Origin of the sequence: Roseateles sp., from assembly GCF_044373315.1 — a bacterium.
Classification (GTDB): domain Bacteria; phylum Pseudomonadota; class Gammaproteobacteria; order Burkholderiales; family Burkholderiaceae_C; genus JACDQM01.
The window spans coordinates 1-53,541 of the sequence record NZ_JBILQK010000005.1 but is presented as its reverse complement, the minus strand read 5'-3'; the positions used below and the strand labels follow the sequence as shown (position 1 = coordinate 53,541).

Annotated in this window: 57 protein-coding genes and 1 pseudogene (1 of these 58 only partly in view); 34 read left to right on the top strand and 24 right to left on the bottom strand. The window is 67.2% G+C overall.

From position 1 onward, the window contains the following. A protein-coding gene (locus ACIQ67_RS02465) for an indolepyruvate ferredoxin oxidoreductase family protein (RefSeq protein WP_397532763.1) crosses the window boundary here: on the bottom strand, positions 1-1,009 show its start. 2,573 nt of this gene lie to the left of the window's left edge; 1,009 of the gene's 3,582 nt are visible here — the first part of the coding sequence; the start codon lies at positions 1,007-1,009; its stop codon lies off the left edge, out of view. 127 nt (positions 1,010-1,136) lie between these two features. Here ACIQ67_RS02465 and ACIQ67_RS02460 point away from each other — a divergent pair, with 127 nt between their 5' ends. Continuing rightward, positions 1,137-1,607 carry an Lrp/AsnC family transcriptional regulator gene (locus tag ACIQ67_RS02460; protein ID WP_397532762.1) on the top strand — a complete coding sequence of 157 codons (471 nt, stop codon included), beginning with the start codon at positions 1,137-1,139 and terminating at the stop codon, positions 1,605-1,607. A 3-nt stretch (positions 1,608-1,610) separates the two neighbouring features. Here the strand turns inward: ACIQ67_RS02460 and ACIQ67_RS02455 are convergent, their stop codons facing one another. Together ACIQ67_RS02455 and ACIQ67_RS02450 are read right to left on the bottom strand one after the other, a co-directional pair. Further along, positions 1,611-2,336, bottom strand: coding sequence for a DUF599 domain-containing protein (locus ACIQ67_RS02455; protein WP_397532761.1), 726 nt, complete (start codon positions 2,334-2,336; stop codon positions 1,611-1,613). A gap of 22 nt (positions 2,337-2,358) precedes the next feature. Beyond that, positions 2,359-3,081, bottom strand: coding sequence for a pirin family protein (locus ACIQ67_RS02450; protein ID WP_397532760.1), 723 nt, complete (start codon positions 3,079-3,081; stop codon positions 2,359-2,361). Positions 3,082-3,180: 99 nt separating this feature from the next. Between ACIQ67_RS02450 and ACIQ67_RS02445 the strand changes: the two genes are divergently transcribed. The 6 genes and pseudogenes from ACIQ67_RS02445 to ACIQ67_RS02420 all read left to right on the top strand — a co-directional run bounded on the left by ACIQ67_RS02445 (position 3,181) and on the right by ACIQ67_RS02420 (position 7,330). Continuing rightward, positions 3,181-4,185 carry a LysR family transcriptional regulator gene (locus ACIQ67_RS02445; protein WP_397532759.1) on the top strand — a complete coding sequence of 335 codons (1,005 nt, stop codon included), beginning with the start codon at positions 3,181-3,183 and terminating at the stop codon, positions 4,183-4,185. Between the two features lie 8 nt (positions 4,186-4,193). After that, the gene (gene gluQRS / locus ACIQ67_RS02440; RefSeq protein ID WP_397532758.1) at positions 4,194-5,120 is read left to right on the top strand and encodes a tRNA glutamyl-Q(34) synthetase GluQRS; all 927 of its coding nucleotides are present in this window, start codon (positions 4,194-4,196) and stop codon (positions 5,118-5,120) included. Further along, positions 5,117-5,461 (top strand): annotated as a pseudogene (locus ACIQ67_RS02435) (FKBP-type peptidyl-prolyl cis-trans isomerase); the annotation flags it as partial. The gene gluQRS and the pseudogene ACIQ67_RS02435, both read left to right, overlap by 4 nt. A 30-nt stretch (positions 5,462-5,491) precedes the next feature. Continuing rightward, positions 5,492-5,839 (top strand): FKBP-type peptidyl-prolyl cis-trans isomerase, encoded by a 348-nt coding sequence (locus tag ACIQ67_RS02430; RefSeq protein WP_397532809.1) that lies wholly within the window; start codon positions 5,492-5,494, stop codon positions 5,837-5,839. 50 nt (positions 5,840-5,889) lie between these two features. Then, positions 5,890-6,783, top strand: coding sequence for a Rossmann-like and DUF2520 domain-containing protein (locus ACIQ67_RS02425; protein WP_397532757.1), 894 nt, complete (start codon positions 5,890-5,892; stop codon positions 6,781-6,783). Between the two features lie 67 nt (positions 6,784-6,850). Then, on the top strand, positions 6,851-7,330 hold the full coding sequence (locus ACIQ67_RS02420; protein WP_397532756.1) for a hypothetical protein: 480 nt from the start codon (positions 6,851-6,853) through the stop codon (positions 7,328-7,330). A gap of 16 nt (positions 7,331-7,346) precedes the next feature. On the opposite strand, the gene ACIQ67_RS02415 is transcribed toward ACIQ67_RS02420, so the two are convergent. Next, the gene (locus tag ACIQ67_RS02415; protein WP_397532755.1) at positions 7,347-7,571 is read right to left on the bottom strand and encodes a hypothetical protein; all 225 of its coding nucleotides are present in this window, start codon (positions 7,569-7,571) and stop codon (positions 7,347-7,349) included. A 99-nt stretch (positions 7,572-7,670) separates the two neighbouring features. Between ACIQ67_RS02415 and ACIQ67_RS02410 the strand changes: the two genes are divergently transcribed. After that, the gene (locus ACIQ67_RS02410; protein WP_397532754.1) at positions 7,671-8,390 is read left to right on the top strand and encodes an HPP family protein; all 720 of its coding nucleotides are present in this window, start codon (positions 7,671-7,673) and stop codon (positions 8,388-8,390) included. Between the two features lie 110 nt (positions 8,391-8,500). After that, positions 8,501-8,767, top strand: coding sequence for a translation initiation factor IF-1 (infA, locus tag ACIQ67_RS02405; protein ID WP_397532753.1), 267 nt, complete (start codon positions 8,501-8,503; stop codon positions 8,765-8,767). 16 nt (positions 8,768-8,783) lie between these two features. Here infA and ACIQ67_RS02400 read toward each other — a convergent pair whose 3' ends face one another. Continuing rightward, positions 8,784-9,602 (bottom strand): zinc-dependent peptidase, encoded by an 819-nt coding sequence (locus tag ACIQ67_RS02400; RefSeq protein ID WP_397532752.1) that lies wholly within the window; start codon positions 9,600-9,602, stop codon positions 8,784-8,786. Between the two features lie 140 nt (positions 9,603-9,742). Between ACIQ67_RS02400 and ACIQ67_RS02395 the strand changes: the two genes are divergently transcribed. The 4 genes from ACIQ67_RS02395 (at position 9,743) to ACIQ67_RS02380 (ending at position 13,042) form a co-directional block, all read left to right on the top strand. Beyond that, positions 9,743-10,930, top strand: coding sequence for a YbfB/YjiJ family MFS transporter (locus tag ACIQ67_RS02395; protein ID WP_397532751.1), 1,188 nt, complete (start codon positions 9,743-9,745; stop codon positions 10,928-10,930). 396 nt (positions 10,931-11,326) lie between these two features. After that, positions 11,327-11,719: a lysozyme inhibitor LprI family protein gene (locus tag ACIQ67_RS02390; protein ID WP_397532750.1), complete on the top strand. Its 393-nt coding sequence runs from the start codon at positions 11,327-11,329 to the stop codon at positions 11,717-11,719. Between the two features lie 54 nt (positions 11,720-11,773). Continuing rightward, positions 11,774-12,373 carry a nucleotidyltransferase domain-containing protein gene (locus tag ACIQ67_RS02385; RefSeq protein ID WP_397532749.1) on the top strand — a complete coding sequence of 200 codons (600 nt, stop codon included), beginning with the start codon at positions 11,774-11,776 and terminating at the stop codon, positions 12,371-12,373. Positions 12,374-12,739: 366 nt separating this feature from the next. After that, complete coding sequence (locus tag ACIQ67_RS02380; RefSeq protein WP_397532748.1) at positions 12,740-13,042, top strand: hypothetical protein; 303 nt, start codon at positions 12,740-12,742, stop codon at positions 13,040-13,042. A 96-nt stretch (positions 13,043-13,138) separates the two neighbouring features. Here the strand turns inward: ACIQ67_RS02380 and ACIQ67_RS02375 are convergent, their stop codons facing one another. From ACIQ67_RS02375 to ACIQ67_RS02365, 3 genes are read right to left on the bottom strand one after another with little or no spacing between them, the layout of a single operon-like run. After that, the gene (locus tag ACIQ67_RS02375; RefSeq protein WP_397532747.1) at positions 13,139-13,828 is read right to left on the bottom strand and encodes a glutathione S-transferase; all 690 of its coding nucleotides are present in this window, start codon (positions 13,826-13,828) and stop codon (positions 13,139-13,141) included. Further along, complete coding sequence (locus ACIQ67_RS02370) at positions 13,825-14,925, bottom strand: M14 family metallopeptidase (protein ID WP_397532746.1); 1,101 nt, start codon at positions 14,923-14,925, stop codon at positions 13,825-13,827. The genes ACIQ67_RS02375 and ACIQ67_RS02370 overlap by 4 nt, the downstream gene beginning before the upstream one ends. A gap of 1 nt (position 14,926) precedes the next feature. Beyond that, complete coding sequence (locus tag ACIQ67_RS02365; RefSeq protein ID WP_397532745.1) at positions 14,927-16,123, bottom strand: M20 aminoacylase family protein; 1,197 nt, start codon at positions 16,121-16,123, stop codon at positions 14,927-14,929. Between the two features lie 125 nt (positions 16,124-16,248). On the opposite strand from ACIQ67_RS02365, the gene ACIQ67_RS02360 reads away from it, so the two are divergent. The 3 genes from ACIQ67_RS02360 to ACIQ67_RS02350 are packed head-to-tail and all read left to right on the top strand — an operon-like array spanning position 16,249 to position 19,712. After that, positions 16,249-18,282, top strand: a complete 2,034-nt coding sequence (locus ACIQ67_RS02360) for a molybdopterin-dependent oxidoreductase (protein WP_397532744.1) — start codon at positions 16,249-16,251, stop codon at positions 18,280-18,282. Beyond that, a complete protein-coding gene (locus ACIQ67_RS02355; protein WP_397532743.1) occupies positions 18,279-19,352 on the top strand; it encodes an aminopeptidase in 1,074 nt (357 codons plus the stop codon). The genes ACIQ67_RS02360 and ACIQ67_RS02355 overlap by 4 nt, the downstream gene beginning before the upstream one ends. Before the next feature lie 12 nt (positions 19,353-19,364). Further along, positions 19,365-19,712 (top strand): polyhydroxyalkanoic acid system family protein, encoded by a 348-nt coding sequence (locus ACIQ67_RS02350; protein ID WP_397532742.1) that lies wholly within the window; start codon positions 19,365-19,367, stop codon positions 19,710-19,712. A gap of 67 nt (positions 19,713-19,779) precedes the next feature. Here the strand turns inward: ACIQ67_RS02350 and ACIQ67_RS02345 are convergent, their stop codons facing one another. Beyond that, positions 19,780-20,031: an acyl-CoA-binding protein gene (locus ACIQ67_RS02345; protein ID WP_397532741.1), complete on the bottom strand. Its 252-nt coding sequence runs from the start codon at positions 20,029-20,031 to the stop codon at positions 19,780-19,782. A 145-nt stretch (positions 20,032-20,176) separates the two neighbouring features. On the opposite strand from ACIQ67_RS02345, the gene ACIQ67_RS02340 reads away from it, so the two are divergent. Continuing rightward, positions 20,177-21,586 carry a wax ester/triacylglycerol synthase family O-acyltransferase gene (locus ACIQ67_RS02340; RefSeq protein WP_397532808.1) on the top strand — a complete coding sequence of 470 codons (1,410 nt, stop codon included), beginning with the start codon at positions 20,177-20,179 and terminating at the stop codon, positions 21,584-21,586. Positions 21,587-21,736: 150 nt separating this feature from the next. Continuing rightward, entirely contained in the window at positions 21,737-22,141 is a 405-nt protein-coding gene (locus tag ACIQ67_RS02335) for a hypothetical protein (RefSeq protein ID WP_397532740.1), read from the top strand. On the opposite strand, the gene ACIQ67_RS02330 is transcribed toward ACIQ67_RS02335, so the two are convergent. The 6 genes from ACIQ67_RS02330 to ACIQ67_RS02305 form a co-directional block, all read right to left on the bottom strand. Continuing rightward, on the bottom strand, positions 22,134-23,273 hold the full coding sequence (locus ACIQ67_RS02330; RefSeq protein ID WP_397532739.1) for an ABC transporter ATP-binding protein: 1,140 nt from the start codon (positions 23,271-23,273) through the stop codon (positions 22,134-22,136). The genes ACIQ67_RS02335 and ACIQ67_RS02330 overlap by 8 nt on opposite strands. Positions 23,274-23,287: 14 nt before the next feature. After that, positions 23,288-24,100 carry a carbohydrate ABC transporter permease gene (locus tag ACIQ67_RS02325; protein ID WP_397532738.1) on the bottom strand — a complete coding sequence of 271 codons (813 nt, stop codon included), beginning with the start codon at positions 24,098-24,100 and terminating at the stop codon, positions 23,288-23,290. Beyond that, a complete protein-coding gene (locus tag ACIQ67_RS02320) occupies positions 24,097-24,999 on the bottom strand; it encodes a carbohydrate ABC transporter permease (RefSeq protein WP_397532737.1) in 903 nt (300 codons plus the stop codon). The genes ACIQ67_RS02325 and ACIQ67_RS02320 overlap by 4 nt, the downstream gene beginning before the upstream one ends. Positions 25,000-25,006: 7 nt before the next feature. Then, positions 25,007-26,227, bottom strand: coding sequence for an ABC transporter substrate-binding protein (locus ACIQ67_RS02315; RefSeq protein ID WP_397532736.1), 1,221 nt, complete (start codon positions 26,225-26,227; stop codon positions 25,007-25,009). Then, on the bottom strand, positions 26,224-28,512 hold the full coding sequence (locus tag ACIQ67_RS02310; protein ID WP_397532735.1) for a family 20 glycosylhydrolase: 2,289 nt from the start codon (positions 28,510-28,512) through the stop codon (positions 26,224-26,226). Before ACIQ67_RS02310 ends, ACIQ67_RS02315 begins: the two co-directional genes overlap by 4 nt. Before the next feature lie 84 nt (positions 28,513-28,596). Then, positions 28,597-29,013, bottom strand: coding sequence for a RidA family protein (locus ACIQ67_RS02305; protein ID WP_397532734.1), 417 nt, complete (start codon positions 29,011-29,013; stop codon positions 28,597-28,599). A gap of 84 nt (positions 29,014-29,097) precedes the next feature. Here ACIQ67_RS02305 and ACIQ67_RS02300 point away from each other — a divergent pair, with 84 nt between their 5' ends. Next, the gene (locus tag ACIQ67_RS02300) at positions 29,098-30,462 is read left to right on the top strand and encodes an alanine racemase (RefSeq protein ID WP_397532733.1); all 1,365 of its coding nucleotides are present in this window, start codon (positions 29,098-29,100) and stop codon (positions 30,460-30,462) included. Positions 30,463-30,468: 6 nt separating this feature from the next. Continuing rightward, positions 30,469-31,926 (top strand): amidohydrolase family protein, encoded by a 1,458-nt coding sequence (locus tag ACIQ67_RS02295; protein ID WP_397532732.1) that lies wholly within the window; start codon positions 30,469-30,471, stop codon positions 31,924-31,926. Between the two features lie 180 nt (positions 31,927-32,106). Here the strand turns inward: ACIQ67_RS02295 and ACIQ67_RS02290 are convergent, their stop codons facing one another. The 3 genes from ACIQ67_RS02290 to ACIQ67_RS02280 form a co-directional block, all read right to left on the bottom strand. After that, complete coding sequence (locus ACIQ67_RS02290; RefSeq protein WP_397532731.1) at positions 32,107-34,095, bottom strand: hypothetical protein; 1,989 nt, start codon at positions 34,093-34,095, stop codon at positions 32,107-32,109. A 242-nt stretch (positions 34,096-34,337) separates the two neighbouring features. Further along, positions 34,338-35,249: an alpha/beta hydrolase family protein gene (locus ACIQ67_RS02285; protein WP_397532730.1), complete on the bottom strand. Its 912-nt coding sequence runs from the start codon at positions 35,247-35,249 to the stop codon at positions 34,338-34,340. 129 nt (positions 35,250-35,378) lie between these two features. Next, positions 35,379-35,918 (bottom strand): thioesterase family protein, encoded by a 540-nt coding sequence (locus ACIQ67_RS02280; RefSeq protein WP_397532729.1) that lies wholly within the window; start codon positions 35,916-35,918, stop codon positions 35,379-35,381. Positions 35,919-35,971: 53 nt separating this feature from the next. Between ACIQ67_RS02280 and ACIQ67_RS02275 the strand changes: the two genes are divergently transcribed. Continuing rightward, on the top strand, positions 35,972-36,478 hold the full coding sequence (locus ACIQ67_RS02275) for a MarR family winged helix-turn-helix transcriptional regulator (protein WP_397532728.1): 507 nt from the start codon (positions 35,972-35,974) through the stop codon (positions 36,476-36,478). A gap of 50 nt (positions 36,479-36,528) precedes the next feature. Here the strand turns inward: ACIQ67_RS02275 and ACIQ67_RS02270 are convergent, their stop codons facing one another. Continuing rightward, positions 36,529-36,915 (bottom strand): methylglyoxal synthase, encoded by a 387-nt coding sequence (locus ACIQ67_RS02270; protein WP_397532727.1) that lies wholly within the window; start codon positions 36,913-36,915, stop codon positions 36,529-36,531. A 641-nt stretch (positions 36,916-37,556) separates the two neighbouring features. On the opposite strand from ACIQ67_RS02270, the gene ACIQ67_RS02265 reads away from it, so the two are divergent. Continuing rightward, positions 37,557-38,957 (top strand): hypothetical protein, encoded by a 1,401-nt coding sequence (locus ACIQ67_RS02265; RefSeq protein WP_397532726.1) that lies wholly within the window; start codon positions 37,557-37,559, stop codon positions 38,955-38,957. A gap of 146 nt (positions 38,958-39,103) precedes the next feature. Here ACIQ67_RS02265 and ACIQ67_RS02260 read toward each other — a convergent pair whose 3' ends face one another. Then, entirely contained in the window at positions 39,104-40,510 is a 1,407-nt protein-coding gene (locus ACIQ67_RS02260; protein ID WP_397532725.1) for a sensor histidine kinase, read from the bottom strand. Further along, a complete protein-coding gene (locus ACIQ67_RS02255) occupies positions 40,507-41,169 on the bottom strand; it encodes a response regulator transcription factor (protein WP_397532724.1) in 663 nt (220 codons plus the stop codon). Before ACIQ67_RS02255 ends, ACIQ67_RS02260 begins: the two co-directional genes overlap by 4 nt. A gap of 152 nt (positions 41,170-41,321) precedes the next feature. Here ACIQ67_RS02255 and ACIQ67_RS02250 point away from each other — a divergent pair, with 152 nt between their 5' ends. The 3 genes from ACIQ67_RS02250 to ACIQ67_RS02240 all read left to right on the top strand — a co-directional run bounded on the left by ACIQ67_RS02250 (position 41,322) and on the right by ACIQ67_RS02240 (position 46,283). Further along, a complete protein-coding gene (locus ACIQ67_RS02250; RefSeq protein WP_397532723.1) occupies positions 41,322-42,002 on the top strand; it encodes a chitinase in 681 nt (226 codons plus the stop codon). A gap of 29 nt (positions 42,003-42,031) precedes the next feature. Next, positions 42,032-44,911 (top strand): TonB-dependent receptor, encoded by a 2,880-nt coding sequence (locus ACIQ67_RS02245; protein ID WP_397532722.1) that lies wholly within the window; start codon positions 42,032-42,034, stop codon positions 44,909-44,911. Between the two features lie 130 nt (positions 44,912-45,041). Next, on the top strand, positions 45,042-46,283 hold the full coding sequence (locus tag ACIQ67_RS02240; RefSeq protein WP_397532721.1) for a lactonase family protein: 1,242 nt from the start codon (positions 45,042-45,044) through the stop codon (positions 46,281-46,283). Between the two features lie 64 nt (positions 46,284-46,347). Here ACIQ67_RS02240 and ACIQ67_RS02235 read toward each other — a convergent pair whose 3' ends face one another. Further along, positions 46,348-47,253, bottom strand: a complete 906-nt coding sequence (locus ACIQ67_RS02235) for a LysR substrate-binding domain-containing protein (protein WP_397532807.1) — start codon at positions 47,251-47,253, stop codon at positions 46,348-46,350. A gap of 103 nt (positions 47,254-47,356) precedes the next feature. Between ACIQ67_RS02235 and ACIQ67_RS02230 the strand changes: the two genes are divergently transcribed. Genes ACIQ67_RS02230 through ACIQ67_RS02205 form a run of 6 tightly spaced genes read left to right on the top strand, consistent with a single transcriptional unit; the run spans position 47,357 to position 51,273 of the window. After that, the gene (locus ACIQ67_RS02230) at positions 47,357-48,022 is read left to right on the top strand and encodes an RraA family protein (RefSeq protein ID WP_397532720.1); all 666 of its coding nucleotides are present in this window, start codon (positions 47,357-47,359) and stop codon (positions 48,020-48,022) included. Beyond that, entirely contained in the window at positions 48,019-48,684 is a 666-nt protein-coding gene (locus ACIQ67_RS02225; protein WP_397532719.1) for an RraA family protein, read from the top strand. The genes ACIQ67_RS02230 and ACIQ67_RS02225 overlap by 4 nt, the downstream gene beginning before the upstream one ends. Continuing rightward, positions 48,681-49,307, top strand: coding sequence for an RraA family protein (locus tag ACIQ67_RS02220; RefSeq protein WP_397532718.1), 627 nt, complete (start codon positions 48,681-48,683; stop codon positions 49,305-49,307). Before ACIQ67_RS02225 ends, ACIQ67_RS02220 begins: the two co-directional genes overlap by 4 nt. After that, positions 49,304-50,521, top strand: coding sequence for a pyridoxal phosphate-dependent aminotransferase (locus ACIQ67_RS02215; RefSeq protein WP_397532717.1), 1,218 nt, complete (start codon positions 49,304-49,306; stop codon positions 50,519-50,521). The genes ACIQ67_RS02220 and ACIQ67_RS02215 overlap by 4 nt, the downstream gene beginning before the upstream one ends. Before the next feature lie 2 nt (positions 50,522-50,523). Continuing rightward, a complete protein-coding gene (locus ACIQ67_RS02210; protein WP_397532716.1) occupies positions 50,524-50,934 on the top strand; it encodes a hypothetical protein in 411 nt (136 codons plus the stop codon). 27 nt (positions 50,935-50,961) lie between these two features. Next, entirely contained in the window at positions 50,962-51,273 is a 312-nt protein-coding gene (locus ACIQ67_RS02205) for a beta-propeller fold lactonase family protein (protein ID WP_397532715.1), read from the top strand. Positions 51,274-51,354: 81 nt separating this feature from the next. Here ACIQ67_RS02205 and ACIQ67_RS02200 read toward each other — a convergent pair whose 3' ends face one another. Further along, positions 51,355-52,020 carry a substrate-binding periplasmic protein gene (locus ACIQ67_RS02200; protein ID WP_397532714.1) on the bottom strand — a complete coding sequence of 222 codons (666 nt, stop codon included), beginning with the start codon at positions 52,018-52,020 and terminating at the stop codon, positions 51,355-51,357. Between the two features lie 195 nt (positions 52,021-52,215). On the opposite strand from ACIQ67_RS02200, the gene ACIQ67_RS02195 reads away from it, so the two are divergent. The 3 genes from ACIQ67_RS02195 to ACIQ67_RS02185 all read left to right on the top strand — a co-directional run bounded on the left by ACIQ67_RS02195 (position 52,216) and on the right by ACIQ67_RS02185 (position 53,320). Beyond that, entirely contained in the window at positions 52,216-52,488 is a 273-nt protein-coding gene (locus ACIQ67_RS02195) for a beta-propeller fold lactonase family protein (protein WP_397532713.1), read from the top strand. A 224-nt stretch (positions 52,489-52,712) separates the two neighbouring features. Then, complete coding sequence (locus tag ACIQ67_RS02190) at positions 52,713-52,997, top strand: YlcI/YnfO family protein (protein ID WP_397532712.1); 285 nt, start codon at positions 52,713-52,715, stop codon at positions 52,995-52,997. Then, the gene (locus tag ACIQ67_RS02185) at positions 52,994-53,320 is read left to right on the top strand and encodes a type II toxin-antitoxin system RelE/ParE family toxin (protein WP_397532711.1); all 327 of its coding nucleotides are present in this window, start codon (positions 52,994-52,996) and stop codon (positions 53,318-53,320) included. The genes ACIQ67_RS02190 and ACIQ67_RS02185 overlap by 4 nt, the downstream gene beginning before the upstream one ends. A gap of 96 nt (positions 53,321-53,416) precedes the next feature. On the opposite strand, the gene ACIQ67_RS02180 is transcribed toward ACIQ67_RS02185, so the two are convergent. Then, complete coding sequence (locus ACIQ67_RS02180) at positions 53,417-53,536, bottom strand: hypothetical protein (protein ID WP_397532806.1); 120 nt, start codon at positions 53,534-53,536, stop codon at positions 53,417-53,419. Between the last annotated feature and the right edge of the window lie 5 nt (positions 53,537-53,541).

The following is a 53,541-nucleotide window of genomic DNA, read 5'->3' as shown; positions in this document are numbered from 1 at the left end:
TCCGCGTGGATTCGAGCGGGAATACCAGGCCCACCTTGTAGACGCGCACGCCGGCGGCGGCCAGCGCATTGGGGTCAAGGTCCAGGCGGCGCAGCACTTCCATGAAGTCGTAATGCGCCTTGCCGACCGTCACGATTCCTAAGGTGGCGCGCGGGCTGACGACGATGTGTTTGTCGATGCTGTTGAGCTTGGCAAAGGCCTTGACCGCATTCAGCTTGTGCTCCAGCCGCGTCTCCAGCTCCAGCGAGGGCAGGTCCACCGCGCGGATGTGCAGATCGACCGGCGGCTGGTGATCGACCGGCAGCTGGAAGTCCAGCGGCACCGTATCCAGGTCCACCGTCATGCCGGACTCGACCACTTCCGAGATCGCCTTGAAGCCGACCCAGGTGGACGAGAAACGCGACAGCGCCCAGCCGTAGAGCCCGAATTCAAGGTATTCGGCCACATTGCCCGGATGCACGATGGGCATGTGCCAGGCCTGCAGCGCCAGATCGCTCTGATGCGGTGTGGATGAGGACACGCAGCCATGGTCGTCGCCACAGACCACCAACACGCCGCCTTGTGCGGAGGTGCCGTAGACATTGCCGTGCTTGAGCGCGTCCCCCGAGCGGTCCACGCCCGGCCCCTTGCCGTACCACATGGCAAACACGCCATCGACGACGCGCTTGGGGTCCAGCGCCACGCGTTGCACGCCCAGGCAGGCGGTGGCGGCCAGGTCTTCATTGATGGCCGGCAGGAAGTTGACCTGCGCCGCATCCAGGAACTTCTTGGCCTTCCACAGCTGCTGGTCCACCATGCCCAGCGGGCTGCCGCGGTAGCCGGACACAAAGCCGGCGGTCTTCAACCCGGCCTGCTCGTCCAGCGCCTTCTGTGCCAGCAGCAGTCGCACCAGGGCCTGGGTGCCGGTCATGAAGACGGCACCACTCTTGGCGCCGAGGTTGTCCGACAGCTTGTAGTCGCGCAAGGCGGGGCTTGCAGCGCGGGCGAGATCGGCGATGGCTTCGGACATGGCGGCTCCTGACTCAGGTCAAGCGGAAACGAGGTGCCGAATTTTTGGCCCGGCGACTGAGAGTTTCTTGCCTGAGTGGTCGCCATGCAACTTTGTTTTGAGAGAATGTCTCTCAAGGATGGCATAAATGGAAAGCGAACGTTTCGATCGGGCGACAAAGCAGATTCTCGAAGCCCTGCAGGCCGATGGGCGCCTGTCCACCCAGGCCCTGGCCGACAAGGTCGGGCTGTCGGCCACGCCGGTGTGGCGTCGCGTGAAGGATCTGGAAGACAGCGGCGTGATCCGCCGCCATGTGGCCCTGGTGGACCGCGAGAAGCTGGGCCTGAACATCTGCGTGCTGGCCAATGTCAGCCTGGTGCGGCACAGCGAGGGCGCGGTGGAGCAGTTCGAGCAGCTGGTGCAGACCAGCCGCGAGATCATCGAATGCCACGGCATCACCGGCGAGGCCGACTATGTGATCAAGGTGGTGGTGCCCGATATGAAGGCTTACGACCAGTTCCTGCAGAGCCGCATCTTCAAGGTGCCCGGCGTTGCCAGCGTGCGCAGCAATGTGGTGCTGCGCGAGGTCAAGTACGAGACGGCGCTGCCGGTGTCCTGAGGCTCAGTGGCCGTCGACGTCTTCCTGCAGCACGGCCAGCACATCGGAGTGGAACTCGCGCTGGTAGAGGATGTAGATCACTCCCAGCGTGGCCAGCATCATGGCAAAGGGCGAGAAGAACCAGGCGATGGCTGCGAAGGAGATGTAGTAGGCGCGCAGCCCGTCGTTGAAGGTTTCCGCGGCCAGCGCGACGATGTGCCCGGCTCGGTCGGCAAAGGCCTCGCGTGACAGGCTTGGGTCGGCGGCGAAGCGGTCATGGCCGGGAGCGGCCGCCACCAGTAGCGCGCCGAAGGTGTACTGGCGCATGCTCCAGGTGAAGCGGAAGAAGGCATAGACGAAGATGCCGGCCAGCAGAATCAGCTTGAGGTCGAACACCAGCGTCGAGGTGCTGGCTGCGAAGGGGATTTCCCGCACCAGCTCGCTGGCCTGGTCGCTGGCCCCCAGCACCGCCAACAGGCCGCCGATGATCAGGATGGTGGTCGACGCGAAGAACGAAGGGCTGGTCGACAGGCTCTGCATCACGATGCCGTCGACCACCCGCACCTCGCGGTAGGTGACCTCCAGCATCCAGCGGTGCCGTTCGCGGTTGGTGGCCGCCAGCAGCGAGCCGCGGCTGACCGCATTGCGCCGCGCGAACTGCGCGTAGCCGATCCAGGCCGCGAAAAACACCAGCAGGGCCACCCAGTCAAGCCAGGGCAGGAAGGCGAGGACAGCAAGCAGGTTCTCCATGGCCTGAAGTCTAGGCCCCGGCTCAGGCGGCGAGGTCGAACACCAGCACCTCGGCGTCCTCGCCAGCGCTCAAGTGCAGCTGCGATTCGCCGCTGATTTGCAGCGCATCGCCGGCCGCCAGCTCTTGGCCGTTGACGGTCAAGGCGCCGCGGATCAGGTGGACATAGCTCTTGTGCGCCGGCGCCAGCGACAGCGTCGCCTGCTCGGCGCCATCGAACAGCCCGGCGTAGAGCCAGGCGTCGGCACTCATGCGCACCGAGCCATCGGCACCGTCAGGCGAGGCGACCAGGCGCAGCTGGCCGCGCTTGTCGGCCGCGTCAAAACGCTTCTGCTCGTAGCCGGGCGGAATGCCGCGCTGGTTCGGCTGGATCCAGATCTGCAGGAAGTGCGTCTGCTGGCCGGGGGCGTTGTTGAACTCGCTGTGCATCACGCCGCTGCCGGCGCTCATGCGCTGCACGTCGCCGGGGCGGATCACGCCAGCGTTGGCGCCGCCGGGCTTGCCGTTGCCCATGCTGTCCTGGTGCGCCAGTTCGCCGGCCAGCACATAGCTGATGATTTCCATGTCGCGGTGGCCGTGCGTGCCGAAGCCGCTGCCGGCGGCGATGCGGTCTTCATTGATGACGCGCAAGGCGCCGAAGCCCATGCGCTTCGGGTCGTAGTAGTCGGCGAACGAGAAGCTGTGGAAGGACTTCAGCCAGCCGTGGTCGGCGTAGCCGCGGTCGCAGGACTTGATCAGTTCGAGCATGGCGGGGTCTCCTGGTTTGATGCTGTAGCAACTGTAGGCGGGCAGGCCGTTGCGAGGGGCGTGTCGGCTTGAAGCGAGCGTTCAAATAAGATGAATCCCATGCCGAACTCAGACAAGACATTCGCTGACAAGACCGGACACAAGCGCCGCGTGCTGACGCCTGAGGCGCTGTCCATGATGGACAGCATCGCGCGCACCGGCAGTTTCGCCGCCGCCGCGCGCGAGATGGGCAAGGTGCCGTCGGCGCTGACCTACAGCGTGCGTCAACTTGAAGAAGCGCTGGATGTGCTGCTGTTCGACCGCAGTTCGCGCCAGGCCGTGCTGACGGCTGCCGGCCAGGAGCTGCTGCTCGAAGGCCGGCGCCTGCTGCAGGAGATGGACGCGGTGGCTAACCGCGTGCGCCGCATCGCCACCGGCTGGGAGAGCGAGCTGACGGTGGCCATCGACGATGCCATCGCGCGCCGCGCGGTGTTCGACCTGATGGAAGCGTTCTACCAACTGCCGGTGGACGAGACCCCCGAGGCGCCGCGCGGCCCGCCGACGCGGCTGAAGCTGCGCGTCGAGGTGATGGCCGGCACCTGGGAGGCGCTGACCTCGGGCCAGGCCGATCTGGCCATCGGCACTTCGGCCCAGGCGCCGGGCGGCAGTGTCTACACCGAGCCGCTGGGCGAGATGGAGATGCTGTTCTGTGTCGCGCCGCACCATCCGTTGGCCAAGCTTGACGAACCGCTGTCCGCGGCCACGATGGCCGAGCACCGCATCATCACGGTGGCCGATTCCGCGCGCAGCCTGGCGCCGGTCACGGCTGGCGTGATCCCCGGCCAGGAGGTGCTGACCATGCCTTCGATGGCGGCCAAGCTGGAGGCCTTGCTCCGTGGGCTGGGCTGCGGCTCCCTGCCATCGCCGATGGTGCGGCGCCATGTCGAGGCCGGCCGCCTGGTGGCCAAGCGGACCTATGTGGAACGGCGCGCCTTCCAGCTGCACTATGCCTGGCGCAACACCGGCCATCCGCCAGCCAAGGCGCTGGCCTGGTGGCTGCAGCAGCTCAAGAGCGGCGCCACCCGCCAGGCCTTGCTGCTGCAGCATGAAGGGCTGTTGCTCTGAGCACAGCCATGGGTCGCTGCTTCGGACGTTTTGCGCCATCGCCCACCGGCCCGCTGCACGCTGGTTCGCTGGTGGCGGCGCTGGCCAGCTGGCTGGATGTGCGTGCGCAGGGCGGCCAGTGGCTAGTGCGCATCGAGGATGTGGACACGCCGCGCTGCGTGCCCGGCGCCGACCGGCTGATCCTGCAGCAGTTGGCCGCGGTGGGCTTGCTGCCCGATGCGCCGCCGGTCTGGCAATCGCAGCGCGGCGATCTCTATGCCCAGGCGCTGTCGCGGCTGCAGCAGGACGGCTGGGTCTATGGCTGCGCCTGTTCGCGCAAGGAGATCGCAGTCGCGCAGGGTCAGGCGCAGCAGCGCCATGGCGAGCTGGTCTATCCCGGCACCTGCAGGGCGGGCACGCAGGGCCGTGAAGCACGCGCCTGGCGCCTGCTCAGCACGGGAGATCACGCTGGCACCGAGCCGCTGCTGATCGACTGGACCGACCGCCGGCTCGGGCCGCAGCAGCAGCGTCTGGACACTGCCGTTGGAGATTTCGTGCTCAAGCGCGCCGATGGCCTGTGGGCCTATCAACTGGCGGTGGTGGTGGACGACGCGGCGCAGGGCATCACGCATGTGGTGCGCGGCGAAGACCTCGCCGACAACACGCCGCGCCAGATTCGCCTGCAGCGGCTGCTGGGCCTGCCGACGCCGGCTTATCTGCACACGCCGCTGGTGCTGGGCGCCAATGGCGAGAAGCTCTCCAAGCAGAACGGCGCCGCGGCGCTGGACCTGGCTGACCCGCTGCATGCGATCCGCCAGGCGGCCGCCGTGCTGGGCCTGCGCCTGCAGTCGGCCACGCTGGCTGAGGCCTTGGCGGAAGCCGTGGCGCAATGGCCGGACGCGCTTGGTGGCATGATGCCGTCCGCATCTGTTTCAACACGCAAGGAATCCCCATGAACACCACCTCCAGCGGCCTGCAGTACGAAGACACGGTCGTCGGCGAAGGCGCCGAAGCCAAGGCCGGCCAGGACGTGTCGGTCCACTACACCGGCTGGCTCTACAAGGACGGCCAGCAGGGCGCCAAGTTCGACTCCAGCCTGGACCGCGGCGAGCCCTTCGACTTCGAGCTCGACGGCGGCATGGTGATCCGCGGCTGGGATGAAGGCGTGCAGGGCATGAAGGTCGGCGGCACCCGCGTGCTGCTGATCCCGCCGCAGCTGGGCTACGGCGCGCGCGGCGCAGGCGGCGTGATTCCACCCAATGCGACGCTGAAGTTCGAGGTCAAGCTGCTGGGTGTTTCCGGTGGCCCCGAGGCCGTGCACCTGAATCTGCAGGAAACCGCCAGCGGCCTGAAGTACCAGGACACCGTGGAAGGCAGTGGCGCCGAGGCCACCAAGGGCCAGCGCGTCACCGTGCATTACACCGGCTGGCTCTACAAGGACGGCGCGCGCGGCAAGAAGTTCGATTCCAGCAAGGACCGTCGTGATCCCTTCCGCTTCCGCCTGGGCGGCGGCGAGGTGATCCAGGGCTGGGACGAGGGCGTGGCCGGCATGAAGATCGGCGGCACCCGCATGCTGGTGATCCCGCCTGAGCTGGGCTATGGCGAATACGGCGCCGGCGGCGTGATTCCGCCCAATGCCGTGCTGCTGTTCGAGGTGGAGCTGCTGGCCGTCTGATCGGCTGAGCCCGCGCGCGGTTTAGGCGAAGCAAGGCACTGGCAAGCGACATGGCCGAGCCGGTGAATCCGCGCCCGCATCCGCAGTCCTTGCGAATAGCCATCGTCGGCGCCGGCCGCCTGGGCCAGACGCTGGCGCGCGCGCTGGCCGCGCAGGGCTGCCAGATCGTCGCGGTGGCCAGCCGCTCGATGCCGGCCGCGCAGGCGCTTGCGGCTCGGCTGCCGGCTTGCGCGGCGCTGCCCATCGAGGAGGCAGCCGCTGCGGCCGAGCTGGTCTTCCTGACGGTGCCCGATGACGCCATTGCGGCGACAGCGTCCGCGCTGCGCTGGCGTCCGGGGCAGCGCGTGGTGCATTGCAGCGGTGCCACCGAGCTCGCGGCGCTGGCGGCTGCGCAAGAGCGGGGCGCGCTGGTGGGCGGCTTCCATCCGCTGCAGATTTTTTCCGACCCCGAGCGCGCGCTAGCGCTGCTGCCCGGCAGCACGGTGGCGATCGAGGCCGAGGGTGGGCTGGCTGACGAGCTGCACGCGCTGGCCGCACTGCTGGGCCTGCAGCCTCTGGCGCTGCGCCCCGGCACGCGTGCGGCCTATCACGGTGCTGCCAGCTTTGCGGCGAGCTTTCTGCTGTCGATGCTCGACGAGGCGGCCCTGGTCTGGGAGGCCATCGGCCTGCCCCGCGAGCAGGCCTTGCGATCCTTGTTGCCGCTGGCCCGCGGCACGCTGGATGCCGCCGAGGCCAAGGGTCTGGCGCAGGCCTTGGCCGGGCCGATCTCGCGCGGCGATCTGGGTGTGGTGGCGCGTCACCTGCAGGCCTTCGATGCGCTCGGTGCGTCCCATGGGCAGTTCTACCGCGAGCTGTCACGCCGGCAGCTGGTCCTGGCGTCCGAAAGCCAGCGGCTGGATGCCCAGACGCTGGCACGGCTCGAAGCCTTGCTCAAAAGCAGATAGGCTCTTGTCAGGCCATCGTCAGCGCTGTCGTTGAGGGTTCGGGCTGGCGCCAGGAGGGCATCAGAAGATGAATGATCAGAGAAAGGGATCCGAGGGCCTGACACGCGCGGAAGCTGGCAGCTATGCCCAGACTGGCTTCACGCCGCACGGGACGATGGAAATTCGCAAGCAGGGCGCCATCGTCACCGGGCAGGCCACAGGTCCGTTCAACACGGAGTTCATGCTGGCCTATGCCGCGATGTGGCGCCAGAACCTGGCCGACTGGGCGGGTGACGGTGCGCTGGCCGTGCACTCGATATGGGCTGAGTCCATGCTGACATCGCCCGATGCGCTGAAAGTGTTTGACGAGTTGATGGGGCGTGCAGCCCATTCGCTGCCGGCGCAGACCCTGCATGTCTGGACGGTGCCTGAGGGGATTGAAGCGCGACTGCTGATGTTGCCGGTCTGGTCCAAGATCATGAAGACCCATGGCCTGCAGGTGCAGGTGTTCGATTCCCAGACCGAGGCGGAGGCCGCCATCGACGCCTTTCTCGCCCAGGCTGGGTAGTCCTCTCGGCTGCCTATCAGGGCTGTGCGGGCGCGGCAGGTGTGCTCGGTGAGGGTGTGACCGCGTCGATGGTCTTCTCAACCACCTTGCCGCCCACCTTGACCGTGGTGCTGACCACCGCGCCCGTGACCGAGATGGCCGCACCGGCGGCCGCGCCGGCCACCGACACCACAGCGCAAGCCTGCAGTGACAGCAGCAGCGGCAGGGCAAGAACAAGGGTGAGCAGGGGGCGATGCGTCATCACTGAGGCGCCAGATGGCGGTGAAGGGCGGTGAAAGGCGGACAGGCCCGCATTGTGCCCATGCTGGGGCCTGTGTCATGCTTGCGCGGCTTCGACTGCATGGGAAAGGCGGCGGCCATCATGTTCTCGGTGTATGGAATCCAGGGGCGGCTCTACAACGGTCCGCTGGAGCAGGTGCGCGATCTGGCCGAGGTCAAGGCCGTTGCCCGGCTGCGTGCTGTGGCAGCCATCGGGCAGGAGGTCGAGGAGTCTGCTGCAGTGTCGCTGTCTCGCCGCGAGGGTGAGGCCGGTGGCCACGCTGGCCTGCTCGGCGAAAGCGGGCCCCGCCAGGCGCTGGCTGCCTATGCGCAGGCCCAGCAAGGCGCAGGCGCGGCGGCAGCACGGCATGCCATCGCCCGGGTGGGCGAGCTGATGAGCCGCAAGCTGATCACGGTGCCGGTGACGGCCACCCTGCGAGAGGCCTGGGGCGTGCTGGCGCAAGCCGGCATCGGCCAGGCGCCGGTGGTCGGCGCGCAGGGCCAGCTGGTGGGTCTGATCGGGCGCTCGGCGCTGATGCGCGAGGAGATGATGCCGGCCGATCTGCCCAGTGCGCTGGCCTGGAGCGCGCGCCTGGCCCAGCCGGTCAGCGAGCTGATGTGGTCGCCGGTGCCGGCGGCGCTGCCGGACTCGCCCCTGCGCGAGGCTGCCCAGCTGATGCTGGACCTGCAGCTGCCCGGGCTGCCGGTGCTGTCGGACGAGGGCCGGCTGCTGGGCTTTTTGTCACGCACCGACCTGCTGCGCGCCATGACCCGGGAGGCGCCACTCGATCTCTGGTCATGATCGGTTAGAATGCCCGCTGTTGCCGCCCCAGTGCCTGCGCTGTGGCGGTTTTGTTTTTCAGCGTGCCGGGCGTTTCATGACCGGGTGCGCACAAGGACTGGAGCACCCGGATGGCAAAAGAAGAACTCATTGAAATGCAAGGCCAGGTAGACGAAGTGCTGCCCGACACGCGCTTTCGTGTCACGCTTGAAAACGGCCACAAGCTGATTGCCTACACCTCGGGCAAGATGAAGAAGAACCACATCCGCATCCTGGCGGGTGACAAGGTGTCGCTGGAACTGTCGCCCTATGACCTGAGCAAGGGCCGCATCACTTTCCGCCACATCGAGCGTCGCGGACCGATGCCGACCAACAACAACAGCAACTATCGCCGTTGATGTTCGCGCAGGCGCGCTACCAGCTGATGGGTTCGACCCGGTAGTAGCGTGCCAACTCCTGGTAGAGCGCGGGATGCTGCTCTGCCATGGCCTTCGGGCACTCGAAGAACACCTCGCTGGCCACCGCAAAGAACTCGGCCGGGTCGGTGGCGCCGTAGTCGCTCAGCAGGCTCGGCAGGCCCAGCGCCGCGCGTTCGCGCAGCGCATCGAATTCCCTCTGCATCACGCTTGACCAGCGTCGGTAGGCCTGGCGCCCCGGCAGCGGTGGCGCGCCATTGGCATGTCCCTTGACCTGGTCCAACTGATGGGCGAACTCGTGGATCACGACGTTGTGTCCATCGCCTGGATCGGCCGCGCCCTGCAGCACGTCCTGCCAGGACAGCACCACCTGACCCTGGCTCCATGATTCGCCGGTCAGCAGGCGGCGCTGTTCCATCTGCACGCCAGCCGGGCCGGGCGCCGCGCGCTCGACCACGAAAGCCCCCGGATAGACCAGCACCTGGCTCAGCTTGGGATAGAAGCCGCGTGCATCGCCTAGCAGCGGCAGGCAGGCCTGCGCGGCAATCGTGACGCGCACCTCGTCGTCGATCTCCATGCCGGCACAGCCGATGATGGGCTTCTCGGCCAGAAAAACCTGGATCAGCTGTTTCAGCCGCAGCTGCTGGCCGGCCGGCAGCTTTTGCACCATCGGCACCCGCCGCCGCAGGATGCGCCGCCAGGCCAGCGGAAAAGGTTGCTGCTGCAGACGCTGACGCCGGCGCCGCCGCCACAGCGGCTGGCCCAGTAGCCAGCCGATCAGGGCCAGGGCCAGCGCGACGACGATAAGCAGGGCCATGAAGGCTTTCCGGAGAGGAGTTGATCGGGTGTCAGATGGGCGAGGGCTGAGCGAATTCAAGCCCGGGGCCGCTGATTCCTAGGGAATGCCCTGCGACGCGCTGTCAGCCTGCTGAAGCGTGAGGCCGCTACCCTTGTCCGGTGACGACGAAACTCTCTCCCGACGCTGGCCTGCAGGCCTGGCAGGTCATCACCGGCGGAATCCTGGCGCTGGTGCTGTGCATCGGCGTGGCGCGCTTTGCCTACACCCCCTTGCTGCCGCTGATGCAGCAGCAGGCTGGCCTGTCGGATCTGGCTGCCGGCTGGCTGGCCGCGACCAACTACATGGGCTATATGAGCGGCGCCTTGCTCGCCGCCTGGCTGGAAAGCCCGCTGTGGCGCCGCCGTCTCTACAGCGTCGGCCTGCTGATCGGCCTTCTGAGCACCGCGCTGATGGGCTTGAGTGGCAACGTCTGGGTCTGGGCGCTGTCGCGCTATCTGGGCGGGCTGGCGGGTGCGGCCGGCATGCTGCTGGGTTCGGGCCTGGTGCTGGGCTGGCTGATGCGGCATGGCCGGCGGCCGGAGCTTGGCCTGTACTTCACCGGCCTGGGCCTGGGCATCGTGGTCTCGGCGCTGGGCGCCATGCTGATGGACCGCCTGGGCCTGGACTGGCGCGGCCACTGGTGGGGCTTTGTGCTGATCGGCGCATTGGCGCTGCTGCCGGCCTGGGCCTGGCGCCCGCCGGTGCCGCCCACCGCTGCTGCGGCGAGTGCGGTCGTGCTGCCGGCGCGGCGCTGGATTCTGCAGATGATGGCGATGTATTTCTGCGCCGGCTGGGGCTTTGTCATCAGCGCCACCTTCACCGTCGCCATCGTTGAACGCCAGCCGCTGCTGGCCGGACAGGGGCCCTGGGCCTGGCTGCTGGTGGGCCTGGCCGCGACGCCGGCCGTCTTCATCTGGGACTTCATCGCACGCCGCATCGGCGATCTGCAGGCGCTGCTGCTGGCCATGCTGCTGCAGCTGGTCTCGGTGCTGCTGCCGGCCTGGTCCAACGGACTGGCGGCCGCCTTGTGCGGCGCCTTGCTCTATGGCGCCACCTTCATCGGCATCGTCAGCCTGACGCTGGCGCTCGTGGGCCGCCGCTCGCCCGCCAACCCCGGCAAGGCGATGGCGCGGCTCACACTCAGCTATGGCGCCGCCCAGGTCAGCGCCCCGGCTCTGGCCGGCGCGATGGCGCAGGCCAGCGGCAGCTACACGGGCGCGTTATGGACCACCGCGGCTGTACTGGGGCTCGGGGCGGGGCTGCTGGTGTGGTTGCTGCGGGAGGAAGGTGTCGCGGGCCGGAGCTAGGCGCGCCTCTCCGCCAGGAGCGGAAGTTCGGCCGACTGCGGGCTACGCCAGTTCAAGGCTGAGAGCGGCAGTTCACCACGATCCGCCATGCGGCGCAGCCGGTCCGGGCAGTGAATCCAAGCGGCTGTGCCCCGCCTTTCCGCCTATTGTCAGCACACGGTGCGGATCATCGGGAGCAGGTGTTTGCATGCTGCTGCTAACCCGCCGAGTCGTGGCAACATGCAGTTTTACTGCGCTCCGGAAAGACACCGAAGTCGGTGTACCAAACTGCCGGATTTGCAGGCAAATTTAGTACTGCATAAACATACAGTCAAGCGAAAGGAAAGCCCCGTGCATTAAGCACTTAGGGGGACGCCACCGTCCCAAGTTATGCAGCATCGGCCGACGTTAGCAACCATGAAGATACTTTTCGTGATTCTGATGGCCTTGGTAGTCACCAGCGCTGCGCGCGCAGGCGATCCGTGTGTGACCCAGGCCAATACGAGTGAAGTCAATCAGTGCGCGAAGCAGCAGTTCGAGCAGCAGGACAAGTTGCTCAATGCGGCCTATCAGGCGGCCTTGCAGGTCGTGCCGTCGGCGAACGAGCCTGGCACGTCCGGTGAAACGCCGCGGGCACTCCTGGTGAAAGCGCAACGCCGTTGGGTCGAATTCCGAGATGCAGACTGCAAGGCCAAGTACCAAGTCTTCGCCGGCGGTACGATTAGAAATGTCATCTACCTCGGGTGTATGCGCGAGAGGACGGAGCAGCGCATCAAGGAGCTTGCAGCCGGGGAGTGGCAAGGTGGCTAACCGGGCATTGCAGCGGACGGCTACGCAGTCTGCTTAGCTTCAAAGTTCGTCCTCATGCCAACCATCGCCTCACTCCGTTCCATCGCCGGAAACCCGTCTCTTTCCCGTCAGCACGGATTGCTCGCTCGCCTCCAACGAGTACTGTCCGACGACCCGCGCTGCCTTGGTGCAGCAGTTGTAGGCTCGCTCGCAGCAGGCAACGCAGATCGGATGTCCGATGCCGATCTTCTCGTGTACTGCGAAGCGGGCGCCGCGCAAGCCATTCTGAACATCCTCACAGTGATAGCGGCTGACGCGCCGGTCGTGCATCGGCTTACCGGTCAACACGACGCGTGCAGTCTCTACGAGAAAGTCATTCTGGAGGACTGGTCCTCGTACGAGATTCATGTCATTGAGCCTGCCACTCGAATGCGCCTGCGACCGCCGTTCTTGGAAGTGGTTAACCGATACGAGTACCTTGAATCGAGAATCTCCGAAGACAAGCCGATCGGTCGGAAGACAGTGAAACCGTACGTGAATGGTGACGCCGGTCTCGTCTGGGAACTCTTCAGTTGCATGAAGTGGCTGCAGAGGGGTGAAGTTGCGCACGCAACCCTGTTTTTGCAATCACTCGGCGAGCAGTTGAAGGAGCGGCGGAAGTTCAATGAGGCATAACCCTTCTCTCGAGGGGGCGCGCACCGGCATGACACGTGGCCCGCCTACCGGTGTGGCAAATCATCCGCCCGGCGGGCCAAGCGCCATGCCTACGCTCTCCCCTCAGCTCAAACGTCATGTCGCACGGAAGCGTCGCGCCGCTCTTTCATGCTGTTAGCTAAGTCTTCACTTCCATGCCAAGCGGTAAGTATTGGCGGCATCACCAAGAGTGCGCTTCTGGAGCGCCTTGCTGCAGCGGAAATTGAGGTTAACTCTGCGGGGTATGAATTGTTCTCAGATGAGAGATTCCGCACTGCTCTGCACCCTGAGGTGGTTCACGTACGTCAAGTCAGCGTTGCTGGCCTTGGGCTGGAGCGAGGGGGTGTCATGTTCGAGATCATGGCCGCCGCGGCAGAGCGCGGGCTCTCATGCTGTCCGCTGGAGTTGGCACCGCATTTGAGGCTCCTGCTACTGGATCAAGACGAAGGTGCCATAGGTTTCCCACATACCAAGCACAGGGCGCCACCAGGCTCCATCACGGTCATCTTACAGCCGCTTTGCGACGATGACGAAGTTCCGAAAGGCTTCTACCTGCGCCGAGTCGAAGGCAAGCTTTGGCTCCGTGGCTATACATCGTGGGCGGGCCATGTGTGGCAGCCGGAAGACTTGCTCGTCTTCTCCTGTGCGTAAAGTGCGGCCTAGCTGTGAAGCGTCAAGACGTTGTGTCGTGAAGAGCTGAGCCTGGAGATGGGCGTGCGGCCGCCGCCGCTGCTGCCGGCCGCATGCTCAGCCCGTGACAGCGGCAGGGCGTGCTGGAAACATCGACTCCGTCTGCGTCGGGAGCTTCACCATGCAAGCCTCAAACAGCGCGCTCTCCAGCCAGCCATTCAGCCAGGCCTGCAGCGCGGGCCACGGCTGTTCTGCAAACCAGTCCGGCTGCACCGCCGCGAACTGCCGCACGAAGGGAAAGACCGCCAGATCGGTGGCGCAGGGCGTCGTGCCGCCCAGATAGGGCTGGGCGCTCAAGCGCTGTTCCAGTGGCTGCAGCAGGATCGCCACCGCCTGCGCGCGGGCGTCTTCCTGCGTGATGCCTTGCGCGGCATGGCGCTCGGGGTATTTGTAGCGGTCTAGCTGCTGCTTGAAGGCGCCGTCATTGCGCGCCAGCAGATCGAGATTGGCGGCTGTCTGCGCGCGCACCCACCAGCCCGTGCCATCCGCATCGGGCGCCAACGCCCAGGCCATGATGTCCCAGCTCTGCTCCAGCACCTGGCCATCGGGCAGTTGCAGCACGGGCACCGTGCCTTTGGGCGACAAGGCCAGCATTTCCGCCGGTTTGTCGCGCAGCACGATCTCATGCACGCGGAAGGCGCAGCCGGCTTGCAGCAGGGCCATGCGAGCCCGCATCGCATAGGGGCAGCGCCGGTAGCTGTAGAGCAGCGGCAGCAGGGCAGCAGCCTGCGGCTGGCTGCTGCTCACGCCGGGCTTCCCAGCCCCCGCAAGGCCTCGCGCGCGGTTTCCTGCGCCTGCTCGACGATGCGTTGCTTCCATTCGTCGGTGTCGACATAGAAGGCATCGCGGATGCGTTGCTTGATCTGCGCGGCCAGCTCAGCCGGCGCCTCGGGATGGGCTTCCAGCCAGTGGTCGCCGCGCAGCGACTGGGTGACCTCGCTCCAGGGCACCGTGCCGTATTCCAGCGCGACGCCGGTGTAGCGCGCCTCGGGGCAGGCGTCGAAGATGGCGCCCCACATCAGGCCTTGCAGTAGGGCCGAGGTGGAGCTGCCGTCGTAGATCGAGGTCACCTTCTGGCCCCACCACTGGCGCGCGCGAGCAATCGCCACCGCGTCGTCGCGACCGGCCCAGATCAGCTCACCCAAACCGCTAGGCCCCAGGCCGGTGTGCAGATCGATCCAAGCGATGTCCTGGGCGCCGCGGCCTTGCTCTTCGAGCACATGGCGCAGCGTCACATTGCTCCAGGTTGGCGCGCGGCCGCCGTAGAAAAGGCCCTGTTCATGGGCGTACTGCCCGCCGCTCATCGCGGCCTGCAGGCCGCGCTCGCCGTGGCGGGCGGCGTAATCCTTCAGCACGGCCTCGTCAGCCGCGCTGGGTGGCCAGTGCGCAGGCACCACTGCGGCGGCGATCTCGTCGTAGCCGGGGTTGGCGGGCAGGGCCTGGTGGTGCTGGAAGTCCAGGAAGTTGCGGTTCAGGTCCACGCCTTCCTGCGTGACGCGGCGCCAGAACGAAAAGCCATGCGGATTGAGCGCATGGATGTAGAGCACGGCCACGCCAGCGGCCTTCACCGCGGCATGCCAGCTCGGGTCGCGCAGCAGCGCGATCTGCACGCCGGAGCCGCAATAGCCTTCCACGCCATGGCAGGCGCTGCTGAGGATCAGCAGCTTGCTGGCCGCACCCGGCGCTGCACCCTGGCGCACCACATCCATCGCCAAGCGCTCGCCGTCGCGGCCCAAGAGCGGATGCCAGTGCGGCTCATTGTCCAGGCCGGCCGCTTCGACGGCGGCGAGAAACTTCTCGCGTGCCTCGGCGTAGCTTTGCGAGAAGTGCAGGGCGGCGCTCATCTCAGGGGCGCGGGCTGTTCAGCCACTGCTCAGCCATCTTCACCCACATCGAGCCGCCCAGCGGGATCAGCTCGTCGTTGAAGTCGTAGCTGGGGTTGTGGAGCATGCAGGGGCCGAGGCCATGGCCGCCGACGCGGTGGCTGCCGTCGCCATTGCCGATCAGGAAGTAGCAGCCGGGCTTCTCCTGCAGGAAGTAGCTGAAGTCTTCGGCGCCCATCGTGGGTTCGAACTCCTGCACGTTGTCGCTGCCCACCATATCGGTCAGCACGCTGCGCACGAACTCGGTTTCCTTGGGGTGGTTGATGGTGGGCGGGTAGTTGCGGCTGAAGCTGAATTCAACCGTGCAGTCGAAGGCCGCGCCGATCGATTCGGCCACCGCCTGCATGCGGCGCTCGATCAGATCCAGCACCTCCAGCGTGAAGGTGCGCACCGTGCCTTCGAGCACGCAGTCGTCGGGGATCACATTGGTGGCCTCACCGGCATGGATCATCGTCACCGAGATCACGCCGGCGTCGATCGGGCGCTTGTTGCGCGTGATGATGGTCTGGAAGCCCTGCACCATCTGGCAGGCCACCGGCACCGGGTCCACGCCGACGTGCGGCAGCGCTGCATGGCCGCCCTTGCCGCGCACAGTGATCTTGAATTCATTGCTGGACGCGAACACCGGCCCGTTCTTCAGTGCGAACTGCCCGGCCGCCATGCCGGGCCAGTTGTGGGCGCCGAACATCGCCTCCATCGGGAAGAGCTTGAACAGCCCGTCCTTGATCATCTCGCGCGCACCGCCGCCGCCTTCTTCGGCCGGCTGGAACACCAGATAGACGGTGCCGTCGAAATTGCGGTGCTTGGCCAGGTGCTTGGCTGCGGCCAGCAGCATCGCGGTGTGGCCGTCATGGCCGCAGGCGTGCATCTTGCCGGGGTAGGTGCTGGCGTGGGCGAAGTGGTTGTGCTCGGTCATCGGCAGCGCGTCGATGTCGGCGCGCAGTCCCACCGCGCGGTCGGACGTACCGTTCTTGACGATGCCCACCACTCCTGTCTTGCCCAGGCCGCGGTGCACCGGGATGCCCCAGTCGGCCAGGGCCTTTGCGATCAGGTCCGAGGTGCGCTCTTCCTGGAAGCAGAGTTCCGGGTGGGCGTGGATGTCGCGTCGCAGGGTGGCGATGCTCGCGGCATCGGCCAGGATGGAATCGATCAGCTTCATGGGCAGGGGCTCCGTTTTAAGGCGGCCGTCAGGCCGCCCTGCAGGGTGTCGGACCAGTTTACTCGGCGGGGTTTGGCATGGCATCACCAAGGTCTCACGACTGGGCGATGTGCAATAGTTCGCCCATGAGTGAAAGTACTGCCCTGACCACCACCACCCTCGTCAAGGGCGCCTGCCCGCACGACTGCCCCGATACCTGCGCGCTGCGCATCACGGTGGAGGGTGGCCGCGTCATCAAGGTGCAGGGCCAGCCCGACCATCCCAGCACCCATGGCGCGCTGTGCACCAAGGTCTCGCGCTACCCCGAGCGCACCTACCACCCCGAGCGCGTGCTGCAGCCGATGAAGCGCGTCAGTGCCAAGACCGAGCCGCCGCGCTTTGAGCCGGTGAGCTGGGCCGAGGCCTTGGCCGACATCGCCTCGCGACTCAAGACGATTGCCGCGCGCGATCCACAGGCCATCCAGCCCTACAGCTATGCCGGCACCATGGGCCTGCTGCAGGGCGAGGCGATGGCCGGGCGCTTCTTCAACAAGCTGGGCGCGGCGCGGCTGGACCGCACCATATGCGCCTCGGCCGGTGCAGCTGCGCTCAGCGCCACCTATGGCCACAAGCTGGGCATGCACCTGCCTTTCTTTGCCGAGAGCCAGCTGATCCTGATCTGGGGCAGCAACTCCATCGCCTCAAACCTGCACTTCTGGACCTATGCCAACCAGGCCAAACGCAATGGCGCCAAGCTGATCTGCATTGATCCGCGCAAGACCGAGACGGCCGACAAATGCCACCAGCACATCGCGCTGCTGCCCGGCACCGACGGTGCGCTGGCGCTGGGCCTGATACACGAGCTGATCACCCATGACTGGCTGGACCATGACTACATCGCCCGCCATGTCGACGGCTTCGAGGAGCTGAAGGCCCGCGCCCAGGCCTGGACGCCCGAGAAGACCGCTGCCGTCTGCGGCATCAGCGCCGATGAGGTGCGCGGCCTGGCGCGCGACTATGCGCAAGCCAAGCCGGCCGCGATCCGCCTGAACTATGGCATGCAGCGCGTGCGTGGTGGCGGCAATGCGGTGCGCCTGGTGGCGCTGCTGCCCTGCCTGACGGGCGCCTGGCGCTCGCGTGCCGGCGGCCTGCTGCTGTCCAGCTCGGGCTGGTTCGCACCCTTCAAGAATCCGCAGCTGGAGCGCCCCGATCTGCTGGCCGGGCGCCAGCCGCGCATGGTGAACATGAGCAGCATCGGCGACGCGCTGCTGGACGAGACGCTGGCGCCCAAGATCGAGGCGCTGATCGTCTACAACAGCAACCCGGTGGCGGTGGCGCCCGAGTCGCCCAAGGTGGTCAAGGGCTTCCAGCGCAGCGATCTGTTCACCGTGGTGCTGGAACATTTCATGACCGACACCGCCGACCTGGCGGACTATGTGCTGCCGGCCACCACCCAGCTGGAGCATCTGGATGTGCACACCAGCTACGGCCACACCGATGTTCTGATCAACCACCCGGCGGTGGCGCCGCTGGGCGAGGCCAAGCCCAACACGCAGATCTTCCGCGAGCTGGCCACCGCGATGGGCTTCGACGATGCCTGCTTTGCCGAGACGGACGATCAGCTGGCGCGTCAGGCCTTCACTGCCGCGATCGATTTCGACGCGCTGGCCGAGCAGGGCTGGCAGAGCCTGCCCATCGCCGAGGCGCCTTTTGCCGACGGTGGCTTCGCCACGCCGAACGGCCGAGCCCAGGCCTGTGGTGCCGACTATCTGCCCAACTACGAAAGCCAGCAGTCCACGCCGGCACTGGCAGCGCGCTTTCCGCTGGCGATGATCTCGCCGCCGGCGCGCAACTTCCTCAATAGCAGCTTCGTCAATGTGAAGAGCCTGCGCGATATCGAGGGCGAGCCGCTGCTGGAGATCCATGCCGACGACGCCGCCGCGCGCGGCCTGGCCGATGGCGGCCTGGTGCGCGTGTTCAATGAGCGCGGCAGCTATCACTGCAAGGCGAGCATCAGCGCCCGCGCGCGGCCCGGCGTGGTCAACGGTCTGGGTGTGTGGTGGCGCAAGCTGGGGCCGCGCGGCAGCAATGTCAATGAAGTGACGCACCAGCGCCTGACCGATCTGGGCGAGGCGCCTTGCTTCTACGACTGCCTGGTCGAGGTCGAAGCCGCCGCATGAGGCACTGGCTGGCGGCCTTGAGCCTGGCGCTGCTGAGCGGCTGCGCCCAGGTCGGCTATCTGGGGCAGGCGGTGGGCGGCCATCTGGAATTGCTGGCCAAGGCCAAGCCGGTGGACGAGTGGCTGGCCCAGCCCGATCTGGCGCCGGCGCTGCGTGAGCGCTTGGCGCTCAGCCAGCAGATGCGCGAGTTTGCGGTGCGCGAGCTGGCGCTGCCGGACAACGCCAGCTACCGCCGCTATGCCGATCTGCAGCGGCCGGCCGTGGTCTGGAATGTGGTGGCCGCTCCGCAGCTGAGCCTGCAACTCAAAACCTGGTGCTATCCGCTGATGGGCTGTGCCGGCTACCGCGGCTTCTTTGCCCGCGAGCAGGCCGAGGCGCTGGCGGCCGAGCTGCGCGGCCAGGGCTGGGATGTCTGGGTGTACGGCGTGCCGGCCTATTCAACCTTGGGCTGGACCAACTGGCTGGGCGGCGATCCGCTGCTGAGCACCTTCATTCGCTACCCCGAGCCTGAGCTGGCCGGCCTGATCTTCCACGAGCTGGCGCACCAGGTCCTGTATGTGGCTGACGACACCGCCTTCAACGAGAGCTATGCCAGTGCGGTCGAGCAGCTCGGCCTGCAGGCCTGGCTGGCGCAGCGCGGTGCGCAAGGGCCTGTCGACGCCGCAGCCCACGCCTTGCGCCAGCAGCGCCGTGCCGAGTTCCAGGCGCTGACCGCGCGTTACCGCCAGCAGCTGGATGCGCTCTACCGCAGCCGCCTGGCCCCTGAAGCCCAGCGCGAGCGCAAGGCCGAGTTGCTGGCCGCCCTGCGCGCCGAGCATGCCGAGCTGCGTGACGGCCCCTGGGGCGGTGACAAGCGCTATGACACGTGGATGGCTGGCGCCAGCAATGCCAGCCTGGCCATCCAGGCCGCCTATTCAGACCTGACCCCCGGCTTTGTGGCCTTGTTCGAGCGTCAGCAACGCGACTGGGGCCGTTTCCATGCCGAGGTGCGCCGCCTCGCCGCGCTGCCGCCCGAGCAGCGCCGCCGCGAACTCGGCGATGATGTCAGCAAGACAGAGCCGCAACCTTAGGAGCCCCGGACCATGGCCGACATTCATATCCACCGCGAACACAGCCTGGGCCTGGAGCGCGCTCGCGAGATCGCCTGGGACTGGGCCGAGCAGGTCGAGCAGAAGTTCGACATGGAATGCACGGTGCTGGAAGGCGAGACCAGCGACACCGTCACCTTCACCCGCTCCGGCGTCAAGGGCGAGCTGATCGTCACTGCCGAACACTTCGAGCTCAATGCCAAGCTGGGCCTGCTGCTGGGCGCTTTCCGCAGCAGCATCGAAGCCGAGGTGCAGAAGGAGCTGGACAGCTTGCTCAGCGATGCCAAGCCGGCCAAGAAGAAGGCCGCCGCAGCGAAGAGCGGCAGCAAGAAGAAGGCCTGAATCGGCCGACGCCTGAACGACAACGGCGGCCATGGGCCGCCGTTCCAACTTCTTGCGCCGGGTGGGCTTACTTCAGCGATTCGATCAGGTCGATGTACTGCTGCATCGCGTCGTCGGCGCTGGTGCCCTTGAGGGCTGCCCATGCGTCGTACTTGGCGCGGCCGACCATGTCGGTGAAGCCGGGGCGCGAACCTTCCACATCGCCGCTGCTGCCTTGCTTGAAGAGCGCGTAGATCTTCAGCAGCGTCATATTGTCCGGACGCTCGGGCAGGTTCTTGGACTCGGCCATGGCCGCTTCAAACTTTTCCTTGAGGCTCATCATGTCTCCTGGGTGATGGGTGGAACCCGACTTGGTGACAATCGGGATGGACGGCGACGATGTTACCCAGCATCGTGTGGATTGGTCACTCTAGAACGACAGAACGACACAACAGGAGACTGCCTTGGCCTCAGCACAGGAACGCATGTCGCGGGTGGATACCGCCTGGCTTCGGATGGATACCGAGGCGAATCTGATGATGATCGTCGGGGTGTGGTTCATCCGTCCGGGCATCACGGTGGCGGCGCTGCGCGAGCGGGTGGAGGCCCGGCTGCTGCAGTACGCGCGTTTTCGCCAGCGCGTGGTGCAGGACGCGCTGGGCGCGGCCTGGGAAGAGGACGAAGACTTCGACATCAACCGCCATGTGCTGCAAGAGATCCTGCTGCCGCGGCGCGGGCAGTCGCGCCAGGCAGCACTGCAGCAGCGCGTGGCCGAACTGGCCGCCACGCCGCTGGACGCCGCGCATCCGCTGTGGCAGTTTCAGCTGGTGGAAGACTACGAAAACGGCCAGAGCGCCTTGATCGCGCGCATCCACCACTGCATCGCCGATGGCGTGGCGCTGATCACCGTGATGCTGTCCATCACCGATGGCGGCAAGGCGCCGCCCCGGCGCAAGCAGCAGCCGCGCGATGATCAGGACTGGCTGACCGATGTGCTGCTGCGCCCCATCAGCGACATGACCATCAAGGCCATCCACCTGGCGGGCGACGGCGTGGGCAAGTCGGTCGACGTGCTGGCGAATCCGCCGCATCCGCTCGACAGCTCGGTCGATATGGCGCGCATGGGCTACCAGGCCGTCAGCGATGTGGCGGCTTTTGCGCTGATGGAAGATGACTCGCCCACGCTGCTCAAGGGCCCGCCCGGCACGCGCAAGAAAGTGGCCTGGGACGACGGCCTGCCGCTGGACGCCGTCAAGGCGGTGGGCAAGGCGATGAACGCCTCGGTCAACGATGTGCTGCTGTCCTGCGTGGCCGGTGCCTTCGGCCGCTACCTCAGTGCGCAGGGCGAGAACCCCAGCGGCAAGGAAATCCGCGTGATGGTGCCGGTGAATCTGCGACCGCTGGAGAAGGCCTATCAGCTCGGAAACCGCTTCGGCCTGGTGCCGCTGGTGCTGCCGATCGGCATTGCCAATCCGGTGGAGCGCCTCTACGCGGTGCGCCAGCGCATGCAGGAGTTGAAGGGCAGCTTCCAGCCGGTGTTGGCCTTCGGTCTGCTGTCGGTGGCGGGCCTGCTGATCAAGCCGGTGCAGCACGCGATGCTGGGCATCTTCGCCAAGAAGACCACCGCGGTGATGACCAATGTGCCCGGCCCGGCCGAGGCGCTTAAGTTCTGCGGCAGCACGGTGGAGCGGGTGATGTTCTGGGTGCCGCAATCCGGCGATATCGGTGTGGGTGTCTCGATCCTGACCTATGCCGGCAATGTGCAGTTCGGCCTGATCACCGCCGAGGCGCTGGTGCCCGAGCCGCAGGCCATCATTGACCACTTTGCGCCCGAGTTCAACAAGCTGCTGATGCTTACGCTGATGCTGCCCTGGGGCGAAGAAAACGAGTTCTGAGCGGCATTCATTGCGGGGGGCTGCCGAGCGAGTAGTTTTCGCTAAGGTGAAAGCACAACGGCTCGGGGTGTATCGCAAGTCCGCTTCTGGATGAGCTGGTGACCTCCTGTTGCTGAGCTTTCAAGCCTCAGCACCTGCACCGTCTTGCCTATGCCTGTTCTGCACGCACTTCTTCCTGGTCTTCTGTTTTTTGTCCATGCGGCAATCCTTGTCCACAGCCTTGCGACGCCCACTTCGCCCACGGTCGCCCCGGTTTGGTTCAGTCTTTTCGCAGGGGCGTCGTTCGGCGGGTTCTTCTGTTTTTTTGGCAAGGCTGCGGAAGTCAAGCCAGGCCTGAATGCGGTCAACGTGTTCCTGCCGCAGCGCCATTTGCCTGGAGTGCCCGCAGGCCTGGCCTATGGGCTGCTGTTGCTTGCAGTGATCCTGCAGGCCTGGGTCATCCTCGGCTTGGAGTTCGACATCCTGGCCAGGCTTTCCAGCATGTGGATGGTTTTCCTTTCTTGCCCTGCCGTGCTCGGCGTCTGCCATCTGCTTGGCAAGAAGTTGCTCAGCTGAGCCGTTCGCCCGTCTCGGCATCGAACACCCACATCGACGCGCTGGGCAATTCAAGCCGGATCTCCTGCCCGGTTGTCAACGCGGGCCAGCCCGGCAGACGCATGTGCAGCCGTTGCTCACCGAGCTGCAGTTGCACGCAGCAATCCGGCCCCAGCGGCTCGATCAGGCGCAGCTGGGCCTGCAGGCGCAGCGTGCCTGGCTCGCTGCGCAGCTGCTCGCTGCAGCCCAGAGTCTCGGCCCGCCAGCCCAGCAGCAGGGAGCGGCCCACCATGCTGTTGAAGGGCGGCAGGCAGGCCCGGTCGGGCATCCACTCCTGCGACTCGGTGCCGGGCGCCAGCAGGCGCAAGGCGCCGTCGGTCGCCAGCCGGGCCGGAAGCAGGTTCAAGCCCGGGCCCGAGAGGAACTGCGCGACGAAGAGATTGTCCGGCTGCTGGTAGACCTGCTGCGGGGTGCCCACCTGCTGCAGCCGGCCTTGCTTGAGCACCGCGATGCGCTGGCCCAGCGTCATCGCCTCGGTCTGGTCATGCGTCACATAGATCGCGCTGCGGCCCAGGCGCTGATGCAGCAGCTTGATCTCGCCGCGCATCTCGGCGCGCAGCTGCGCATCCAGGTTGGACAGCGGCTCATCGAACAAGAAAAGCTGCGGATGGCGGGCCAGCGCACGTCCCATCGCCACCCGCTGCCGCTGCCCGCCCGAGAGCTGCGCTGGGCGTCGATCCAGCAGGCTCTGCAACTGCAGCAGCTGGGCCACTTCGGCCACGCGGGCCTCGCGGCGCGCGCGCGGCCAGCCCTGCATTTCAAGCGCGAAGCCCAGGTTCTGCGCCACGCTCATGTGCGGATACAGCGCGTAGTTCTGGAACACCATCGCGATGTCGCGTTCGCGCGGGCTCAGCGCATCGAGCCGTCGTCCGTCCAGCGTGATCTCGCCGGCGTCCGCCTGCTGCAGGCCGGCCACGATGTTCAGCAAGGAAGACTTGCCGCAGCCCGAGGGGCCGACCAGGATCAGCATCTCGCCGGGATCGAGATCGAGATGGATGTCGTCCAGGATCTGCTGGCCGCCAATCCGCTTTTGCAGGCCGCGGATGCGCAGGCCGCTGTGGCGTTCGTTCGTCGTTGTTGTGATCGTCGTCATCATCATTGTGTTCGTCACCCCTTGACGGCGCCGGCGACCAGGCCGCGCGTGAAATGCCGCCCCGCCAGCAGATAGACCAGCAGCGTCGGCGCTGCGGCCAGCAGCGCGGCGGCCATCTCCAGTGGATAGGCCCGCGCGCCGGTCTCGGTCTGCGCCGCCAGCTGGGCCAGCGCCGCGGTGATGGGTCGCGCACCGTCAGGGCCGAACACCAGGCCGAACAGGTATTCGTTCCATATGGTCGTGAACTGCAGGATCAGCACCACCACGAAGATCGGCCGTGACAGCGGCAGCACGATGCGCCACAGCAGGCGCCAGAAGTTGGCGCCATCCAGGCGCGCCGCGTGCAGCAGCTCATCCGGGAAGGACAGGAAGTGGTTGCGGAAGAACAGCGCCAAGGGCAGGCTGTAGATCACGTGGATCGCGATCAGCAGCCCCAGCGACCGGTCCAGGCCTAGCCGGGCCATGCTGATCGCCAGCGGCAGCAGATAGACCTTGATCGGCAGAAAGAAGGCCAGCACCAGCAGCAGCCCCACCCAGCGCTCGCCCTTGAAGCGGTATTTGCACAGCACGAAGCCGTTGATGGCGGCCAGCAGGGCCGACAGCAGCACCGCCGGCACGGCCAGCATCAGGCTGGCGCCAAAGCTGCCGGCCAGCAGACGCCAGGCCTGGCGCCAGGCCGCAAAACTGGGCTCGGTAGGCCAGGACAGAAAGCTGCCCTGCTGCACCTCCAGCCCGGACTTCAGACTGTTGGCCAACATCAGCAGCACCGGCATGGCCACGATGACGGCGGCCAGCACTGCGATCACGTACAGCAGCAGGCGCCTCATGCCGCCGTACTCCGCGGCGCGCTGCGCCTGAAGGCATAGGGCAGGGCGATGGACAGCACCATCATCACCATCACGATGGCGCTGGCCGCCCCCAGCCCCAGCCGGCTGCGTTCGAAGGCCATCTGGAACATGTAGAACGCGGGCAGCTCGCTGCTCTGGCCTGGGCCGCCTTCGGTGAGCACGGCCACCAGGTCGAAAGTCTTGATCGCGGCGGGCAAGAGGATCAGCAAGGCCGAGAACAGGCAGGGCCCCAGCTGGGGCAGCAGCACGCGCCGATACAGCGTCCAGCCGCTGGCGCCGTCGAGCCGGGCGGCCTGCACCATGCTCTCGTCGATGCCGCGCAGGCCGGCCAGGAAGATGGCCATCACGAAGCCGCTGATCTGCCAGACGGCCGCCACCACCAGCGCATAGACCGCCATGTCCTCCTGGGCCAGCCAATCCCAGCGGAATTCAGTCCAGCCCAGGCGCCGCACGCCTTCGGCCAGGCCTTGTTCCGGGTCCATCAGCCAGCGCCAGGCGCTGCCGGTGACCACCATCGACAAAGCCATCGGGTGCAGATAGACCCAGCGCAGCACACCCTCGGCGCGCAAGCGCTGGTCCAGCAGCACGGCCAGGCCCAGGCCGATCAGCAAGGGCAGCAGCACAAAGCCCAGGCTGAAGCGCAGCAGGTTCCACAGCGAGGCCTGCCAGCGCGGGTCTTCCAGCAGGCGGCGGTATTGCAACAGGCCGACGAAATCGTTGCTGGGCAGCAGGTTGGAGCGCGTCAGCGACAGCCAGCCGGTCCACAACAGGAAGCCGTAGAAGAACACGGCGCCGAGCAGCAGCATCGGTATCAGGCAGACCAGCGCAGTGCGGCGTTCGGCGCCGGAGGCCCGCAGGCCCTTCATCAGGCTCTTCATGATTCTTTTAGTCCCTGCTCGACATGGCCTGCATCAGCCGGCGCTGCGCCTGTGGCGCCGTCATTCGATCGCTGGCCCAGTAGGCGGACAGCGCATCGCGCAGGCCGCCATAGGCGCTTTCACCCAGCCGCGCACTGAGCGCCAGCACCAGCTGCCCCTGTTCATCACCGGCATTGAAGTCGGCGGCCGAGCGCTGCGCGCAGGCGTTGAAACCGGTCAGATCGGCGGCGCGATGCACCGGAATGCCGCCCTTGATCTGGGCCAGCTGGCGTGATGTGCCGGCCTGAAGCAGCAGGCTGGCCAGCTGCCGTTGTGCGGCCACTTCCTTGGGGTCGTCGGCAGCAAAGAAGATCAGCCGGTCGAACTCGAAATAGTGCAGACGCCCATGCCCTGGTGCCGAGCTGCAGTCGTAGTCACGTCCGGCCTGCCAGCCCGCTTTCTGGAACTCGCCATTCGCCCAGTCGCCGGTGAACTGGAAGGCCGCCTTGCCCTGCAACAGCAATGCCGTGGCGCCAGCCCAGTCGCGGCTGACCTGGCCGGCGTCGGTATAGGCCTTGAGGCTGCGGAATTCGGCCAGCAAGTCCTGCATCTGCGGGCTTTGCAGCAGGCGCGTGTCGGCCTGCAGCAGCGCGCGCTCGAAGAAATCGCGGCCCGCCCGGCCGAGCACCAGATTGACGAAGAGGCTCAGCCGCTGGCCGGCCGAGCTGCCGATCGCCAGCGGCAGCACGCCGCGCGCTTGCAGGGCCTTGGCCGTGTCATGGAACTCGTCCCAGTCGCGCGGCACACCCAGCTGCTGCGCGCGCAGCAGACGCAGATTGCTCCACATCACATTGAGCCGGTGCACATTGAGTGGCACGGCCACCGGACGCTGCTCATGGCGCAGCTCGGCCGCCACCGCATGCGGCAGCGCGGTGAAGGCCTGCGCGACACCAGGCCCCAGGTCGGCCAGCGGCACGGCCTCGCCCCACACCCGCACCGATTTGTCGGTCTGCGCCAGCGAGGGAGGCTGCCCCGACAGAAAGCGCGTCTTGAGCACCGTGTTGGCATTGGCCGCCCCGGCCACGGCCGAGGTCTTCAAGGGCAGGCCGGCCTTGTGCGCCTGATGGCGCAGCTCGGCCACCATCGCGGCCTCGCTGCCGGCAGTCCACCAGTGCAGCAGCTCCAGATCCTTGGCCTGGCCCTGTGCTGAAAGGGCGATCATCGAAGCCATTAGCAGAGCGCGTTTCATGCGCGGCCCTCCTGCCCGCAGCGCAGATCAAGGCGCTGCTGCAGCGCATTCACCAGGGCGGGCACCATTTCGTCCACCAGCTCGGCGCACTGATGCAGGCAGCGCTGCGCGGCGCGCGCCTGTGCTGCTGGCATGGGCCTGGAATCGCCCCACAGCGCCAGGCCAAGATGGGCCAGCAGTTCGAGCCGATCCAGCAGCAGCGCCGGCACCACGGCCAGGGATTGACGCCAGCCGGGCAGCTGCTGCAAGAGCTGCTGCAGGGCCGAGAGCCACGCGGGGGCGTCATCACCCAGCTGGGCCATCAGGGGGCTTTCGGTCGGCAAGGCATCGGCCAGCTGATCCAGCGCCTGGTCCTGGTGGTAGGTCTGCGTCTGCTTCTTGGCGTGATGCCGGGCATAGCCCGCGCCGGGCTCCAGCCACAGGGCCAGCGCACGCAGCGCCGGTGTGTTGGCCGGGGCCAGGTGCTGCAGCAGCGGGCCGGCAGGGTCAGGTTCCAAACATCCCGTGGCTTGCAACCAGCGCTGGCTGGCGGCCAGCCGCGCGGGCAGGGCGGCCAGCGCCTCGGTGCTCACTGCGGGGTCACGCCACAGACGCTCGGCAATCGCCAGCAGGCCCGGGCCGCAGCGCAGGGCCAGCTGTGGCGCCTCGATCAGCTCCGACCACAGCGCGGCCTCGCCGCCCCAGACGGACAGCGCCGCTGCAGCCGGGGCGGCGCTGGGCCAACCCTCTGCCGCATGCACGCCCAGCGACTGCCAGCGGCAGCTGACGCGCCGGTTGCCCAGGCGCAGCCAGCCGAGGGTCTCGCTGTCGTCGCTTGGTGCGCCGGCTTCCGGCCCCCACAGCTCCAGCTCGCCCAGATCACTGTCGACCCGCAAGCGCCAGAGGCAATGGCCATCCTCGATGGGCTGCGGCGCCAGCGCTTCGGCCAGGGTGCCGCTGCTGCGCAGCCACAGCCTCGGCCCCTGGCTGGCGTCCAGCCACAGACGGCCCTCCAACGACCAGGTGCCCAGCTGGGCCTCCAGCGCCCAGGCCATGCCGGTCTGCGGCGCGCTGGGCACGGCTGAGGGCGCGGGCAGGCGCCGCCAATGCCAGGCCGCGCTGTGCAACTGGTCGAGGTAGTAGCCCGCGCTGCGCAGCCGGCCGGCCACGCCCTGGGCTGGCCAGCGCAAGGCTGCTTCGCCCCGCCAGGCTTGCAGCACGCTGCCGGCGGGCAGCACCGCGTCCGGGGCTTCGCCCAGCTCGTCCCAGGCCACCAGCCGCCGGCCGTGGCGCTGCAGGATTGCGCCTACGCGGCTCAGGTAGTGCGATTGCAGCGCCGCCAGCGTCGTGCCCCTGGCGGCGGCACGTTGCGCCCAGGGCTGCGGCGCCATCTCGTCCCCGCCCAGATGCACGTGGCGGTCGGGGAACACCTCGGCCCATTCGGCCAGCAGGCCGTCGATGAATTCGTACAGCGCATCCTGTTCGGGGTCGACCGCGCAGGGGAAGACGCCAAAGCCGCGCTGGGCTGCGCCAGGGCGCGGCTCGCACAGCAGCTCGGGATAGGCCAGACCCAGCGCCCAGCAATGGCCGGGCAGGTCCAGCTCGGGCAGCACGCGTATGCCCCGGGCCGCCGCTTCGTGCACCAGTGTCCTGGCCTGGTCCAGGCTGTAGTGAAAGCCGCCTGAGGCCATTTGCTGCAGGCGCGGAAAGCGCTCAGAAGCCAGTCTCCAGGCCTGGTCGTCGCAGAGATGCCAGTGCAGCACGTTCAGCCGCGCGGCGGCCATGGTGTCGAGCAGGCGCAGCAGCGCGTCCATCGGCAGCGGCCGCCGGGCCACATCCACCAGCAGGCCGCGCCAGGGGTGGCGCGGCGCATCCTCGATCTGCAGCGCAGGCAGGTGGCTGACGCCATCGATGCGCGCCTGCATCCACAGCTGCGAGAGCGCATGAAGTCCGTGGCTGGCCCCCGCCCGGGTGGACGCGGTCAGCTGAACCTCGTCGGCCGACAGGCGCAGCTGGAAGGATTCATCGTCGCCCAGCTGCGGTATCGGCTGGCCCAGCGCCGCGGAAGCGGGCAGATGCAAGCGCAGCAGCGCTGCAGCCGGGGCGGTATCGGCCGCGGCCGGCAGCAGACGCAGGGCCAGCGCGCCGAGCTCGGCTGGCAGCGCATGCAGACCGCGCAGGCCCAGCACAGCGGGCCCCGCGCCGGGCATCAGGCGCAGCGCTTGTGGCGCCGGCAGCAGGCCCACATCAATGCGCGGCGGTGTGGATCTGGCCTGAGCAGTGGGGGCAGCAAGTGAAACGGACATGGCGGCCATCTTGCGCCGGGCCGACTTTTGCGTGCCTCAAGGAAAGCTGAAGATTGCCTCAAGGCGGCTTGCTACGCGAAAGGCCTACACCGGGCAGTAGGCCACCGCGTCGATCTCCACCTTGGCGGCGATCATCAGCCGCGACTCGACGGTGGATCGTGCCGGCTTGCCGCCCGGGAAGTAGCCCATGTAGACGCGGTTGAAGGCGCCGAAATCGCGCGCGTCCTCGAGCCAGATGGTGGTCTTGCAGACATCGTCCAGCGTGGCGCCGGCCAGGGCCAGTGCGGCCTGCAGATTGGCCATCACCTGCCGGGTTTGGGCCTCGATGCCGCCAGTGACGATCTGGCCCTCGGCATCGACCGGAACCTGGCCCGACACATAGACGAAATCACCGGCCCGAACGGCGGGTGACAGCGGGCGCGGCTGGCGATCGCTGGCGTTAGGTTCTGCGCCCAGGTAGACGAGGCGGCTGGGCTTGGGGGTGGGGGTGCTGGGGTTCATGGGCGCGCAGTCTCGCTGCCGGGCTCAGCGCATGCAAGCCTCGCCTTTAGACAGCCTTCACAAACCGTTTGCGATGATGCCGCCATGCAAGACGACGACAACAACAGCAACGATCTGGACACTCCGCGTGCCGGCTGGCTGGGACCGTGGCTGAAAGGCTTTCCGGCGCTGCAGGCGCCGCTGCCGCTGGAGCAGGTGGCGCAGCGCGCCTGGCGTCTCGGCGCGCCTGAGCTGCCGCTGCCGCTGGCCGTGCTTCGGCAATCGGCGCTGGCGCACAACATCACGTGGATGCAGACCTTTGCGCAGGAGCAGGGCGTGCAGCTGGCTCCGCATGGCAAGACCACGATGAGCCCGCAGCTGTTCAAGCAGCAGCTGGCGGAAGGCGCCTGGGGGCTGACGTTTGCGAACGTGCATCAGCTGCGGCTGGGGCTGGTGGCCGGTGCCCGGCGCGCCTTGCTGGCCAATCAGCTGCTGAGCGCCGCCGATCTGGCCGAGCTGCTGGATCTGCGCCGCCGCCATGGCCAGCCGGAGCTGGCCTTCTTCGTGGACTCCAGCGCGCAGCTGGCGCAACTGGCCCAGCATTGGCAGGCACTGGGTGCTGCGGCGCGTGGCGAGGCGCGGCTGGATGTGCTGATCGAGTTGGGCAGCTCGCGCTGCGGCGTGCGTCAGCCCGAGCAGGCGCTGGCTCTGGCCCGGCAACTTCAGCAGCACCCGGCGCTGCGGCTGCGCGGACTGGCCTTTTACGAGGGTTTGGAAGCCAGCGGCGAATCGGCTGCTGATCGTGCCTTGCTGCAGCACTGGCAGCAGCGCGTGGAGACCGTGCTGGCCGGCATCGAATCCGAGCAGCTGATGGACGACGCTGACGCAGCGCCGCTGTGGCTCAGCGGCGGTGGCTCGGCGCTGTTCGACCTGGTGGCGCCAGTGCTGGCGGGCCAGGGCGGCGCCTGTCGGCCGCGCCTGGGTCTGCTGCGTTCGGGTTGCTATGTCTGCCACGACCGCGGGCTCTATCAGCGCATGGTGGCCGAGGTCGATGTGCGCCTGGGCACGCCGCTGGGCGCTGCGGGCCATGGCGAGAGCGCGTCCAGCCTGCGCCCCGCGCTGGAGGTCTGGACGCAGGTGCTGTCCTGCCCCGAGCCCGGCCTGGCGCTGCTGAATGCGGGCCGGCGCGATGTGGGCTTTGACCAGGGCTGGCCGCTGCCGGTCTGGCATCTGCCTCAGGCGCCCGCTGCGGCCCGCAATCCGGCACCGGCAGGCTGGGCCATCACCGGGTTGAACGACCAGCATGCCTATCTGCGCTGGGATGCCGACAGCGTGGTCGGGCCGGCCGTGGGCGACCGCGTGGCGCTAGGCCCTTCGCATCCCTGCACCACCTTCGACAAATGGGCCTGGATGGCCGTGGTCGACGATGACGACCGGGTGGTGGACGCGATCACCACGCAGTTCAGCTGAGCGTCCATGGCGGCCGCTTCATCATCTTCATCTTCTTCCGGGCTCTTGCTGCACGGCGCGCGCCTGGTGGACGGCACCGGCAAGACCGCGGCCTGGCAGTGCGATCTGCTGATCCGGGACGGGCGCATTGCTGCGCTGGGCGCGCAGCTGCACCGCGAGCTGGACCCGGCACTGCCGCGCCGCGATTGCGCAGGGCTGGTGCTGGCGCCGGGCTTCATCGACGCGCACAGCCATGACGATGCCGCGCTGATCACCGGGCCGGCGATGACAGCCAAGCTCAGCCAGGGCGTGTGCACCGTGGTGACGGGCAACTGCGGCATCTCGCTGGTGCCGCTCCTCACCGAGGAGCCCGCGCCGCCGATGAACCTGCTGGCCCGCGAGCAGTTCCGTTATGGCAGCTTTGCCGCCTGGCGTGATGCGGTACATGCGGCGCGGCCGGCCGTCAATGCGGTGGGCCTGATCGGCCACACCGCGCTGCGCATGCGCTGCATGGCGCGCTGGGACCGGCCCGCCAATCCACAAGAGCTGGCCGCCATGTGCGAGCTGCTCGACCAGGCCTTGGCGCAGGGCGCGATGGGCTTGTCTTCCGGCGTTTTCTACACGCCGGCTGCGGCCGCAGACCGCGCCGAGCTGCTGGCGCTGGCCCGGGTGGCAGCGCGGCATGGCGGCGTGTATGCAGTGCATCTGCGCGATGAGATGGCCGGCGTGCTGGACGCGATCCAGGAAGCGGCCGACTGCGCGCATGAGGCCGGGCTGCCGCTCGTCATCTCGCATCACAAATGCGCGGGCCGCGCGCAGTGGGGGCGCAGCCTGCAGACCCTGGCCCTGATCGAGCGTCTGGCTCAGCGCCAGGCGCTGGGGCTTGATGTGTATCCCTATCTGGCGGGCTCCACCGTGCTGCGCGAAGACCTGGCCGATGGCCTGACGCCGATCCGGCTGACCTGGTCCAGCGCCCACCCGGAGCTGGCCGGGCGCTGGCTGGCCGACATCGCCGCCGAGTGGCAGCTCAGCGAGCCCGAGGCGGTGGCTCGCCTGCAGCCCGGCGGGGCCTGCTACTTCCAGATGCATGAGGACGATGTGTCGCGCATCCTGGCCCATCCGTTGGCCATGATCGGCTCCGACGGCCTGCCGCATGACAGCGTGCCGCACCCGCGGCTGTGGGGCGCATTTGCCCGGGTGTGGTCGCACTACGGGCGCGAGCGCGGCCTGCTGACGCTGGAACAGGCGGTGCACAAGATGAGCGGTCTCGCCGCCCAGCGCTTCGGCCTGCGCGACCGCGGCGTGCTGCGCGCAGGTGCTGCTGCCGACCTGCTGCTCTTCGATGCGGCGCGCTTCAGCGACCGGGCCGATTACGCCACGCCCTGCCTGCCGGCCGACGGCGTTGAGGCGGTCTGGGTGAATGGCGAGCTGGCGTGGGAGCAGGGGCAGGCGAGGGGCTGCGCAGGGCGGGTGCTGAGCCATTGAGTTGGCTGTTTCTGCTGACGCTTCGATCGTGGCCACGGCGCCTGCTGCGCTAGCAAGCCCTGCGGATCGATAGGGCCAGCCGCACCAGGCCGCCCACGGGCGCCGTTGAACCTGCCCTGAGGTGAAACAACAAAGGCCCGCATCGCGGGCCCTTGAGGGGTGGCGGCTTCAGCCGATGGATCAGTTGGTGCCCGGACGAACCATGACGGTGTTGGACACAGCGCCCGTGGTGGCATTCACGATCTGATGCAGACCCTGGATGCTGTTGTCCGGCCCGGCAACGTTCACGTTCAGCGCGCCGCGGGGCACACCAGTGAAGCTGGCGATGTCCGCTGTGTTCAGAACGATGGTGCCGCGGGCCGGGACGGAACCCGTGGCTGCCGTGCCGAGCGCCACAGTGCTGCCGTCTTCGGTCACTGCAGTAATCGTGTAGGGCCGGGCCGTCGAGCCGGTATTGGTCAGCACGATGCGGCTCAGCCAGCCAGCGGGCACCTGCACAAAGCTTGCCTGCAGCTGCGTGCCGTTGCGCGTGATCGAACCCAGGTCGAGCGGGCCGAGCTTGTTCACGGTGTAGGTCGCAGCAGCGGCCGACACGGCGTTGAAGGTCTGGGCGTAGGTCGAGGCCGGGATGGCCACACCCGTGCGCGGCGCGTAGCACAGCGACAGACCGGCCACCGCAGCCGCACCGGTGTCGAAACGCGCCGAGGAGGCCGTGATGGTGGAGGCCGGCGTGCTCACTACCGAGCAATCGGCGGTAGACGAGAAGTACACGCGGTTCAGCGCGGCACCCGTGTAGCTGCCGTCGGCGTTGGCCACTGCCGAGAAGTCGCCGGCGACGCTGTGGTGTGAGCCCGCCGCCAGCAGCGTGGCGAGCGTCACCGCGCTGCCGTCCGCAATGCGCGGCGCCGGGCTGCGCAAGGCGAACGTCGCCGTGCCGATCGCGGCGCGGTCGACCGAGTTGGTGGGCGTGGCCGAAACAAAGCGGGTGAACGAGGGCGCGGTTTCGACGTTGGCAACCGCGCCAACCGCGGTGCCCGTCAGCGTGTAGCTGGTGTTGAAGCTGATGTAGCTGCCAGAACGGCTCACGATGCGCCCGGTGGCGCCGCCGGCTAGGGCCTGCGAGGGCTGGTCGTACAAGCCGTAGGTGCAGGTCGCGTCAGCGCTTGATGAAATGCTGCGGTTGCCGTTCACCGTGATGGTGGACGTCGCCGTGGTGTTCGCATTGGTGGCCGTGATCGAGAAAAAGATCGCGTTGGTGCCCAGGCCATTGATGGCGCCCATGTTCGCCGCCGACGAGGCCACTGCGGCAGAGCCTGCCGCAAAAGTGATGTGGGCCGGGCACTCGATACGGGCATAGCGCACCTCACCCGACGAGAGCGAGTGACCCAGCACGGTGCTGAGGTTCAAGTCCCCCGAGCCATTGGTGAGCGTCACCGGCGCGTCGACGGAGGCGTTGATCTCTTTGGCATACAGCACCGGAACCGGCGTCGTGTCGCTGATCACCACACCGGTAGGCGTTGGCGCTGCACCGACCCAGGCCAGGCCGCGGCGGATGCCGCTGGTGCCGAGCCCCGTGGCCCCCACCAGTGTGGCCGCACCGGTGGTGGTGTTGACGGTGTAGAGGTTGGCGCTTTCTGCAGCGTTTCCTGGCGCGAGATAGAGCACATTCCCCACCGGGTCAAAGGCAAGGCCGGCCTCGTCCACGTTGAAGCCGATCGCCCCGATCGTGGACCATGTATTCCCCGCAATGTCATAGCGCATCAGGTTGGCCCCGCCCACGCCATAGACATAGCCGCTGGTGCCACCCGGGGCGTAAGCCAATCCTTCGACATCGCTTGGCGCAGCGGCCAGGGCCACGACCGCGCCGCTGCTCGGGTTGATGCGGTTGAAGTTGCCGTTGTCGGCAGCCCAGCAATCACCGGTGTTGGGGTTGCAATCCAGGCCGTTGAGCGGGCTCGCTCCAGCAGCTGGCAGGGTGGCCGTCGCCCCCGTCGCCAATGTGATCCGTCGCCCGGAGCTCGCACTGCCCGTCAGGTAGCCCACCACCTCGCCGCCGGCTTGTGACCCCAGGCCGCTGAACTCCAAAGCCGCCGTACTGGGAATCGCCGTGGCCACGCCTGTCGCGGTGTTCAGCGTAAACAGGCCCGTGGCGCCAGTGGCTCGGCTCATCACCAATTGCTGGGCCAGAGCGGGCCATACGGCAACCATGGCAGCAAGAGCAAGCGCAAGGCGACGAAACTTCATGAATTCTCCAGAGGGGCGGCGCCCTCGGCGATGGTGAAGAAAGAGTAACCGAGGACAGCGGGGGCAGGGCAAATGCCGGCATTCCGGGCCTTGGACTTGCCGTTCATTGGTCTGCGACGGAGTGATCGATGGATCGATGGACCGCGCGCCGCAGATGCAGTGCTTCCTCAGACCTTGAGCCAGTCCGACAAGGGCTCGACATAGTCGCTTGGCAGCAGATGGCCGGAGTCGAAGCGCAGGTGCTTCTTGTCCGGGCTCGGGATGGCTTCGAAGAGGGCCTGGTTCTGCTTCGGGCTGGCGTGGTCATCGTCGTCCGCCGTCAGCAGCCATACGCGCTTGCCTTGCAGCCCCGCGACCAAATTGATGGGTGCCACGGCGGCCACGTTGTCGCCCAGGTGCGGCGGCACCATGGCCGCGACGGCCTGCACGCGCTCATCCAGCCCGGCCAGCAGCAGTGCGCCCTGAGCGCCCATGCTGTAGCCGGCCGCCGTGATGCGCGTGGCATCAAGATGGGCTTGCTGCAGCAACCAATCCAGCAGCACGCGGTGGTCGCGCACCGTGTCGATGATCATCTGCTCATAGGCTTGGCGTTTGCCGAACCAGTGCATGTCGCGCATCGCGCGCTGCGCCGCATGAGGCTGACCCAGCGCCCTGCGCTGGCCGTGCGCACGCGCATCGATGGCCACCACCGCGTAGCCTTGCTGCAGGGCCATCTGCGTGATTCGGTGCGTCTGCTCGATGGTGGGTTTGCCGTTGACCTCCGCTTGCCACCAGCGCATGTGGCTGCGGCCCATCGCGTGCATGCCGATCAGCACCGGAAAGGGCTGGGCCGCCTGCGTGGGATCGCTGGGATAGACGATGCGGCCCGTGAGCAGCGCGCCATCGAAACTCTGCAGGCGGATATCGACCGCGTGGCCCTCAGCCGGGGTGAACGCCTCCCGGTAGGCATAGCGCGCCTGCAGCTCGGCGGTGCTGACGCTGTAGGGTTTCAGCCAGACGAAGTGCCAGATGGCGGCGGCTGCGGCTGCCACCAAGGCCGTGAGAATTGCGACCGCCTTGTATGCGCGCCTGTGTTTCATCATCATCGCTCCGATGCGTGTTCAGAAGGGACTGCGGACCGGTGCGGGTGGCAAAGCCCCTGCACCGGTCTGCGACGCAACGCTAGCGATGGCGGTGTGAACGGCGCGTGAAGGCGGCGCCCCGTGCGCTCAGGCGGCTGTCTCGAAGTCCTTCATCACGCCGGCCTCGGCAGCCAGCCAGTGCTGCACCGCCGGGGGGAGTGCGCTCTGCACGAACTCGCGTCCGAGCCTGGCGTAGGAGCGCTGGTTGGGCACCAGGCCGTCGCGGCTGACGGCGGCGCCTTTCATGTAGCCGGCGGCGCAGGGTGTGCCGTCCTCACGCAAGAACTCGAAGCGCATGTAGTTCCAGGCGTGGTCGGCCCCGGCAAGGGCGAAGCGGATCCGGTAGCACTGCCAGGGCGCCAGAGCCTTTCGGTAGGTGATGAAGGCGCCCCCCGACATCGGGCGCCAGCCGGCCTTCAGCATCGCCTTCGCGAAGCCGCTGCGCACGAAGTACTCCACGAGCATCAGGTCGACGATGGTCAGGTAGCGGCCGTTGTTCATGTGGCCGTTGATGTCCAGGTCGTTGGGCAGGACCCGCAGTCGCCGCTCGATCCAGTCACCGGGCTCGATCGAGTGCAGGCGGGCCGAGCGCAGCAGGGCCCAGAGCAGGCGGATGTAGAGGTTCATCGCGGGTCCATAATTGGTTCGATTATGAACAGTATAGTTCGATAACGAACCAAATGAGCAAGCCTTCAAAGCGCCTTCCGGCGCGTGCAGCCGCCAGCGGCGCGCTCGCTGCCGATGCAAACCGCGATGCCGATGCCGTGCGCTCCTGGCTGTCGGTCGTCAATGCCTACCACCTGTGCGACACCCTGATGGCGCGCCGTCTTGCCGAGCTGGGTGTGCGTGTGCCAGAGCACGAGATCCTGGCCAATCTGCGCCGCGATCCCGGCATTACCCAACAGCTTCTCGCCTCACGCTGCTTCTCGGCCAAGAGCCACATCAGTGCACTGCTGACCCTGCTGGAAGGCCGCGGCTGGGTGCGGCGCGAGCCCGACCCAACGGATGCGCGCGCCAAGCGGCTGTATCTCGCCCCGGAGGGCGAGCGCATCGCCGTGCTGACGGCCGCGGTGCAGTCAGCCGTGGTGGCCGCGATGACCGATGGCGAAACGGAGGATGCGTTGCGAGAGGTGACCGAGGCGATGAAGCGGGTCGGCGCGCGGCTGAAGGCGCAGCTCGACGGCTGATGAAGCCAGCCAGGCCGAACGCTCGGGCCTTGGGCGCCGGGCCTGCGGCCTCAGACCGTCTGGCTCGGGTTCGCTGCCCAGGCCTTGAGCATCAGGCGTGCGCCCGAGACATTGGTGGCGCAGGGCACATCGTGCACATCGCAGGCGCGCACCAGCGCGTTGATGTCGGGCTCGTGGGGTTGTGGCGTCATGGGGTCGCGCAGGAAGATCACGCCGTCCATCTCGCCCACTGCCAGGCGCGCGCCGATCTGCAGATCGCCACCCAGCGGGCCGGAGAGCACGCATTCCACGCGCGTCAGGCCCACCTCGGCGCGCAGGCGCCCGCCGGTGGTGCCGGTGGCGATCAGATCGCAGCGCTGCAGGAACTCGGCGAACTCGGTGGCCAGCTCCACCATGGCGTTCTTCTTGCGGTCGTGGGCAATCAGGGCGATTCTCATGGGCGGCATCTTAGGGCGCGACGCGTTACAAGCGAGGTACTTCCTGCGTCGGCGCTCCGGCGAACGCGCCGATTGCACCACCCCTTGCCTGCCGGCAGCTGGCGTTGAAGCGGTGCGGGTGAATGGCCAGTTGGCGCGGGAGCGGGGGGCAGGCGAGGGTGTGTGCGTGGGGAGATGATCCGTATGGTTAGCATGTCGTCGCGGGGCTGCGTTCAATGCCGGTGAAGCAGCCAGCGCAAGAGCAGGTCGGCGCTGTCTCTGGATGTTCGACGCCAAGCGAGAAGGCCGCCCCGCCAAGGGGAATTCCGGATGAGTCATCCGTTCCAGGGCCTTCAGACTCGCGTTAGCGCCCCTGAGTTTTCCTGTCCGGGTGCAGGCGGGAGTTGCTGCACAGCGGTGGTGAGACCGGGGTCGGACCCGGCGCAAATCGGAGGAAGGTGACGGCCATGAACATCGGTGCAACGAGGATCGGGATGCGGCCAGCGTCGGGCCGTTGCGTCCGATGGCGTGGCTGCCGCTCGCGCTCTGCGAATGCTGCGTCCGTCGTGCTTGTTGCCGGCGCGCTGGCCTGCCAAGGTGTCCATGCCCAACAGGCCGCGCCCGCTGAAGCTTCGAGCCTGCGGCGCAACGAAGCGCGGCTGATGCTCGACTACCAGACCGTGCGCGTGCAGGGGGACAGTCCCATTGACCTGCTGGGCTTTCATGTCTACGTGCCGGTGACCGAGGGGGTCTCCGTTGGGGCCGGACTGATGGGGCCGCTCATCGCCGGACAGTACGGGGGCTTCATGGGGGCCAGCGTCGGCGTCCAGGGGCGCATCCGCCTGGGCGGCCCCGTCGTGGCTCTGGGGGCCCTGGCGGCTGGCGGGGGCGCCGGTGGACGCAGCCCCGAGCACGCCAAGAAGCTGTCCGGCACGGGCAGCTTCGTGCGCGGTCAGCTCGCGCTGGGCTATGACGCCGGCGACTTCACGGTCGGCGCCGGCGTGTCCAGCATCAAGTTCCGTCGCTCGCTCATCGACAACAGCCAGCTCAATCTCTTTCTGGACATTCCCTTCAGCTATCTCAGCGGCTCCTACGCACAGCGTGGCCAGCCGCTGTCTGCCGCGGACGAGCAGCGCGCCGCCCGGGAGATGGGCGAAACCATGCTGAGCTTCTCGCTTGACAACTACCGCCAGCTCCAAGCCCGGGGCAGCTACACCGGCACGGTCCGCACGGGGGAGTTCCAGTTCGCGCACTTCCTGACGCCTGAGCTGTTCTGGTTCGCCAATTTCGCCAGCGCCTACGCCGGCCTGCCCACCTACAACCAGCTCCTCGGCGGCGTCGGCTGGCGTTGGCGGCTGGCGCCGTCCTGGCGGCTTTACGCCCAGCTCGGCGTGGGCTCTGGCGGCTACGCACCAGAGCAGATCGACACCGGCCCGGGCCTGCTGGTCTATCCCAAGCTCTCGGCCGAATTTGCCCTGGGCAAGAACCTGGGCCTGGCGGTCTCGGCGGGTTACCTCAGCGCGCCCAAGGGCAGCTCGCGCAACCCGACCTACGGCCTCACGCTGACCAGGCACCTGCGTTCCGGCCAGGGCGGCGACTCCGCACCAGCCCCGGCCAGTTACGAGGGCCTGCGCCTCACCCTGCTGCACCAGTCGGACACCCAGCTGCGCTTCCGTGATATCGCACGGCCCGCCCTGCACATGTTGGGCCTGCAGATCGACATGCCCGTGAGCGAGCGCTGGTACCTGCCGCTTCAGGCCTCGGCGGCCTACACCTCCTACCTCGGCTACCCCGGCTACGCCGAGATCTTTGCGGGCGTGGGCGTACAGACGCAGCTGGTGCCCGGCGAACGCGTGCAGGCATTCGGACAGCTGATGGCGGGCGCCAACGTGCATGGCAAGGGCGCCAAGGTCAACGCCGGCCTGCGTTACCTGCTGGACGAGCGCCTGGCCGCCAGCCTCAGCGGCGGCCGCATCGAGGCCCGCAGTGCCAGCGGTGGGCGCTACAGCGCCAACAATGTGGTGATCGGCCTGGACTATCGGTTTTCGGTGCCGACCCGCTGAGGCGCCCACGGGAGTTGGCCAGCAAGTTGCCCAGTTTGCGGGCCAAGGCTCATACAGGCGTGTGCGGTGTGTGGCTTGGCAGCGTGGCCACACTGGGCCAGCGTGCCCACAGCCGCCGCGGCTGCTGGGTGCGAGCGGCCTGCAGTTCAGCCGCCGCCCCCCAGTCCCCTCGGAAAACGCACCTCAACCGTCGTCCCCACGCCGCCCGGCCCATCCAGCAGTTGCACGGTGGCGCCGTGCTGGCCGGCGGCGCGCTCGACGATGGTCAGGCCCAGGCCGCTGCCGTGGCAGCGGGAGCCGTCGAGCCGGACAAAGCGCTCGAACACGCGCTCGCGCAGGGCCGGCGGAATTCCGGGCCCCTGATCGCTGACGCGCAGCACGATGGCTGCGGCTTCATCGTCATCCGTGGCGTCCAGGCTGACAGTGACATGGGCACCGTCGGGCGAGTACTTGATGGCGTTGTCCACCAGGTTGTCGACCAGGCTGCCCATCGATTCGCGGTTCAGCCACATCTCCAGGTGTTCGGGCGCCACCAGCTCGAGCTCGATGCGGCGTTGCACCGCCAGGCCGCTGGAGAGCGCGATGCGCTCGCGCACCAGGTCCACCAGGTCGTGGTGGCTCTTGCTCAGGTCCAGCGAATCGGCGCCCGAGCGCGCCAGCGCCAGCAGCTGGTGCACGGTGTGGGTGGCACGCTGCACGCCCAGGCGCAGGCGTTCGCGGGCTTCCTCGCGCGCCTGCGTGTCGCCCTGGTCCAGCGCCTCGGCGCCCAGCTGCACCACGGCCAGCGGCGTCTTCAGCTCATGCGCGGCATCCATCAGGAATTCGTGCTCCCGGTCCATGCGCTGCTGCAGCCGCCACATCAGCGAGTTGACGGCGTTCACCAGCGGCTCCAGTTCCTTGTAGGGCGTCGGGGGCAGCGGGGTCAGGTCTTGCGCCGAGCGCTGCGAGATCAGCGCGCCCATGCGCCTCAGCGGGGCAAAACCCAGCCGGAACAGCAGCCACAGCGGCAGCACCAGCAGCGGCAGGCCGTAGAGCAGGGGCCGGGCGTAGTAGCTGAGGCCGTCCAGGCTGAAGTGCCAGTCGCCCGGGCGCTCCTGCCAGCGGCGCACCACCAGGCCGCGCGCATCGTCGCGCTGCTCGACGAACAGCCAGGCAGAGTCTTCACCGGCGCGGGCCTCCTGCGGCAGCACCCGGTCGCGGCCCATCAGATCAGGCTTCAGCTCGATCAGCAGCTGGTCGCGCTGCAGCACCTGCATCAGCCGGAACGGCGGGCGGTGGCCCTTCTGGCGCCATTCCTGGTCGCGCAGGGCATCCAGCGTTTCAAGGGCTTGCTGTAGGGCCTGGGGCTGGTCGGCGGTTTCGCGGGCACGGTCCAGCGCGAGGCCGGCCCACAGCGCGTTCTCGGCCTGGCCGTTGCGCACCTGCAGCACGCCGATGTCGATCAGCTCGCGGGCCACCAGCACCAGCCAGGTCAGGAACAGCACCGCGAACAGGGCGCCCACGCTGCGCCCGAACAGCGAGCGCTGCGCGGGGGCGCCCGGCAAGCTGCTCAATGCCGTTCCACCAGATAGCCCACGCCGCGCACGGTGCGGATGTAGCCCTCGCCGATCTTGCGGCGCAGGTTGGAGATGTGCACGTCCAGGCTGCGGCCGTCCATCTGGCAGGGCGCTCGGTTTTCCAGCTGGCGGCGGGTGACCACGCGATCAGGCATCTTGACGAGTGTGAGCAGCAGGCTGAACTCGGTGCGCGACAGCGGCAGCCGCTCGATGCCGCGCCGCACTTCCATGCGCGGCTCGTCCAGCACCAGATCGCGCAGCATCCACTCGGCGGCCTGATCGGCGGCATCGGTGCCCAGGCTGCGGCGGATCACCGCACGCAGCCGCGCCAGCAGCTCCGAGCCTGCGAAGGGCTTGACCAGATAGTCATCGGCGCCGCCGTCCAGACCTTCCAGGCGGTTCTCGATCGCGTCGCGGGCGGTGATGATCAGCACCGGCAGCTTGCGGTCACTGCGGCGGATGCGGTGCAGCAGCTCCATGCCGTCGCCATCGGGCAGTCCCAGATCGAGCACCACCGCGTCGAAGCCGCCTTCCTGCAACCACAGGCGGGCGTCGGCGATGCGGCGCAGCCACATCACCTCATGTTCAGCGTTCTGCAGCAAGGCTTGCAGCGAGCGGCCCAGCTCCAGATCGTCCTCGATCAAACAGATTCGCATGGCCGGACTTTAGCGAGCCGCGCGTTAAGGATGTCTTAACAAGCCCTTGAAGTGCCGTATAGGCGCTCGGGCGGAAAGTCTGGCATCCGCAATCGATGCTTCAACACCTCCGCATGAACCGAGTCCGCCTTTGGGCCTCCTTGTTTTCCCTTATGACTGCTGCACTGGCGCCTTCGCAGGCGGCAGCGTCGCAGGCAGGCGAGGGCACCTTCCTGCCCAGCCGCGCCCAGTTCGAGCAGCTCTTCCCCGAGCGCATCGCCTTCTACACCTACGAGGGCTTTGTGGACGCGGTGCGCCAGACGCCGGGCTTCGCCTCGCGCGGCACTGAACAGCAGAAGCGCCAGGAAATGGCAGCGTTCCTGGGGCAGATCTCGCACGAGTCTGACCAGCTGCGCGCCCAGCGCGAGTACCGCCGCGAGAATTGGGACAACTACTGCCGCCGCAACGACGGCATCGGCTGTGCGCCGGGCCAGCAGTACTACGGGCGCGGCCCCATCCAGCTGAGCTGGAACTACCAGTACCGGGCGGCCGGTGATCACCTGGGCCTGGACCTCTGGGCTGATCCCGACCGCGTGGCCCGCGATTCCAAGGTGGCCTGGCAGACCGCGCTCTGGTACTGGATGACGCAGCCGGGCGAGTCTTCGCAGACCTCGCATGCGGCCCTGTTTGCCGGTGCCGGCTTTGGCGCCACCACGCGTGCCATCAACGGGCCGCTGGAGTGCGACAAGCCCACCGACCCTGACGCCCTGCGCAAGAACAAGCGCCGCGCCCAGTTTTATGAACACGCCAGTGAGCTTTTTGGTGTGCCCCTCTTGCACCCGTTGCGGTGCTGATCCTGAAAATAGAAGCCGGAGACAAGACCATGAGAGACAAGAAGGTGATGACCCCCGTTCGCTCGGCCATCGCGGCCGCAGCCCTGCTGGCCCTGGGCCTGCCGACACAGGCGCAGCAGGCGCCGGCGCCCAAGGACAGCAAGGAAACGGCCAAGCTGGATTCCGTTGTCGTGAAGGGCATCCGCGCCAGTCTGCAAAAGGCGCTGGATACTAAGCGCGATGCCAACTCCATCGTCGACGCCATCACGGCCGAGGACATCGGCAAGCTGCCGGCCACCAATGTGGCCGAGGCGATCAACACCATTCCCGGCGTGACCATCGACAAGGCCTTCGGCCAGGGTGAGCGGGTGTCCATCCTGGGCACCGATCCGGCACTCAACCGCACGCTGCTCAACGGCCAGGCGATTGCGTCGGCTGACTGGTTCATCGCCGATCAGCCGGGCCGCACCTTCAACTATTCGCTGCTGGCGCCTCAGCTGGTGAACAAGGTCGAGGTCTACAAGTCGCCGGAAGCCTGGCTGGACGAAGGCTCGATCGGCGGCACGGTCAACATCTCGACCCGCAAGCCGCTGGACCTGAGCAAGAGCCTGACGCTGGCCGGTTCGGTGAGCTATCTGCACAACGACCGCATCGGCAGCGGCAAGCCTACGCTGTCGGGCCTGGTGGGCTGGAAGAACCAGTCCAACACCTTCGGTCTGCTGCTGTCGGCGCAGCGCTCGGAAGAACACATCCGCCGCGATGGCATCGAGTCCTACGGCACGGTGCGAGGCGCCGACTACGCGAACGGACGCGGCGGCTCGCCCAATTCGCTGACCAGCACAAGCACCGACTGGTCCAAGAACCCGCCGATGGAGATGCCGCCCAGCTGCGTGGGCAGCTGCGCCACGACCCTGCGCGCGAATCTGAACGCGGTCGGCCCGAACTCGATCAGCGCGCACTTCTTCGAGCAGCAGCGCGAGCGCGACACGCTGTCGCTGTCCGCCCAGTTCAAGCCGCTCAAGCAGATGGACGTCGAGTTCAATGCGCTGAAGGTCAAGGCTGGCTTCGACAACATCAGCCATTCGATGTTTGCCTTCAACGGCAATGCCTGGAACGCGCTGGGCCACCTGACGGGGCTGTCGGTCAACGAAGGCGTGATCGAGAAGGCCTCGTTCCGCAATGCGCTCACCGTGTATGACCTGATCAACCGGCAGGCCACGGTGGAGACCGACTCGGCCGACCTGAAGTTGAGCTGGAAAGACACGAACTGGTTCGCCTCGGCCCATGCCGGCAGCTCCAAGGCCAGCGGCGGCACGGGCCGTCAGGTGTTCGGCGAGTTCCTGAACAAGGCCAACTACAGCTATGACCTGTCGGGCTCGGTGCCGAAGCTCAGCTTCAGCGGCTTCCAGAGCGCGCCGTTCGGTGATGTGCCCCGCCATGCCACGCCTTCGGATCAGGGCAGCCCCTTCAGCGCGCCTGGCGCCTTCCGCATCGACGGCGGTGGCCCGGCGGGTGGCTGGCACACCAACCCGCCCAATGCCACCAACTGGGGCCCGGGCTGGGGCGGCAATATCGTGACCAAGCCGACCACCGACAAGGAAGAGTACTTCCAGGCTGACTTCGGCCTCAAGTTCTCCGACTCGCCGATCTACCAGGCTCGTTTCGGCCTGAAGCGTCGCGAGCACAGCACCGGCCAATCGATGGCTGGCGTGTCGCTGGCCGCGGTCAAGGGCTATGGCGACCTGAGCGCCACCCAGTTCTCGCCGACCTCGCTGCCGTCGAATTACCTGGCGGGCTTCGGCGATGTGGGTGACCTGAGCAAGCGCTTCAAGGTCGACGGCTGGGCACTGGCCGACTACATCAACAGCGGCAAGTGGCTGGCGCCCTGGCAGAAGATGCCGGAGCCCAACACCTTCGCCGACCCCTCGTTCGCGGCCAACACCTGGAACATCACCGAGAACATCAATGCCGGCTATGCCCAGGCGGACTTCAACACCGATCGCCTGCGCGGCAACTTCGGCGTGCGCGTGGTGGAGACCAGCTCCAACAGCATGAGCTACGCCTGCAAGGTGAATGTGGCGCCTTGCCCGGTCACCGGCTACGGCGCGGTCAATGTGCAGAAGAAGTACCGGGATGTGCTGCCCAGCCTGAACGTCATCTATGACCTGAGCGACGATCTGGTGCTGCGCGGCGCGGCCGCCAAGGTGATGGCGCGCCCGAACTACGGCGACATGTCGAGCTATCTGTGGATCGGCGACCAGACCCTCAGCGGCGGTGGCGGCAACCCCAATCTCAACCCCTACGAGTCCACCAACCTGGACGTGTCGGCCGAGTGGTACTTCGCCAAGAACTCCATCCTTGCGGGCACGCTCTTCCACAAGGCCATCGACAACTACATCCTCGTTACGACGGGCAAGGAAACGCACTTCAACCAGAACCTGCAGCGCATGGCTGAGTACGACATCGCCCGGCCGAACAATGCCGGCAAGGCGACCGTCCAGGGCTTCGCATTGGCCTTCCAGACCCACTTCGGCCATGGCCTGGGCCTGCTGACCAACTACACGAATGCCAATGCCAAGGCGCAGGCGGGTGGCCGCTTGCCCTTCAACTCCAGGCATCAGTTGACGGTCAGCCCCTTCTTCGAGAATGACCGTTGGAGTGCCCGCGCCACCTACTCCTTCCGCTCCAAGTACTACACGCAGGCGGATCGTGGCAACTTCCTGGTGACGGATGGCCACAAGTCGTTGGACGCCAGCCTGGGCTTCAAGATCAACGATCAGCTGAGCCTCGGACTGGATGCGATGAATCTGACCGACAGCGAGTACCGCTCCTACGCCGAGGTTCCGGGCGTTGCAGCGACCCAGAAGCTGACGCGCGGCATCTACAAGACTGGTCGCCGCTACATGGCGACACTGCGCTTCACCTACTGATGGCTTGATCGATAGCAGCGAGGGAGCTCCTCTTTCCGGCGACTGGAGCCGGAGGACTTGGGCGGGCGTTGCGGGGGAGGAAGACCCCCCGCTCCGACCGCCTTTTTTTCAATTCTGGCCCGATGACTTCATGCACACCCCACTTGCCCGGCAGCGCCGGTCTTTGCTCCTGATGGCGGCCCTGGCGCCCCTGGCCGGCGCTGCGGCGCAGGCCAATGCCCGATCCGCCGCAGGCGTGGCCGCTGGCCCTCGGGGATTCAGCGTCCATGTCGGTGGCTACGCGCCGCAGGCCGAAGGCCTTTACCGCTTTGCGGCCAACCCGGCCACCGGCCACCTGAGCCCGGCCGGGCTGACACGCAACCCGCACAGCCCCAGCTGGCTGCAGGCCGACCCCAGTCGGCCGGGCCTGCTTTACGCCGTCAACGAAGGCGACTCCAGCCTGCATGTCTATCGCCAGGCCGCACCAGGCGAGGAAGCCTCTGCGCCGCTGCAGCTGCTGCAGAGCCTGCCCAGCGGCGGCCGCGGTCCGGTGCATCTGAGCTTGCATCCCGGCGCGCCCTTTGCCTTCGTGGCGCATTACGGCAGTGCCGAGCTTGCGGTGCTGCGCCGCGCCGCCGATGGCCAGCTCAGCGCCGTGGGCCTGCACGCCAGCTGCGACCGCAGCCGGCCGGATGATTGCCGCCCAGGGCCGACACGCGCGGCCCTGGCGCCGCCGGGCAGTTTTGCGATCAGCGGCCACGACGCGCCGCATGTGCACATGGGCTTGAGTTCCCCCGATGGCCGCTTCGTGCTGGCCAGCGACCTGGGCCGCGACCGCCTGGCGGTCTGGCCCTTCAATACGGAGAGCGGCGCCCTCGGCCCCAGGCAAGACCTGGCCCTCAGCGCCGGCGCGGGCCCGCGCCATTTCGTGTTCCATCCGCGTGATGCCGCCCAGCTCTATGTGATCAACGAAGAGGCCAGCACCCTGGCTTGGCTGCAGATGGAGCCGCGCACGGGCCGCCTGACGCAGCGCGCCGAGCTGAGCAGCCTGCCCGAGGGCTTTGCCGGTACCAACTTCGCCTCGGACCTGCTGGCTTCAGCCGACGGCCGCTTCCTGTATGCGCTGAACCGGCTGCACGACAGCATGGCCGTCTTTGCCCTGGCCGCGGATGGCAGGCCGCGTCTGCTGGCCCATGAATGGACGCGCGGCTCCTTTCCGCGCAGCGCCCGCTTCTCGCCTGATGGCCGTTTTCTCTACGTCTGCAACCAGCGCAGCGACCATGTCGCCGTCTTCGCGGTCGACACCGCCACCGGCCTGCCACGCTTTGCCGGGCAATATGTGCCCGTGCCGAGCCCGGCGTGTGCGGAGGTGATGGGAGAGGCGGGTCGCTGAGCTGCCTGAGGCTGCAACCGCAACTCGCCTGACTGGCGGCCTGTACCGCTTTGAACGGCCACGCTCACGTGGGCTTCCTTGTTCGCTCGCGCAGGATCTCCACGGCAAGCGCAAGGGCTGGGTTCGTTGCCGTTGCGGCCCACGCAGCGGCCGTCGTCACGACGTCGACCGAGCGGGTCAGCGCCTTGAAGACGACGCCGTTCGGCGCCACGCGTTTCAAGGCGGCCGGCACCAAGGCAATCCCTTGCCCGCAGCCGACGAAGGCGACCTGAGTCGCCACGCTGCGAACCTCGTGAAGGATCCGGGGCGAGAAGCCGGCCCCCTGGCACACGGCGATGATGCTGTCGAAGTAGACCGGGCTGACGTGCCTGGCGAACATCACGAAGGGTTCCTCGGCCAGTTCACCGAGACGGATCCGCGACCGCTCGACCAGCCGATGCCCTGCCGGCAGGGCGACTGCCAGACGGTCCTGTGCCAGTGTCAGCGTCTCGACATCGCCGCCAAGGTCACCCTGCAGCCGCGCAAAGGCCAGGTCCACGTCACCGGCACGCAGTGCCGGAACGGCATCCACGCTGTCGATCTCTCTGACCGAGATTGTGAGTTGCGGATGCGCTTTTCGCAGTCGCTCAAGAAAGGGCGGCAGAACCTCCACCATGGCCGAAGCGATCGCGCCAATGGTCAGCACACCGGTCTGCCCGGTGGTGGCCTCCCGAACGGCCAGCTCCAGATGCTCCATCTGCTGAGCGAACTTGCGCACCGCCGGCAAGATGGCCTGCCCGACCGGCGTCAGTTGCGCACCCCGTCGTGAGCGCACAAAGAGCTTGGCCTTGAGCGCTTGCTCCAGCACCTGGATCTGCTCGGTTAGCGGCGGCTGAGACATGCGCAGTCGCTTCGCGGCACGGCCGAAGTGCTGCTCTTCGGCCACGGCGAGGAACAGCCAGAGGTGTCGCATCAAGCGAAAGTTGATCATCTCGATTCCATAGGTTCGGCATATCGAACCCTTCCCTGATTCGGAATTTACAGAACGATGGGCGCGGCCGAAAGTGGAGACCTGTTTTTCATTGGCCCTCGCCATGACTGCTGCACTTCTTGATCGCCTCGCGCGTCTGGACACCACCACGGTGTCCGACGCACTCGACTTCCTTGCCTTGCCGGGCGCCACGGTCGGGCTGCGCCCCTTGTGGCCGTGCCCGCGCATCGTCGGCCGCGCGAGCACCGTGCTGCTCGGCCCGAAGACAGACAGCGCGCCGACAGTGCACCTCATCTCCCCGGTGATCGCCTCCATCGCCGGCGATGACCGGATCCTGGTCATCGCCGGCGGCATCGAAGGCGTGTCCTGCTGGGGCGACATCCTGGCCAACGCGGCCAAGGCCAAGGGCGTGCGCGGCACCGTCATCGATGGCTACAGCCGGGACATCGAGGCCATTGAAGAGATCGGCTACCCCGTCTTTGGCTGCGGCGTGACGATGGTCAGCGCGCGCAACCGCATCGTGCAGCGCGGGGCTGGTATTCCGATCCAGGTTGCTGGCGTGACGGTGAACGAGGGCGACTACCTGATCGCTGACCGTTGCGGCACAGTCTTCGTTCCGCAACACCAGATCGAGGCGGTGCTCGAGCTCGCCGATCGCATCGCGCGCCGCCAGGACGGCATGGTGCAGGCCGTGCGGTCCGGCCGCTCCGTCGAGGACGTGATGCACGACAGGGAATTCGAGGCCATCACGGTGGGCAGCGTGCGATGAGCCCGCAAGACCTGGAACTGGTGGCCCTGTTCAAGGGCTTGGACACGCCCGGCGTGTCCGATGCCATGGACAAGCTGGGCATCCCGGGCCAGTGCCTGGGCATCATGCCGCTGGCCGACTATCGGGGCACCGTGGTCGGCCCGGCTTTCACCGTCAAGTACGTGAGCTGCGGTCAGCCGGCGGGCACCGTCGGCGACTTCATCGACGATGTGAGCGAGGGCGACGTGATCGTTATCGACAACGACGGCCGCGCAGACTGCACCGTCTGGGGCGACATCATGACCCAGTACGCCGGCCTGCGAGGCATTGCTGCCACCGTCATCGACGGCGTCTGCCGCGACGTTGCCAAGGCGCTGGGCGAGGGCTATCCGCTGTTCACACGCGGCCGCTTCATGCGCACGGGCAAGGACCGTGTGGAGGTGCTTTCCGTGAACCAGCCAGTGACTGTCGGCACTGCGCGCGTGGTGTCCCGGGACATCGTGGTGGCCGACGCCAACGGCGTGGTCGTCGTACCGCGCGTACGGGCTGCCGAAGTGGCCGATGTGGCGCACCGCATCGAGGCCGCCGAGTCGCGCATCCGCGAATTGATTGCGCAAGGGCAGACGCTTGGCGAGGCCCGCGCGCAACTCGGCTACCACCGGCTGCAGACGAGGAACTCATGAGTCACGCCAAGCGGAACGCTCGCGCCCTCGCCCTTGGCGCTTCGACCTTATACGAGGCATCCGGTCAGCCTTGCGCCATCGACCCGGCGATCCGTCCGGTATGGGCTGGCGCGGCCATCGCCGCCCCGGCCTACCCGGTGCGCTGTGCCCCGGGAGACAACCTCGCCATCCACCTCGCGCTTGAGCGTGCGCCGCGTGGCAGCGTGCTTGTGGTTACCGCCAACGACTTCGTGGCGGGCTACTGGGGCGAGGTGCTGACGGTCGCGGCCGAGGCCGCGGGCATCGTGGGCCTGGTCATTGATGGTGGCGTGCGCGATGTCGCGGCGATGTCGCGCCGGCGCTTCCCGGTCTTCTCTCGCGGCATTTCCGTGCGCGGCACGATCAAGGCGAGCGCGCCTTCGGTCGGCCAGCCCATTCACATGACCGGCGTGCAGATCGCAGCCGGGGACCTCGTGGTCGCAGATGACGATGGCGTGGTGGTCTTGCCCTTCGCGCAGATCGACGCAGTCCTGGTGGCTGGTGAAGCGAGGGCCAGGAAGGAAGCTGACTTCATGGCTCGGCTGGCCCTAGGCGAGACGACCGTGGACCTGCTCGGACTTTCGGCATGGCGGACGTGCGCATGAGCGACACGACGCAGCGCTTGAATATCCATCTCGCGGCGGCGCGGCCGTCGGCGACCTACCGCATGATCGACCGCGTGGCCGAACGCAAGGCGTCCGGTGCACCGGTGATCTCACTGAATGCCGGCGAGCCGGACTTCGACACGCCGGCCCATGTGCGCCAAGCCGCCATCGCCGCCATCAACGCCGGCCATACGCGGTACACCCAAGTGGCCGGCCTGCGTGCCTTGCGCGAAGCCATCGCAGCGAAGTTTCGCGACGAGAACGGCATCGACACGCGCTGGCAGGAAACGCTGGTTTGCAGCGGCGGCAAGCAGGTGATCTACAACGCGCTGGCCGCCACGCTGAACGCGGGGGACGAGGTGATCGTCCCCGCGCCGTACTGGGTCAGCTACCCGGAGATGGTGCAGTTGTGCGGTGCGAGGACAACAGTCGTCGCCTGCGGCGAGGCCAGCGGCTTCAAGCTGACACCGCAGGCCCTGTCCGTTGCGATCACGCCGCGCACGCGCTGGCTGATCCTCAACTCACCTTCCAACCCAACTGGCGCCGTGTACAGCATGGAAGAGCTGCAGGCCTTGGCCGAGGTGCTGTTGGGCCATCCCGATGTGCTGGTGCTCAGCGACGACATCTACGAACACCTGATCTTCGACGGTGCGCGCTTCGCCACCCTGGCGCAGGTGGAGCCTCGGATGCGCGCCCGTACGCTGACGATGAACGGGGTCTCCAAGGCCTATGCCATGACCGGCTGGCGGATCGGCTTTGCGACCGGACCGGCTTGGTTGCTGGAAGCCATGGAGAAGCTGCAGGGCCAGCAGACCTCAGGCGCCTGCTCCATCTCGCAACATGCAGCGCTGGCCGCACTGACCGGGCCACAGGATTTCGTACGGAACACCCGCGCCGTCTTCGAGCGCCGGCGCGATGCCGTGGTGACCCGCCTGAATCGCATCCGTGGTCTGCGTTGCGCGAAACCGGCGGGCGCGTTCTATGCCTTCGCGTCCTGCGAGGGGCTGATCGGTCGGCGCAGCGCCGCAGGTCGTTTGCTCACCTCAGACGAGGATGTGGCGCTCGCCCTGCTGGACGAGACCGGCGTCGCCGTCATGCCAGGCAGTGCCTTCGGGCTGGGGCCGTACCTGCGCATCGCCTATGCGCTGGACGAGGCCTCGCTCGACAAGGCCTGCACGGCAACTCAAGGCTTCGCCGACTCGACAACAAGCTAATGATGAGCGATCACAACGCCATGGCGCCTTTGCGTGACTTCCGCCGCAGCATCGTTCGGCTTCAGGTCAACGGCGTGGTGGTCGACATGGCGATGATCGGCCGCAGCGGCCCGCGGGAGCCAGTCGTCTTCCTGAACGGCTTCGGCGCGACCAAGGAAGACGACGCCGACATCTTGCACCACCCGGCATTCGACTGCCGTCCGTTCCTGGCCTGGGACGCGCCGGCCTGCGTTGAGTTGCACTGTGGTGATCTGTCGAAGGTCTCCATTCCCTTCCTTGTGGCGACTGCTGAAGCGATGCTGCAAGCCCACGGCATCGGCCTGGAGAACCAGAACAGCCGGCCCGTCAAGCCGGGTCGGTTCGGGCTGGATCAGGCCGAGCCCCGCGTCGACGCTAACGCTAACGATGAATAGGCGCTCGCCGACTCGTGTTCCGCCCGCGTGATCCCCCCAGCTCTATGTGCTCAACGAAGAAGCCAGCACCCTCGCCTGTCCGCAAATGGAGGCGCGCACGGCCGCCTGACGCAGCGCGCTGAGCTGAGCCGCCTGCCCGAGGGCTTTGCGGGCACCAACGTCGCCTCTGACCTGCTGGCTTCAGCCGACTGCCGTTTTCTCTACGTCTGCAACCAGCGCATCGACCATGGCGCCGTGTTCGCGCTCGAAACCGCCACCGGCCTGCCGTGCTTGGCCGGGCCGTATGTGTCGGTGCCGAGCCCGGCGTGTGCGAAGGTGATGGGGGAGGCGGGGCCCTGAGGGGGTGTTCTCGCCGCTGAATCGGCGGACCCTAGGTGGCCCTAGCCAAGACGGGAATGGTCGGCGATCTTCAACCGCAAGCTAGGCGAGGCCGTATTCCTTCTTGAGTTTGGCGAGCGAGCCATCCATCGTGATGGCAGTCAGACCGGCATTGAAAGCGAGCAGCTGTTGAGCATGGCGAGGCGAGTCGCGCCGCAATGCAATGTGCAAGGGCGAGGACTCAACCAAGATGCTCTGCCAAGCTAGGCTGGCCCGCATGCCGGGCGAAAGCTCGGACAGGATGTGAAAGGCCACAGCCCGGTCGATGAGCATCAAGTCCATGCGTCCGGCAGCCAGCATCCGCAGGCCGGCTGCGTCGCTCAACGCTTCCTGCACTTGCGGCTTCAATTCAAGCAAGGCCTTGGGCACGGCATACCCTCGCACGACACCGACCTTCAGCTTCCGTTGCTTGATGTCAGACAACTTGCTCAGCAAGGGCCCTCGTTCTGCTAACGCATAGAAACCGAGTTCGTTGTTGACGATCGGATCTGAGAAAGCCAGCCACTGCTCGCGCTCCACGGTGCGCCAGATCGCGGAGATGCCATCGACCTGGCCGGTCTGTGTCAATTGGAGCGCGCGGCTCCAGGGGAAAAAGCTGGTGCGCGCGACATAGCCCGAACGCTCAAGCGCCATCGCGATCGCACGGGTCAGGAAGCCTCCACCGAGCAAGCCCTCGCCGGTGTACGGTGGGAACTCGGTGGCGGCCAAGGTCAGCGCCTCCCGCGGCCAAGCGGGCCCAGCCCAAGCACTCAAGCCCAACAGAAGCAGCCGGCGACGGCTGCTGCGCGAGACGAGTCCGCACGAGCTTGAAGGGGGCATCTGTACACACTCCAACGATGGATAACCATACCGCAGTTTGATTCGCCGGATGACGGCAGCGCTGCTGATCAGTCGGTGCTCGCCATGCTGCCGATGGCCCGCTTGTGCCCGTCGGGCTGCACGCTGGCCGATGATGGTGCACCGCCTCTGCAGGCCCATGAATGGACGGGTGGCTCCTATCCGTACGGTGCCCGCTTCTCGCCGCGCATCCGTATTCTTTGCGTCTGCAACCAGCGCAGCGACCCTGTCGCCATCTTCGTGCTCGACACCGCCACCGTCCGGCCACGCTTTGCCGAGCAGTATGCGGCGGTGCCGAGTCCGGCCGGTGCGGAGGTGATGGGGGAGGCGGGGCGCTGAGCGGCCTGGCGCTTCAGCAGCACGTCACCCACTTGATTCGATTCACCAGCACGAGAACGGCCGGCGTTGGCGTTGCCGACGCAGGGGGGGGACTTGGCAGAGGTCGCTGGTGGTCGAATGGCTTGCACTGGAAGGCCGCAGCCGGCCAGGAGCGATCATCGGCGACTGTCGGCTTCAGTGCGTCCTCGATTGCGGCTGTAGCACGTTTGCTATACATTCCATCCATGCGCTCCGCCACCTTTCCTCCGATCCGCGTCGAGCCCGAGGTTCGCGCCGAAGTCGAGGCCGTCTTGCGCGAAGGCGAGTCGCTGACGCAGTTCATCGAGGAGGCGGTCGTCTCGGCCGCAGCTTGGCGTCGAGTCCAGGCCGAGTTCGTCGATCGCGGCGAGGCCGCCATTGAGCGGTGGAAGCGAGAAGGCGGCGGCCGCACGGTCGACGATGTCATGACCGGCTTGCAGGGGCGCCTGGATGACGCGAAGCGTCGAGCGACCCAGCGCGCTGGCAAGTGACCACCGGCTGCACCGTCACATTTCTCGAAGAGGCCGTTGCTGACCTTCAACGTCTGGAAGATTTCGCCATCGAGCGGGAGCTCGCCAGTGAAACACCGGACTGGATCACGCCCCAACGCGCGCTCGATGCGGCCAGCGAGGGAATGCGCCTGCTGTCCTGGTCGCCATACACGTGCCGAAAGGCCGAGCTAGGTAACGGCCGTTCGCGCGAATTCATCGTTCCATTTGGCGGTGCCGGTTATGTCGTGCTGTTCGAAATCATTGGAGACGACGTAGTCGTAGGCGCCGTTCGCCACCAGCGCGAAGAGGACTATCGCCACTGACATCAGGCTCATGCCGCACGATACCTGGCGTCAAGCGGCCGGCGCCTGTCGGCCATGAGTGGACGTCTGGCAACCGCCGGTCTGTGGTCGCTCAGCTCAGGACTGAATGTAGTTCTCCAGGTGGGAGATCGTGGCCTCATGCTCGGCAATGATGAGTTCCATCAGGTCGCGGATCGAGATCATGCCTAACACTGTGTCGCCGTCCACCACCGGCAGGTGGC

Excerpts from the sequence above, each read along its gene's own strand:
- ACIQ67_RS02460 (WP_397532762.1), top strand. The coding sequence starts at position 1,137 with ATGGAAAGCGAACGTTTCGATCGGGCGACAAAGCAGATTCTCGAAGCC.
- ACIQ67_RS02455 (WP_397532761.1), bottom strand. The coding sequence starts at position 2,336 with ATGGAGAACCTGCTTGCTGTCCTCGCCTTCCTGCCCTGGCTTGACTGG.
- ACIQ67_RS02450 (WP_397532760.1), bottom strand. The coding sequence starts at position 3,081 with ATGCTCGAACTGATCAAGTCCTGCGACCGCGGCTACGCCGACCACGGC.
- ACIQ67_RS02445 (WP_397532759.1), top strand. The coding sequence starts at position 3,181 with ATGCCGAACTCAGACAAGACATTCGCTGACAAGACCGGACACAAGCGC.
- gluQRS (WP_397532758.1), top strand. The coding sequence starts at position 4,194 with ATGGGTCGCTGCTTCGGACGTTTTGCGCCATCGCCCACCGGCCCGCTG.
- ACIQ67_RS02425 (WP_397532757.1), top strand. The coding sequence starts at position 5,890 with ATGGCCGAGCCGGTGAATCCGCGCCCGCATCCGCAGTCCTTGCGAATA.
- ACIQ67_RS02420 (WP_397532756.1), top strand. The coding sequence starts at position 6,851 with ATGAATGATCAGAGAAAGGGATCCGAGGGCCTGACACGCGCGGAAGCT.
- ACIQ67_RS02415 (WP_397532755.1), bottom strand. The coding sequence starts at position 7,571 with ATGACGCATCGCCCCCTGCTCACCCTTGTTCTTGCCCTGCCGCTGCTG.
- ACIQ67_RS02410 (WP_397532754.1), top strand. The coding sequence starts at position 7,671 with ATGGGAAAGGCGGCGGCCATCATGTTCTCGGTGTATGGAATCCAGGGG.
- infA (WP_397532753.1), top strand. The coding sequence starts at position 8,501 with ATGGCAAAAGAAGAACTCATTGAAATGCAAGGCCAGGTAGACGAAGTG.
- ACIQ67_RS02400 (WP_397532752.1), bottom strand. The coding sequence starts at position 9,602 with ATGGCCCTGCTTATCGTCGTCGCGCTGGCCCTGGCCCTGATCGGCTGG.
- ACIQ67_RS02390 (WP_397532750.1), top strand. The coding sequence starts at position 11,327 with ATGAAGATACTTTTCGTGATTCTGATGGCCTTGGTAGTCACCAGCGCT.
- ACIQ67_RS02385 (WP_397532749.1), top strand. The coding sequence starts at position 11,774 with ATGCCAACCATCGCCTCACTCCGTTCCATCGCCGGAAACCCGTCTCTT.
- ACIQ67_RS02380 (WP_397532748.1), top strand. The coding sequence starts at position 12,740 with ATGTTCGAGATCATGGCCGCCGCGGCAGAGCGCGGGCTCTCATGCTGT.
- ACIQ67_RS02370 (WP_397532746.1), bottom strand. The coding sequence starts at position 14,925 with ATGAGCGCCGCCCTGCACTTCTCGCAAAGCTACGCCGAGGCACGCGAG.
- ACIQ67_RS02365 (WP_397532745.1), bottom strand. The coding sequence starts at position 16,123 with ATGAAGCTGATCGATTCCATCCTGGCCGATGCCGCGAGCATCGCCACC.
- ACIQ67_RS02360 (WP_397532744.1), top strand. The coding sequence starts at position 16,249 with ATGAGTGAAAGTACTGCCCTGACCACCACCACCCTCGTCAAGGGCGCC.
- ACIQ67_RS02355 (WP_397532743.1), top strand. The coding sequence starts at position 18,279 with ATGAGGCACTGGCTGGCGGCCTTGAGCCTGGCGCTGCTGAGCGGCTGC.
- ACIQ67_RS02350 (WP_397532742.1), top strand. The coding sequence starts at position 19,365 with ATGGCCGACATTCATATCCACCGCGAACACAGCCTGGGCCTGGAGCGC.
- ACIQ67_RS02345 (WP_397532741.1), bottom strand. The coding sequence starts at position 20,031 with ATGAGCCTCAAGGAAAAGTTTGAAGCGGCCATGGCCGAGTCCAAGAAC.
- ACIQ67_RS02340 (WP_397532808.1), top strand. The coding sequence starts at position 20,177 with ATGTCGCGGGTGGATACCGCCTGGCTTCGGATGGATACCGAGGCGAAT.
- ACIQ67_RS02335 (WP_397532740.1), top strand. The coding sequence starts at position 21,737 with ATGCCTGTTCTGCACGCACTTCTTCCTGGTCTTCTGTTTTTTGTCCAT.
- ACIQ67_RS02330 (WP_397532739.1), bottom strand. The coding sequence starts at position 23,273 with ATGACGACGATCACAACAACGACGAACGAACGCCACAGCGGCCTGCGC.
- ACIQ67_RS02325 (WP_397532738.1), bottom strand. The coding sequence starts at position 24,100 with ATGAGGCGCCTGCTGCTGTACGTGATCGCAGTGCTGGCCGCCGTCATC.
- ACIQ67_RS02320 (WP_397532737.1), bottom strand. The coding sequence starts at position 24,999 with ATGAAGAGCCTGATGAAGGGCCTGCGGGCCTCCGGCGCCGAACGCCGC.
- ACIQ67_RS02315 (WP_397532736.1), bottom strand. The coding sequence starts at position 26,227 with ATGAAACGCGCTCTGCTAATGGCTTCGATGATCGCCCTTTCAGCACAG.
- ACIQ67_RS02310 (WP_397532735.1), bottom strand. The coding sequence starts at position 28,512 with ATGTCCGTTTCACTTGCTGCCCCCACTGCTCAGGCCAGATCCACACCG.
- ACIQ67_RS02305 (WP_397532734.1), bottom strand. The coding sequence starts at position 29,013 with ATGAACCCCAGCACCCCCACCCCCAAGCCCAGCCGCCTCGTCTACCTG.
- ACIQ67_RS02300 (WP_397532733.1), top strand. The coding sequence starts at position 29,098 with ATGCAAGACGACGACAACAACAGCAACGATCTGGACACTCCGCGTGCC.
- ACIQ67_RS02295 (WP_397532732.1), top strand. The coding sequence starts at position 30,469 with ATGGCGGCCGCTTCATCATCTTCATCTTCTTCCGGGCTCTTGCTGCAC.
- ACIQ67_RS02290 (WP_397532731.1), bottom strand. The coding sequence starts at position 34,095 with ATGAGCCGAGCCACTGGCGCCACGGGCCTGTTTACGCTGAACACCGCG.
- ACIQ67_RS02285 (WP_397532730.1), bottom strand. The coding sequence starts at position 35,249 with ATGAAACACAGGCGCGCATACAAGGCGGTCGCAATTCTCACGGCCTTG.
- ACIQ67_RS02280 (WP_397532729.1), bottom strand. The coding sequence starts at position 35,918 with ATGAACCTCTACATCCGCCTGCTCTGGGCCCTGCTGCGCTCGGCCCGC.
- ACIQ67_RS02275 (WP_397532728.1), top strand. The coding sequence starts at position 35,972 with ATGAGCAAGCCTTCAAAGCGCCTTCCGGCGCGTGCAGCCGCCAGCGGC.
- ACIQ67_RS02270 (WP_397532727.1), bottom strand. The coding sequence starts at position 36,915 with ATGAGAATCGCCCTGATTGCCCACGACCGCAAGAAGAACGCCATGGTG.
- ACIQ67_RS02265 (WP_397532726.1), top strand. The coding sequence starts at position 37,557 with ATGCTCGACTACCAGACCGTGCGCGTGCAGGGGGACAGTCCCATTGAC.
- ACIQ67_RS02255 (WP_397532724.1), bottom strand. The coding sequence starts at position 41,169 with ATGCGAATCTGTTTGATCGAGGACGATCTGGAGCTGGGCCGCTCGCTG.
- ACIQ67_RS02250 (WP_397532723.1), top strand. The coding sequence starts at position 41,322 with ATGACTGCTGCACTGGCGCCTTCGCAGGCGGCAGCGTCGCAGGCAGGC.
- ACIQ67_RS02245 (WP_397532722.1), top strand. The coding sequence starts at position 42,032 with ATGAGAGACAAGAAGGTGATGACCCCCGTTCGCTCGGCCATCGCGGCC.
- ACIQ67_RS02240 (WP_397532721.1), top strand. The coding sequence starts at position 45,042 with ATGCACACCCCACTTGCCCGGCAGCGCCGGTCTTTGCTCCTGATGGCG.
- ACIQ67_RS02235 (WP_397532807.1), bottom strand. The coding sequence starts at position 47,253 with ATGATCAACTTTCGCTTGATGCGACACCTCTGGCTGTTCCTCGCCGTG.
- ACIQ67_RS02230 (WP_397532720.1), top strand. The coding sequence starts at position 47,357 with ATGACTGCTGCACTTCTTGATCGCCTCGCGCGTCTGGACACCACCACG.
- ACIQ67_RS02225 (WP_397532719.1), top strand. The coding sequence starts at position 48,019 with ATGAGCCCGCAAGACCTGGAACTGGTGGCCCTGTTCAAGGGCTTGGAC.
- ACIQ67_RS02220 (WP_397532718.1), top strand. The coding sequence starts at position 48,681 with ATGAGTCACGCCAAGCGGAACGCTCGCGCCCTCGCCCTTGGCGCTTCG.
- ACIQ67_RS02215 (WP_397532717.1), top strand. The coding sequence starts at position 49,304 with ATGAGCGACACGACGCAGCGCTTGAATATCCATCTCGCGGCGGCGCGG.
- ACIQ67_RS02210 (WP_397532716.1), top strand. The coding sequence starts at position 50,524 with ATGAGCGATCACAACGCCATGGCGCCTTTGCGTGACTTCCGCCGCAGC.
- ACIQ67_RS02195 (WP_397532713.1), top strand. The coding sequence starts at position 52,216 with ATGCTGCCGATGGCCCGCTTGTGCCCGTCGGGCTGCACGCTGGCCGAT.
- ACIQ67_RS02190 (WP_397532712.1), top strand. The coding sequence starts at position 52,713 with ATGCGCTCCGCCACCTTTCCTCCGATCCGCGTCGAGCCCGAGGTTCGC.